The sequence below is a fragment of the Pelotomaculum propionicicum genome (assembly GCF_048984525.1).
Taxonomy (GTDB): Bacteria; Bacillota; Desulfotomaculia; order Desulfotomaculales; family Pelotomaculaceae; genus Syntrophopropionicum; species Syntrophopropionicum propionicicum_A.
On record NZ_JBMGJC010000003.1, the window covers coordinates 1 to 57,671 of the forward strand.

At 47.6% G+C, this 57,671-nt stretch carries 50 protein-coding genes, 2 tRNA genes and 1 other annotated feature (1 of these 53 running past the window's edge); of the genes, 31 read left to right on the forward strand and 21 right to left on the reverse strand.

Annotated elements, in window-relative coordinates; all coding sequences use genetic code 11:
• Nucleotides 1-482 precede the first annotated feature (482 nt).
• A complete protein-coding gene (locus ACOBQJ_RS03840) occupies nucleotides 483-659 on the reverse strand; it encodes a hypothetical protein (protein WP_421070413.1) in 177 nt (58 codons plus the stop codon).
• Nucleotides 660-1,170: 511 nt separating this feature from the next.
• Here ACOBQJ_RS03840 and ACOBQJ_RS03845 point away from each other — a divergent pair.
• From ACOBQJ_RS03845 to ACOBQJ_RS03860, 4 genes are all read left to right on the forward strand, one after another.
• Complete coding sequence (locus tag ACOBQJ_RS03845; protein WP_421070414.1) at nucleotides 1,171-3,585, forward strand: homocysteine S-methyltransferase family protein; 2,415 nt, start codon at nucleotides 1,171-1,173, stop codon at nucleotides 3,583-3,585.
• A complete protein-coding gene (locus tag ACOBQJ_RS03850; protein WP_421070415.1) occupies nucleotides 3,582-4,304 on the forward strand; it encodes a hypothetical protein in 723 nt (240 codons plus the stop codon). Before ACOBQJ_RS03845 ends, ACOBQJ_RS03850 begins: the two co-directional genes overlap by 4 nt.
• A gap of 412 nt (nucleotides 4,305-4,716) precedes the next feature.
• Entirely contained in the window at nucleotides 4,717-6,042 is a 1,326-nt protein-coding gene (locus tag ACOBQJ_RS03855) for a phenylacetate--CoA ligase family protein (RefSeq protein ID WP_421070416.1), read from the forward strand.
• A 23-nt stretch (nucleotides 6,043-6,065) separates the two neighbouring features.
• Nucleotides 6,066-6,281 carry a hypothetical protein gene (locus ACOBQJ_RS03860; RefSeq protein WP_421070417.1) on the forward strand — a complete coding sequence of 72 codons (216 nt, stop codon included), beginning with the start codon at nucleotides 6,066-6,068 and terminating at the stop codon, nucleotides 6,279-6,281.
• A gap of 94 nt (nucleotides 6,282-6,375) precedes the next feature.
• Here ACOBQJ_RS03860 and ACOBQJ_RS03865 read toward each other — a convergent pair whose 3' ends face one another.
• The 9 genes from ACOBQJ_RS03865 to ACOBQJ_RS03905 all read right to left on the reverse strand — a co-directional run bounded on the left by ACOBQJ_RS03865 (nucleotide 6,376) and on the right by ACOBQJ_RS03905 (nucleotide 17,393).
• Nucleotides 6,376-7,041 (reverse strand): NAD(P)/FAD-dependent oxidoreductase, encoded by a 666-nt coding sequence (locus tag ACOBQJ_RS03865; protein WP_421070418.1) that lies wholly within the window; start codon nucleotides 7,039-7,041, stop codon nucleotides 6,376-6,378.
• 415 nt (nucleotides 7,042-7,456) lie between these two features.
• Nucleotides 7,457-8,641 (reverse strand): DUF2201 family putative metallopeptidase, encoded by a 1,185-nt coding sequence (locus tag ACOBQJ_RS03870; RefSeq protein WP_421070419.1) that lies wholly within the window; start codon nucleotides 8,639-8,641, stop codon nucleotides 7,457-7,459.
• Between the two features lie 18 nt (nucleotides 8,642-8,659).
• A complete protein-coding gene (locus tag ACOBQJ_RS03875) occupies nucleotides 8,660-9,691 on the reverse strand; it encodes an AAA family ATPase (protein WP_421070420.1) in 1,032 nt (343 codons plus the stop codon).
• A gap of 38 nt (nucleotides 9,692-9,729) precedes the next feature.
• On the reverse strand, nucleotides 9,730-10,281 hold the full coding sequence (locus ACOBQJ_RS03880; RefSeq protein WP_421070421.1) for a hypothetical protein: 552 nt from the start codon (nucleotides 10,279-10,281) through the stop codon (nucleotides 9,730-9,732).
• A gap of 153 nt (nucleotides 10,282-10,434) precedes the next feature.
• A complete protein-coding gene (locus tag ACOBQJ_RS03885) occupies nucleotides 10,435-11,685 on the reverse strand; it encodes a phenylacetate--CoA ligase family protein (RefSeq protein ID WP_421070422.1) in 1,251 nt (416 codons plus the stop codon).
• Nucleotides 11,682-13,118, reverse strand: coding sequence for a hypothetical protein (locus tag ACOBQJ_RS03890; RefSeq protein WP_421070423.1), 1,437 nt, complete (start codon nucleotides 13,116-13,118; stop codon nucleotides 11,682-11,684). Before ACOBQJ_RS03890 ends, ACOBQJ_RS03885 begins: the two co-directional genes overlap by 4 nt.
• An 8-nt stretch (nucleotides 13,119-13,126) precedes the next feature.
• A complete protein-coding gene (locus ACOBQJ_RS03895; protein WP_421070424.1) occupies nucleotides 13,127-13,756 on the reverse strand; it encodes a hypothetical protein in 630 nt (209 codons plus the stop codon).
• Nucleotides 13,757-13,785: 29 nt separating this feature from the next.
• Nucleotides 13,786-16,254, reverse strand: coding sequence for an acyl-CoA reductase (locus ACOBQJ_RS03900; protein WP_421070425.1), 2,469 nt, complete (start codon nucleotides 16,252-16,254; stop codon nucleotides 13,786-13,788).
• Nucleotides 16,254-17,393: an acyl-protein synthetase gene (locus tag ACOBQJ_RS03905; protein ID WP_421070426.1), complete on the reverse strand. Its 1,140-nt coding sequence runs from the start codon at nucleotides 17,391-17,393 to the stop codon at nucleotides 16,254-16,256. The genes ACOBQJ_RS03900 and ACOBQJ_RS03905 overlap by 1 nt, the downstream gene beginning before the upstream one ends.
• A gap of 305 nt (nucleotides 17,394-17,698) precedes the next feature.
• Between ACOBQJ_RS03905 and ACOBQJ_RS03910 the strand changes: the two genes are divergently transcribed.
• From ACOBQJ_RS03910 to ACOBQJ_RS03960, 11 genes are all read left to right on the forward strand, one after another.
• Nucleotides 17,699-19,018, forward strand: a complete 1,320-nt coding sequence (locus tag ACOBQJ_RS03910; protein ID WP_421070427.1) for a hypothetical protein — start codon at nucleotides 17,699-17,701, stop codon at nucleotides 19,016-19,018.
• 4 nt (nucleotides 19,019-19,022) lie between these two features.
• Nucleotides 19,023-20,129 (forward strand): histidinol-phosphate transaminase, encoded by a 1,107-nt coding sequence (gene hisC / locus ACOBQJ_RS03915; RefSeq protein WP_421070428.1) that lies wholly within the window; start codon nucleotides 19,023-19,025, stop codon nucleotides 20,127-20,129.
• 53 nt (nucleotides 20,130-20,182) lie between these two features.
• Nucleotides 20,183-21,241, forward strand: coding sequence for a hypothetical protein (locus tag ACOBQJ_RS03920; RefSeq protein ID WP_421070429.1), 1,059 nt, complete (start codon nucleotides 20,183-20,185; stop codon nucleotides 21,239-21,241).
• Between the two features lie 79 nt (nucleotides 21,242-21,320).
• A complete protein-coding gene (locus tag ACOBQJ_RS03925; protein ID WP_421070430.1) occupies nucleotides 21,321-23,045 on the forward strand; it encodes an ATP-binding SpoIIE family protein phosphatase in 1,725 nt (574 codons plus the stop codon).
• Between the two features lie 59 nt (nucleotides 23,046-23,104).
• Nucleotides 23,105-23,437: an STAS domain-containing protein gene (locus ACOBQJ_RS03930; RefSeq protein ID WP_421070431.1), complete on the forward strand. Its 333-nt coding sequence runs from the start codon at nucleotides 23,105-23,107 to the stop codon at nucleotides 23,435-23,437.
• Between the two features lie 28 nt (nucleotides 23,438-23,465).
• Nucleotides 23,466-25,190 carry a uracil-xanthine permease family protein gene (locus ACOBQJ_RS03935; protein ID WP_421070432.1) on the forward strand — a complete coding sequence of 575 codons (1,725 nt, stop codon included), beginning with the start codon at nucleotides 23,466-23,468 and terminating at the stop codon, nucleotides 25,188-25,190.
• A 128-nt stretch (nucleotides 25,191-25,318) separates the two neighbouring features.
• A complete protein-coding gene (locus ACOBQJ_RS03940) occupies nucleotides 25,319-25,951 on the forward strand; it encodes a TetR/AcrR family transcriptional regulator (protein ID WP_421070433.1) in 633 nt (210 codons plus the stop codon).
• Nucleotides 25,948-26,748 (forward strand): M23 family metallopeptidase, encoded by an 801-nt coding sequence (locus tag ACOBQJ_RS03945; RefSeq protein ID WP_421070434.1) that lies wholly within the window; start codon nucleotides 25,948-25,950, stop codon nucleotides 26,746-26,748. Before ACOBQJ_RS03940 ends, ACOBQJ_RS03945 begins: the two co-directional genes overlap by 4 nt.
• A gap of 156 nt (nucleotides 26,749-26,904) precedes the next feature.
• Complete coding sequence (locus ACOBQJ_RS03950; RefSeq protein ID WP_421070435.1) at nucleotides 26,905-27,549, forward strand: GNAT family N-acetyltransferase; 645 nt, start codon at nucleotides 26,905-26,907, stop codon at nucleotides 27,547-27,549.
• A 464-nt stretch (nucleotides 27,550-28,013) separates the two neighbouring features.
• On the forward strand, nucleotides 28,014-28,232 hold the full coding sequence (locus tag ACOBQJ_RS03955; RefSeq protein ID WP_421070436.1) for a hypothetical protein: 219 nt from the start codon (nucleotides 28,014-28,016) through the stop codon (nucleotides 28,230-28,232).
• 1 nt (nucleotide 28,233) lies between these two features.
• Nucleotides 28,234-28,530, forward strand: coding sequence for a spore coat protein (locus ACOBQJ_RS03960; protein WP_421070437.1), 297 nt, complete (start codon nucleotides 28,234-28,236; stop codon nucleotides 28,528-28,530).
• Nucleotides 28,531-29,304: 774 nt separating this feature from the next.
• Here the strand turns inward: ACOBQJ_RS03960 and ACOBQJ_RS03965 are convergent.
• On the reverse strand, nucleotides 29,305-29,841 hold the full coding sequence (locus ACOBQJ_RS03965) for a hypothetical protein (protein ID WP_421070438.1): 537 nt from the start codon (nucleotides 29,839-29,841) through the stop codon (nucleotides 29,305-29,307).
• A gap of 357 nt (nucleotides 29,842-30,198) precedes the next feature.
• Between ACOBQJ_RS03965 and ACOBQJ_RS03970 the strand changes: the two genes are divergently transcribed.
• Nucleotides 30,199-34,131, forward strand: a complete 3,933-nt coding sequence (locus tag ACOBQJ_RS03970) for an OmpA family protein (RefSeq protein WP_421070439.1) — start codon at nucleotides 30,199-30,201, stop codon at nucleotides 34,129-34,131.
• A 380-nt stretch (nucleotides 34,132-34,511) separates the two neighbouring features.
• On the opposite strand, the gene ACOBQJ_RS03975 is transcribed toward ACOBQJ_RS03970, so the two are convergent.
• Nucleotides 34,512-34,594: transfer RNA gene (locus ACOBQJ_RS03975), tRNA-Leu, on the reverse strand.
• 261 nt (nucleotides 34,595-34,855) lie between these two features.
• Between ACOBQJ_RS03975 and ACOBQJ_RS03980 the strand changes: the two genes are divergently transcribed.
• Entirely contained in the window at nucleotides 34,856-35,605 is a 750-nt protein-coding gene (locus tag ACOBQJ_RS03980) for a hypothetical protein (protein WP_421070440.1), read from the forward strand.
• A gap of 70 nt (nucleotides 35,606-35,675) precedes the next feature.
• Here the strand turns inward: ACOBQJ_RS03980 and pssA are convergent, their stop codons facing one another.
• On the reverse strand, nucleotides 35,676-36,176 hold the full coding sequence (pssA, locus tag ACOBQJ_RS03985; RefSeq protein WP_421070441.1) for a CDP-diacylglycerol--serine O-phosphatidyltransferase: 501 nt from the start codon (nucleotides 36,174-36,176) through the stop codon (nucleotides 35,676-35,678).
• Between the two features lie 2 nt (nucleotides 36,177-36,178).
• Nucleotides 36,179-36,865, reverse strand: a complete 687-nt coding sequence (locus tag ACOBQJ_RS03990; RefSeq protein ID WP_421070442.1) for a phosphatidylserine decarboxylase family protein — start codon at nucleotides 36,863-36,865, stop codon at nucleotides 36,179-36,181.
• Nucleotides 36,866-37,069: 204 nt separating this feature from the next.
• Between ACOBQJ_RS03990 and ACOBQJ_RS03995 the strand changes: the two genes are divergently transcribed.
• The 3 genes from ACOBQJ_RS03995 to ACOBQJ_RS04005 all read left to right on the forward strand — a co-directional run bounded on the left by ACOBQJ_RS03995 (nucleotide 37,070) and on the right by ACOBQJ_RS04005 (nucleotide 39,499).
• Nucleotides 37,070-38,038 (forward strand): TIGR01212 family radical SAM protein, encoded by a 969-nt coding sequence (locus ACOBQJ_RS03995; RefSeq protein WP_421070661.1) that lies wholly within the window; start codon nucleotides 37,070-37,072, stop codon nucleotides 38,036-38,038.
• A gap of 128 nt (nucleotides 38,039-38,166) precedes the next feature.
• Nucleotides 38,167-38,796 (forward strand): DUF4013 domain-containing protein, encoded by a 630-nt coding sequence (locus ACOBQJ_RS04000; RefSeq protein WP_421070443.1) that lies wholly within the window; start codon nucleotides 38,167-38,169, stop codon nucleotides 38,794-38,796.
• 130 nt (nucleotides 38,797-38,926) lie between these two features.
• Nucleotides 38,927-39,499, forward strand: a complete 573-nt coding sequence (locus tag ACOBQJ_RS04005; protein WP_421070444.1) for a cell wall hydrolase — start codon at nucleotides 38,927-38,929, stop codon at nucleotides 39,497-39,499.
• A 20-nt stretch (nucleotides 39,500-39,519) separates the two neighbouring features.
• On the opposite strand, the gene ACOBQJ_RS04010 is transcribed toward ACOBQJ_RS04005, so the two are convergent.
• The 5 genes from ACOBQJ_RS04010 to polA form a co-directional block, all read right to left on the reverse strand.
• Nucleotides 39,520-40,113 carry a lytic transglycosylase domain-containing protein gene (locus tag ACOBQJ_RS04010; protein WP_421070445.1) on the reverse strand — a complete coding sequence of 198 codons (594 nt, stop codon included), beginning with the start codon at nucleotides 40,111-40,113 and terminating at the stop codon, nucleotides 39,520-39,522.
• Between the two features lie 37 nt (nucleotides 40,114-40,150).
• Nucleotides 40,151-40,786: a dephospho-CoA kinase gene (gene coaE / locus ACOBQJ_RS04015; RefSeq protein WP_421070446.1), complete on the reverse strand. Its 636-nt coding sequence runs from the start codon at nucleotides 40,784-40,786 to the stop codon at nucleotides 40,151-40,153.
• A gap of 289 nt (nucleotides 40,787-41,075) precedes the next feature.
• Complete coding sequence (gene ytaF / locus ACOBQJ_RS04020; protein ID WP_421070447.1) at nucleotides 41,076-41,726, reverse strand: sporulation membrane protein YtaF; 651 nt, start codon at nucleotides 41,724-41,726, stop codon at nucleotides 41,076-41,078.
• A 137-nt stretch (nucleotides 41,727-41,863) separates the two neighbouring features.
• Nucleotides 41,864-42,688, reverse strand: a complete 825-nt coding sequence (mutM, locus tag ACOBQJ_RS04025; protein WP_421070448.1) for a bifunctional DNA-formamidopyrimidine glycosylase/DNA-(apurinic or apyrimidinic site) lyase — start codon at nucleotides 42,686-42,688, stop codon at nucleotides 41,864-41,866.
• Between the two features lie 11 nt (nucleotides 42,689-42,699).
• Entirely contained in the window at nucleotides 42,700-45,435 is a 2,736-nt protein-coding gene (gene polA, locus ACOBQJ_RS04030; protein WP_421070449.1) for a DNA polymerase I, read from the reverse strand.
• A gap of 190 nt (nucleotides 45,436-45,625) precedes the next feature.
• Here polA and ACOBQJ_RS04035 point away from each other — a divergent pair, with 190 nt between their 5' ends.
• The 8 genes from ACOBQJ_RS04035 (at nucleotide 45,626) to ACOBQJ_RS04070 (ending at nucleotide 51,955) form a co-directional block, all read left to right on the forward strand.
• Entirely contained in the window at nucleotides 45,626-47,110 is a 1,485-nt protein-coding gene (locus ACOBQJ_RS04035; RefSeq protein ID WP_421070450.1) for a S41 family peptidase, read from the forward strand.
• 75 nt (nucleotides 47,111-47,185) lie between these two features.
• Nucleotides 47,186-48,697 (forward strand): hypothetical protein, encoded by a 1,512-nt coding sequence (locus ACOBQJ_RS04040; RefSeq protein WP_421070451.1) that lies wholly within the window; start codon nucleotides 47,186-47,188, stop codon nucleotides 48,695-48,697.
• Between the two features lie 67 nt (nucleotides 48,698-48,764).
• Nucleotides 48,765-49,373 carry a DedA family protein gene (locus ACOBQJ_RS04045; protein ID WP_421070452.1) on the forward strand — a complete coding sequence of 203 codons (609 nt, stop codon included), beginning with the start codon at nucleotides 48,765-48,767 and terminating at the stop codon, nucleotides 49,371-49,373.
• 106 nt (nucleotides 49,374-49,479) lie between these two features.
• A complete protein-coding gene (locus ACOBQJ_RS04050) occupies nucleotides 49,480-49,959 on the forward strand; it encodes a YhcN/YlaJ family sporulation lipoprotein (protein WP_421070453.1) in 480 nt (159 codons plus the stop codon).
• Nucleotides 49,960-50,036: 77 nt separating this feature from the next.
• The gene (locus ACOBQJ_RS04055) at nucleotides 50,037-51,161 is read left to right on the forward strand and encodes a D-alanyl-D-alanine carboxypeptidase family protein (protein ID WP_421070454.1); all 1,125 of its coding nucleotides are present in this window, start codon (nucleotides 50,037-50,039) and stop codon (nucleotides 51,159-51,161) included.
• A 117-nt stretch (nucleotides 51,162-51,278) separates the two neighbouring features.
• Nucleotides 51,279-51,353: transfer RNA gene (locus tag ACOBQJ_RS04060), tRNA-Val, on the forward strand.
• A gap of 83 nt (nucleotides 51,354-51,436) precedes the next feature.
• Nucleotides 51,437-51,691 (forward strand): hypothetical protein, encoded by a 255-nt coding sequence (locus tag ACOBQJ_RS04065; protein ID WP_421070455.1) that lies wholly within the window; start codon nucleotides 51,437-51,439, stop codon nucleotides 51,689-51,691.
• Between the two features lie 21 nt (nucleotides 51,692-51,712).
• Nucleotides 51,713-51,955 (forward strand): hypothetical protein, encoded by a 243-nt coding sequence (locus ACOBQJ_RS04070; RefSeq protein WP_421070456.1) that lies wholly within the window; start codon nucleotides 51,713-51,715, stop codon nucleotides 51,953-51,955.
• An 86-nt stretch (nucleotides 51,956-52,041) separates the two neighbouring features.
• Here ACOBQJ_RS04070 and ACOBQJ_RS04075 read toward each other — a convergent pair whose 3' ends face one another.
• Together ACOBQJ_RS04075 and ACOBQJ_RS04080 are read right to left on the reverse strand one after the other, a co-directional pair.
• The gene (locus tag ACOBQJ_RS04075) at nucleotides 52,042-52,410 is read right to left on the reverse strand and encodes a response regulator (RefSeq protein WP_421070457.1); all 369 of its coding nucleotides are present in this window, start codon (nucleotides 52,408-52,410) and stop codon (nucleotides 52,042-52,044) included.
• A 505-nt stretch (nucleotides 52,411-52,915) separates the two neighbouring features.
• Complete coding sequence (locus tag ACOBQJ_RS04080) at nucleotides 52,916-53,248, reverse strand: hypothetical protein (RefSeq protein WP_421070458.1); 333 nt, start codon at nucleotides 53,246-53,248, stop codon at nucleotides 52,916-52,918.
• Between the two features lie 228 nt (nucleotides 53,249-53,476).
• On the opposite strand from ACOBQJ_RS04080, the gene ACOBQJ_RS04085 reads away from it, so the two are divergent.
• From ACOBQJ_RS04085 to thrS, 3 genes are all read left to right on the forward strand, one after another.
• Nucleotides 53,477-54,703: an NAD(P)/FAD-dependent oxidoreductase gene (locus ACOBQJ_RS04085; RefSeq protein WP_421070459.1), complete on the forward strand. Its 1,227-nt coding sequence runs from the start codon at nucleotides 53,477-53,479 to the stop codon at nucleotides 54,701-54,703.
• A gap of 94 nt (nucleotides 54,704-54,797) precedes the next feature.
• A complete protein-coding gene (ytxC, locus tag ACOBQJ_RS04090; RefSeq protein ID WP_421070460.1) occupies nucleotides 54,798-55,700 on the forward strand; it encodes a putative sporulation protein YtxC in 903 nt (300 codons plus the stop codon).
• A 70-nt stretch (nucleotides 55,701-55,770) separates the two neighbouring features.
• Nucleotides 55,771-55,989, forward strand: a binding site (T-box leader).
• Between the two features lie 245 nt (nucleotides 55,990-56,234).
• Nucleotides 56,235-57,671, forward strand: partial view of a threonine--tRNA ligase gene (gene thrS, locus ACOBQJ_RS04095; protein WP_421070461.1) — the 5' portion only. It continues 486 nt past the right edge of the window; only the first 1,437 of its 1,923 coding nucleotides appear in the window; it begins with the start codon at nucleotides 56,235-56,237; the stop codon falls past the right edge of the window.

The following is a 57,671-nucleotide window of genomic DNA, read 5'->3' on the forward strand; positions in this document are numbered from 1 at the left end:
TGCCATGCTGGGCTGCGATCTCATTGATGGTTGCTTCTTCCCGGAGGACCTCCAGAACCACCTGGGTTTTAAAGCCGGCTGAATAATGATTACGTTTGTTCATGCTCCCATTGTAACTTATTTTTCTCGTCCTGTGTCTCACTCCTTGGGAGCATTATAGAGAACCCACAATTCAGTTGTAATTCCGATTTCAGTAACGATTATGCTTAACGACAATGTAAAAAACCCTAAAGGCATAAAACGCTTTAAGTCTTCTTTCTTCATAAAGAAAAGCGTCAACCAGGGCAAGATGAACATAGACCATAATATAAGTTGGTTACTCATATTGGACCTCCAGCAGTATATGCCTTAAGTTATTTTTTCCTGCAATATGTACTCTATTCATTAGAAAGTTCAAAGCGATCTACTCCATATAAAAAAGCAAAAGCCGAACGTCCCGGTTAATACACGTTCGGCTCATACGCGCTAATTGCCGATAAGGTTTATTCCTGCCCTGCCGCCGCATCGGATTTCACTTCTAAAGCTGTTTGAAGACAATTTTTTAAACGTTCAATATCGACTTCACCGCAGATTATCACAACAATACTATTCTCAATTTCTATACAACAATTGCATTCCCTTTCCTTTTTATTATTTTCAGGTTGATTTGGCCATCCCATTTGATTTCCTCCTTTCGCAATGAATTGCGTGTCTTGCCTGATCCTGGAATATAATATGCCGCATGGATAAATTTGTTTACTATTCCAATGATAGGCTTAATGTATGTTAAACTGCTTAAATATACCCTCAGCCATTACGTCAGCCATTCCTAAAATGTGTATCTCATTTTCTAAATATAATATGACTGTTCTGACATCCAGGAGATTGTCCGGTCATGATATACTACAGTTATTTCCAGATATCTTAAACTCATTTTGACACGTGTTTCAGCCACATTCCAGGAGGTAAAGCCTTATTTAATGATTTGCAAAGATATTCCCGGGTCTTTTTTTATAATTAATGGCACAATATGATTGAATATAGCGGGATAAAAAAAGCAAATTAAATCATCTTCCTATAGAAATATTAGTTCTTCTAAAATATAATCAAGAATATACCTACCAAGCCTGTCAAATAATGTTGACTAGCATCTAAAATCTAACTGGCGTGGGTTAATATGGAGGTCTTTGAATGGCTGATTTTATTGCAACCTTAAAAAACCAAGTCCTGCTCGGGGACGGTGCAATGGGTACCATGCTTGTAAAACAGGGTCTCCCGCCGGGAGAAAACCCGGAGCTCTGGATGCTCTCTCATCCCCTTGAGGTACAGCAGGTGCATTTGGCTTACTTGAATGCAGGATCTCAGGTTATCCAGACAAATACCTTTGGTGGCACAGCGCTGAAACTGGGGGAATACGGTGCGGCCCACCTCGTAGAGGAAGTAAATAAAACGGCGGCCAAACTGGTGCGAGAGGTTGTTCAGGACAAGGCGTTTGTTGCTGGTATTATCGGACCCACCGGACACTTTCCCGCCCCTCTGGGTGACATCTCCTGGACGGAGCTGGCAGAAGTCTTTGGCCGGCAAGCCCGGGCCCTCGAGGCAGGGGGAGTGGATTTTATCTTACTGGAAACCTTCACTGATTTAGGCGAAATCCGGGCCGCCCTCTTCGCGGCCAAGAAATATACTAAGCTTCCGGTAGCATGCTCTCTTACTTATACCAAAGGCAGGACCCTCACAGGCGCCAGCCCCCAAACGGCCGCCATAGTACTGGAAGCGATGGGAGCTGATTGTATCGGCGCCAACTGCTCTACCGGTCCTGCGGAACTTCTGGAAATCATGAAAGAATACCGTCAGTTCACCCGGCTGCCGCTTCTGGTGGAGCCCAACGCCGGTATGCCGGTCCTTATCAACGGAGAAACAGTCTTCAAGGAAACACCTCAGGAATTGGCTCGTTTTGCCGAGCCTTTCCGGAGCCTGGGCGTTAATCTGATCGGAGCATGCTGCGGCAGCACTCCCGCTCATATCAAGGCCATGGGGGAGGCTTTATCATCACGGGAACCTACACCCCTGCCGCCGCAGGAAGGACCGTTCTCCACACGTCTGGCCAGCCGCAGCCGGGCTTTGGCTATAGGTGCCAAAGAGCTTCCCGTCCTTATAGGCGAGAGAATAAACCCCTCCGCCCGCAAGGCGGTTGCGGAAGCCCTGCGGCGGCAAAACTGGGATTTCATTACTAATGAAGGGGCGCTCCAGTTGGATTCAGGCGCACTGCTTCTTGACCTTAACACAGGACTGGCTGGAGGAGATGAAACCCGGCTGTTGCCGGAAGGTGTGCGGCAATTGCAGATGAGCCTGGACTGCCCGCTGGTGCTGGACTGTACTAATCCAGCCGCCCTGGAAAAAGGGCTTCAGGAATTCCAGGGCAAGGCTTTAATTAATTCTGTCAACGGCGAAAGAAAAAGCCTCGACTCTATCTTACCCCTGGCTAAAAAGTATGGCGCCGCGGTATTGGGTTTAACTCTTAATGAAAGCGGTATTCCCGCAAAGGCAGAAGAACGTTTGGATATAGCTAAACAGATCGTAGACGCGGCAGAGTACTATGGTTTGCCAAGAGAAGACATTATGATCGACTGTCTAGTCCTTACGGCGGCAACTTCTCCTGAGTTGGCTTCAGAAACCGTGCGGGCTATAACTTTGGTCAAAAAGCATCTGGGTGTTAATACAGTCCTGGGGCTGAGCAATGTCTCACACGGTTTGCCCCAGCGTTCCTGGCTTAATGCGGCTTTCTTGTCCTTAGCCCTTGGCGCCGGACTGGACGCTGCCATCGCCAACCCGCTTGACAACAGGATCAGAGAGACAATGATCTCAGGCGCCCTTCTTACGGGGCGTGATTTCGGCGCGCGCAACTACCTGGAGCAAGCCGGCAAACTGGTTTCCCCGGCCAAGCCTTCTATAAATAAGGACACTGACCAGGAAGACCCCGTCCAGGCCCTGCAAAAAGCTATCTTTCACGGGCACCAGGAAGCTGTCGTCCCACTGGTTAAGAAACTGCTTGAAAAAGGCGATGTCCTGTCTGTTATTAACGAAGGGATTATCCCCGCCCTGGAAATAATGGGCCAGCATTTTGCCCGGGGAGAAGCTTACCTTCCCCAGCTTATACTGGCAGGGGACACGGCGAAAAAGGCTTTTGCCTACTTAAAAGAAAATTTCTCAGCGCAGAAGGTGGAACAGCAGGGGACCGTAGTGATTGGAACAGTAAAGGGCGATATCCACGACATCGGCAAGAATATCGTTTCAGCCCTGCTTGAAAATCATGGTTATCGCGTTGTAGACCTGGGCAAAAGTGTATCAGCGCAAGCTTTTCTGGAAGCGGCCCGCCGTGAAAAGGCAGATGTGGTAGCTCTGAGCGCGTTAATGACTACAACTATGGTTGAGATGCCGCAGGTCATCGAACTGCTTAAGCAGGAGCTGCCGGATGTTAAAGTGATTGTTGGCGGGGCGGTGGTCACAGCTGAGTATGCGCGGGAAATCGGAGCGGACTCCTATGGCGCAGACGCGGTGGAGGCAGTGAAAGTAGTTCGGGGATTTTCACTGGCGCCTAAAGCATGAAAATAAAAATTCTCAACCTGCCCCTCCTGCTGTCTAAAGAAGAAATCTATCCCTTTCTTCATCTTGGGCCGTCGCCAGGTCCGCTCTCTGTAAATATTGATAAATTAATTGACACCCACCTGCGGAGCATTACTCAACTGGCTAAACCGCAAGGGGCTATCCGGGTGTGCTCTGTCAGCCGGATAACCCCGGACCAGGTTGTGTTGGATGGCGCCAGCCTGGTCATCGCGGGTTCCCGCGCGGCTGCTCATTTTATCACCTGTGAAAAAGTAACCCTGTTGGCTGCCACACTGGGGATCAGGATAGACGAACACCTGGCTGAGCTGCAGCAAACAGCCAGTGCTAGTGATGCGTTTATCTTCAATGGTATTGCCTCGGCAGCTGTTGAACATACCACTGATATTCTTGACAATATAGCGGTCCGGGATATCAGGCGCAGCTCTTATTACCCGACCGCGCGTTTCAGTCCGGGTTACGGTGACTGGTCCCTGGAACACCAGCAGCAATTTATAGACAGCATAAGTGGTGAAAAGATCGGACTTGCCGTGACGTCTCATCACCTGCTTCGGCCGGTAAAATCAGTAACAGCGGTCATAGGTTGGAGCAAAGTGCCACAAGAACGCAGCTATGAGCGGCCAGGCGAAAAAACCTGCCAGGGTACTCTTACTTGCAGTGATTGTCCTCTAAAAGAAAACTGCATTTCCAAAACTCAGCGATAATCAAATAAATTGATTTGAGATAATTATTATCTGATTCATATGGGAATTATAGAAAAAGATAGTCACTTCACTTGTTGAGGTGACTTTTATATTTAAGACAGGGTCTGGGTAACCGGATATTTTTTTGTGGAGATTTTTCTGGTGTTTAGCGCCGGAATTCTATTGATTAGCATTAATTATAAATGCAATCGCAAACATATATTTTAAATTCTTAATTTAACAATGTAAGATGAGATTAGAGAAAGAATAGCTATCTTGTATAGGATAATCCTAAATAAATATTTTGATATGCTGGGATATTTAAATAAAACAACCTGCATGGTGGTTTTATAAGCAAGTTTACGAAAAGCCGGGGTAATAAATACACTTGCTTTTTTTATTAATAAATAGTAACAAATCGGAGGTGGTTAACATGCAAAGTCTCGACATCTATTGGAATCCAATTTTGGAAACCATGCCGGTGGAAAAATTGAGGGAACTGCAGCTGGTAAAGTTTAAAAGGATATTGAAATGGGCGTACGACAGGTCCAAGCTTTACCGGAATCTTTATGACGCGGCCGGTTTAACCCCCGAAGATGTTAAAACGTGGGACGACATCAGGAAAGTGCCAATGATTGATAAAGAGAATTACCGGAAGGCCCAGTATAAGGAGCCGTGGCCTTACGGAGATTCTCTTTGCGTGCCTTTAGAAGAGGTCACAGTTTACCACCAGACCAGCGGCACCACCGGGCAACCGGTATTTCAGCCTGATACATGGCAGGACTGGGAGTGGTGGGCCGAAACATGGTCTTATATCTTGTGGGCGATGGGTTTCAGGAATACAGACAGGGTTTTTCTACCATTCGGTTACAATGTATTTATTGCCTACTGGGCCGGCCACTATGCTGCCGAAAAAATCAATTGTGAGGTTGTTTCGGGGGCTTTGCTAAACACCGAAGAAAGAGTATTGAAGATGAAGGACCTCAGGGCCACCGCTTTTATGGCTACCCCTACTTATGTTCTTGGGATGGCGGATGCTTGCCGGAAACTGGGCATGGATCCGAGGGATTTGGGGATCAAGAAAATCCTGTGCGCGGGTGAACCGGGTGCAAGCGTTCCCACCACCAAGAAAAGGATGGAAGAAGCCTGGGGCTGTAATGTATACGACCATATCGGCGCAACTGAAATGGGTGGATGGGGATACGAGTGTACGTATAAGCCGGGTGGTTTGCATGTTAACGAGGGATTTTTCCTGGTGGAACTCCTGGATATGGAAACCGGGGAACCTATTGAAGAACCTAATAAACTTGGGAAGGTCGTCATTACCGCTTTTGACCGGATGGCCCAGCCATGTGTCCGCTGCGACAGTAAAGACGTGGCTATGTGGAGTGAGAACTACTGTGCTTGCGGCCGCACACACCGCGTGTTAAAGGGCGGGATTCAGGGCCGTATTGACCACATTACAAAAGTTAAAGGTGTGCTGTTTAGTCCTGTATCGGTGGAAGAGGCTGTGCGCAGTATGAATCAACTAGGTAACGAATATGAATTGATTGTTAAAAAAGATGGGGAAATAGACAAGATCATCCTAAAATATGAATTGGCGCCCGGCTTTGAAGGCCAGGAAAAAGAAGTAGAGGCCGATTTGGCCAAAATTCTGAGAATAAAGACCAACCTTAACTTTGCTTATGAAAGTCACCCTTATGGTTCCCTGCCCAGGTATCAAGTAAAAGCCAAGCGTTTTCGGGACCTCAGGAAGTAATTATAAAAAGGTGGCGATACATCTTGATAGAGAAAACCAAAATTCGTGAAATGGCTGACCTTATTGCCAGTATTAAACTGGAAGCGGAAAATTTAAAAGAATTGGGCTGCAAATGCGGCATTAAATGTGTCGAAATGAACGTTGTCAGAATGTCCGCTATGATAAAAATGCTGGAACTTGACATTACTGATGCCGCCGATATATTGGAGGCCCGGCCTGAGCCGGCAATGACTTATTAATACAAACAATTTTATATTATTTTATTTGGCGGATCCCTGGCGATATACTCAATATCAGGGATCCGTCAAATGTTTATCAGTCCTGAGATAATGATTATTCCCCAAGTTTGCCTTTAAACTCTTCTAACCCAATCCGCTCGATGAACTTACCAAGCCGCTCATGCTTTTTGGCTCCCCCGGCATAGACCTTTATAATCTTATCGATTTTTTCCATGACTTGTTCTTCATCGAGCCCTTCATAAATAGTCTTGGCAATGCGTGGAGTAACGCCGCCGTTTCCGCCTGCCATCAATTTGAACCCTTTAGGCATACCCATTACGCCTACATCACGGAAATGATTTTCCCCGCAAGAATTTGCACAACCGCTTACACCCATTTTAAATTTACTGGGCAGTTCAAGGCCGTGATAACGTTCATCCAGTTTTAATCCCAAGCTTACTGAATCCTGTTGTCCCCGTTTGCAAAAGGTAGTTCCAGGACAAAATTTGATGCTGCGCACACATAGCCCAATGGCATGGCTGGGCTTCATGCCCAGATCGCGCCAGACATTCTCCAGATCTTCTTCCTTTAAACCCACAATCGCCAGGCGTTGGGCAGAGGTAAGCTTTAGTGCCTGGGCATTATATTTTTCTGCGACATCTGCTATTTTTCTCAACTTATCCGGAGTCACCAGCCCGCCGGGCATGTGAGGGACCACAGCATATGTTTCTTTATCCCGCTGAAGCACCGCACCCTTGTCTAATAAATCCGTTGCAGCCATAATTTATCATCCTCCTAAGTTATATGTATGATATATGCTATTCTTTGGCTTTATTGTACATTTTTTATTAGATACCAGCAACAGGCTTAAGTAAACGGCAATAACTCATACTTGCTGTAAATCTGAATTATAAATAAAGCTATTCATTAACACCCTTCTTTGAAATATTCATTAATGTAGTTTTTTCTAAGATGAATAAATTATACCCTGGTTTATCATAAATAGGTCGATATAACATGCCTGCTCTGAACTTTAGGGCATGCCAGAATTTTTGTCGGCGACTAACGAAATAAAAAGTAGTTTTTCGGACACATTCCAATGGAAAAAGCCGAATGTTTGGTAATCCACGTTCGGCTTAACTCTTGTAAATACTAACTTATTTGATTTCGGAGAGCTTGTCGCGCTTGACGGGTGCTTACTTTAAATACATGTAGGCCACGGTCCCGAAGTGGGGAATGGGATTGTTTTCTCCGGTCAGGACCCATAGCACGGGGTAGTTTGGCGGGTCCTTGGGTAAGTCTGCGTCTCCGTCGGTCAGTAAGACCATCAACGACGGGCTGATGCCGCGTTTTTCGATTTCCAGAAACAAGGGACGGAAGTTTGTCCCGCCGCCGCCTTTAAACTGCATCGGGAGGTTGTCCGCGTCAAGTTCCTGGAAGAGTTGGACCGCAGCGTCACAGTGGGCGATATAGCCCTTGAACTCCGGATAGGAGTAGACAATACTGACCATTTCCGAGATGAACTCCTTGTAGAAACGCCAGACCGAACCGGAAGTATCAATGGCCACAACCACCTCTTCCAGCCCTTCACTGCCGAACTCCGGCAGGAAGACGTAGTCGAAACGCCGGTCGGGCGGGATGAAGGTGTAGTCCGACCGGGTGGGCTGGACAAAGGCAGCCAGAGCCTGCTTCCAGTCCAGCTTGGGGTACAGGACATTTTCAATTACCTGCAACATACCAACGGGCAGGAGGCCTCTTTGCCGGGCGTCCTGGGCCGCCTGGGCGGCGCGCATTTTCCAGGTCGAAGCTTCCGCGTTGGAGTCAGTTGACTCGTCCTGTCCGCTCTTGTTCTTACCCCACCTGGAATGGTCGTCCAGGAGCCTGCCGTCAGGCTTTTTTCCCTGCTGGGATTTATCCGGACCGCTTTGCCCCGAGTCCTTGCCTGCCTCGTCCTGGGATTTAGGCGGCAGTTCCTGGCGCAGTATATTGTACACGGCGTCAGCTGTCATGCCCCTGAAACGGTCGGCTATGAAGACGCCGGACGGAAGCTTGAGCCCCTGTTCTTTGACGATTTGATTAACGACATAATCGCAGGCCATGTCCCAGAGCTCCTGCTCCCGGGTACCCCGGCGCCAGATGTGCTGGAGGGCCGCGTGCATTACTTCGTGGACCAGGGCGCTCATCAGCAGGCTGATGCCGCCGGTATTGACCAGGCCCTGTACAAAATCATCGTGGTAAATGAGGTCAAAACCCTCTGTCCGCATGGACGGAGTGGACTGGTCTTCCCTGGGCTGCAGGAAGAGGGCCAGGGAACCGAAGAAGGGATACTTCATGAGCATCTTGGCCCTGGCCTTGCTGATCAAATAATGAGAATCCGGCACTGGCGCCCCTCCCAATTACTAATCTGTTCCCACCAGGACATCCGCATTCCTGGTCAGCCAGTCGCGGAATTCAGGCAGCATAACCAGTTCAGTCCGGAGGTCGGCTTTTACGGCGTCATTGATGGCCAGCACCTGGTACTCGGCCATCAACATGGAGATAAAGGCAAAGAAGTTACTCAAACGGGCCGTGGTCTTATTATTGGAAAGGCTGCTGACCAGAGCACCGATGCAGGCGTAAATCATATCGGGTGAATCCGGGACTGTTGTTATCCTGCCGTCCAGGATCTCGTCCGCGTCGGGTATCTGCTCCAACATCCGGCAGAAGGCTGTAAATTCGGTGGCGGGTCCTTCGCCCACCGCCCCGCATATAGCAGGGAAAGCCCTGCTCACCTGACCGTAGGAGGGGAGGATCTTGTGGACGAACTCCCAGCTGCGCGGGCTGGGGAAAGCTTTGATTTCAGCGGCCTGGTTGGGAAACCGGTAAAGCAGTTCAGGCCTGAAATTCAAAAAGCTGATCACTCTATGGTCAATCCTGTTGGGTATCGCCCAGCGCTTCCAATCCTCAAGCGAGCAGGTAATTTCAAAGTGGATCATCCTGTTGGCCAGCGCCGCGGGCATCTGGTTGCTGACACCTTTATCCTGGGCCCGGTTGCCCGCTGCCACCTGTCGCCACCCTTCCGGCAGGAGGTATTCGCCGACACGCCGGTCCAGGATCAACTGGTAGGCGGCAGCCTGCACAGCCCGTGGGGCGGAGGTGATCTCGTCATAAAGTATGATACCTTCCGCGCCGTCGCGCCCGACATCAGGCAGGAAGGAAGGGGCAAGCCAGTCCGCCTGCCGGGTTTCCCTGTTGGGATAGGGGATGCCGCGCAGGTCAATGGGGTTCAAGAGCAAAAGCCGCAGATCCAGGAAACCCCAGCCGCTTTCAGCGGCTATCTGCCGGACAATGCTAGACTTCCCGACTCCGGGAGGGCCCCACAACATCACGGTGGGAACTTCAGGATCAGTTAAAAGGATTTTAAGGTGCCCTTTCGCTTCAGTTGCAAACATATGTACAGCCACTCCTAATACAAATTGCTTTAGTTAAATCAACAGCCTGTCAGCATGGTCAGCGCGTCATGCAAATTGGCGATCTTTTTCTTACTGGCGTCATCAGGGGCGTCCCGGCCTTCTTTAATGACCGCATAACCACCATTAAACAGAATTAACAGTTCGCAGAATTCCAGGTTATCGAATACAGACACCGGGAAATACTTCGGTACGGCGCGGAGGTCGGTCGTCGTCAATCCCCAGAGAATCATAACTTCTTCTTCTTCCCACTTATCAATAGCCCATGGGTTATCAAGGTCCGGGTTATCATAATACAAGCCGCGCACTTTATTTCTAAAAGTACCGTAAGACAGCGCAAAACGCGGTGAACCGTTATCCCCGGTCTCGTAAAAAGCCAGGTCAATCCGGGGTTCGCCGTCCACAACATCCTGTTTTATTACCAGGTTATAAATACTGTCGTTCCGGCACCTATTGGTAATTGATCCTTCACTGTCGTATGCGTGGCAGGAAATCCTGTGGGACAAGTGAAGAGATGTCTTCAAATTAGCCAGGTTACCGATATGGACCATTGAATAATTGTACGTCGGCATTGTTAAACCACCTGATACTGATTTTTCTTTGGATAATATTACCTCATTAAGTCCTTTATATATTACATTATATTAAAAAAACCTTCACGTCCATGAAAAAAAAGTCTGCCCGACCGATGAGAATTAAATCGAACAGAGAACTGGCCAGGCTATTTAAAACCTTAAATCAATGAGGCTTTTTAATTTGCCCGTACGATGGTTGAACTCCAGGTCTTCCATCCGGCAAAATGTAATTTCTACAGGAGAGATAATACCCTTGTCAAGTGAATCCAAAAACAGGGGACGTTCTTTAAACAGGGCCTCTAAAATGTCTTCCTTATTTTTACCGTTCAGCTCACGTGGCGATATTTTAATTGTAAGCTGGTCCAGTTTGTTAGTGTGAGAAACAATGAGCTGGTATCCATTTACAGTGATGCCCAGATCATTAAGTATCCGGCCGACATCAGTCACGTACATGGATACCACGCCTATTCTTGCGGCTTCCTCACTTCTGCCCAGGAGCTTGAACTTTCTGTCCGGCATGCCTTGGGGCTCGGTGTACATCCCCATATCTCCGATGGGATAGCGGATTAACGGCATTAACAGCTTGTACAGGCTGGTGATATATATTTTCCCAATCCTGTTTTCCTCTGTGATGACTTCATTTGTGTCGGGGTCTATCAGCTCAAAAATGCAGGCGGTATCACACACCCTGTGTTCGTTAAAGCCGCAGTCGGAGCTGAAATAACCGACCAGGCCATAATCATTTCCGGCCAGGGAAACAGAACGAAAGTCAACCTTTCTGCCCAAGATTGAGCATATAGCCTCTCTCTGGTCAGGATAAAGCGTTTCTCCGGCAAAATAAATTACATCCACGTTAAAGTTTTCCACACTATTCTTCTCCACATATTCAATTATCTTGAGAATTATAGACGGAATACCTGCCAGTACATTAATTTCCATGTTTACAATGGCGCTGACCATATCTTCTAACGGGGACTGCCCCCCGATATTGAACAGCAAAGTCCTGCTCAGCGCTTCTCTCAGCAGTGAGTAAACATAAATGAAGCTTCCATACATCCCTCCGCCATAGAAAAGATTGGCAATCCTGTCACCGTTTTTCAGGCCGCTCTTGGACAGGTAAAAGCCATTTATCCGGCACATAGTATCCCACTCCTCGGAGGTATATGGAGCGTATTTGGGAGCCCCGGTGGTGCCTCCGCTCTTCAGCACCTGCCCGTCCACCTGCCTGGCAGTCAGGACGCTGCCGCCTTTTATGGAAGCATTTGCCCAAAAATGGTTTTGATCAATGAGGGGTAAATCCGCCAGGGCCGGGTTTTTACTCACTTTTTTGTACAACCCGGCGTAATATGGCGAGTGCTTTCTGGCATAGTCAATGATGTACTCTGGTGAGTATATTTTCATACCGCACATCCTTTCCCGCTGACACTTCTTATGTATTTAAACACATCGGCGTAGTCAAAATCGGCTACAATGGCATCAAAATTGACCGGGTAGTCAAGTAAATGCTGCATGATCAGGTAATCCCCCTTGCTGCTTCCCGGCATAATCCCTGTAAAGATGAAACCCTTTTCTTTAGCCTTTTCATAGCCGAAAACGCAACCGGGCTCACTCATATTGAGGTACATTTCCACCATTTCGATTTTGTTTTTTGCACAGTAATTAAGAACATTATCAAGCGAGCTGGCAATTTCTTCACCCACATTATTTACTATCACCTTACAAATTCGCATTGGTGTATTTACGCTCCACTGTAAAAGACCGTAGGCTGATGGAATAATGCCCGTTCCCACCTCATATGCGCAGCCAAGCTTTTCATACAGCCCGGCAATAAAGTCACAGTGCTCCGGCGGTGGGTAAATTGTCCTGCATGCCAGGTTGAAAAGCTTTACGCAGATGGCCAGGTCCAGCCGTCGTTCACCTTTGTTGTAAATTCCCCTGGATTCCTCGTTAACATAATGAAATAGAAAGCCGGTGGCGGTAAAGCCGTTACTGTGGCAAATCCTTTGCGATATATTGTGAAAAGCGGTTGGCTGGCCCATAACACCATTTACATCAAGCCCCCCGGCTATCTCAAAGCCATATTCAAAAAGCATGCGCCCGAGGCCGTACTTGCGAAAGCTGCTTTTCACCGCAAGGGTGGCCAGCTCCGGCAAAGACGGAAAATCTTCGTGGCAGGCCAGTGCCAGGTGCCCTCCTATTTCGTTATGATCGTTTAACGCTAAAATGGAATGAAATGTCCCGGCCTCAACAAGCTCCCTGAATTTTTCGGGGTAATAAAGTGCCTCATAGGCGTATGAATAGCCATAAGCATTGTAAATGCATGTTATAGCCGCAATAATATCTGTAATATCAGTACCGACCTTCTGGCAGCGAAAATTGTTATCCAGAGGGGATGCCTCGACTTCCTCTTCTTTTTTAAGCTCGATTTTCTGGGGCAGAAACATTTGCACATAGGTACGCTGGCCGCTCTTGCCCAGCTTTTCCAGGCCATAGCGGTCCACCGACCGTGCAGCCAGGAAGAACTCCAGGCCCTTGGTATTTGACTCTATATTCCGGGGGTCAAAGGCTGACTCGTTAGTCCAATAAGGAATGCCCATATCTTTTATGGACACCTCCAGGATATCCTTTTGCAAAAGGACCTCAACAACAATTTTGCCAGTGTTGGCATAAGCGTTTTGCAGCCTGTCCGCCAGTATTTCCTCGCAGGACAGCCGCAGCCTGGCTGCCTTGCCTTTTTCAAAGCCAAGCTCCCGGGCCAGGCTTTCTATAAAGGTCAAAGTGCCGTCAAGCAGTCTCGTATCGTTTACTATTTCAATGGTTGCTATATTGCTCATGACATACCTCACAGATACTTTATATACAGACAGCAGGAGCCTTCCACCAGGGCGAATGGATTCCTGCCTTCTGTTTTTATCCGGCTGTAAATTATTTCATTTATTTTTTTAAACTCATGTTTTTCCAACAAACATGCCGAACGAAAATTTGTAGCGTCAGCTATGCCTATTTTATATCCTTTTTTCCTAATCATTTCTTCGGCATAACTGAGCAGTTTACTGGCAATCCCGAATCTCAGAAACCCATCTTCCACAGATATAAACATCATCCTGACACATTGACCGGCCTTAAAGAATTCATTAACCAGCAAGGGTTTTTCCAGTTCCTCAAATATGCGGTTGGTGTTTACAACCCCCTGCATTTCCACCTTTGTCAATTCCGGAAGCCTGCTTTCATCAATAAAGGCGTCGAACAAGATCAACGTTCCCGCAATTTTACCCGCAGCCATGTCAATGGCGTTAAAAGACAGCCCGTCCTCTATGCTCAGGGGGAGCGTTTTCAAGAGGTACCGGTAATACTCTTCATGTGTAAACCCCAGGGCCATGGTCATGGGCTCGCGCTCGTTAAAAGCACGGGTCTGGCACCTGGCCATCTGCTCAAGCTCCTGCATGGCGGCTGTCCTGATTTGAATATCCAAATATTGTCCTCCCAACAGCATTGTTATTTTTAATTTCTTAAATCTACCACGCTGCGTATTTTCCCGCCCAGCTCACTGGTTATAAAGTCACTTTTGCCGCAGTATTTAACTGTAATGCTGCCTGTTTTATCACTTATACATTCCTCAATCTCGGCATACTGCTGCCTCAAAACAGGGATGACTTTATCTTGATCAATACTTGTCTCAACACATATAGTCATCCTGCTAATGCCGTCATACTCCAGAATTAGCTGCAGGCCGTCCGTGTATGAGAAATTTTCATTTAAGATGGTTTTTATCTTTATATAACTCAGATAATTTGTGGCAAACTTAAACGTGTCACCAAACCGCCCCAGCAGTTCGAATTTGGGATCGGTTCTCCCGCAAGGGCACGGCTCAACAATAAAGCGGCCCAAATCACCTATTTCATAGCGATATATCTCCAGGTTCCGGTCAGAGGAGCTAATGACCAGGCGGCCTATTTCACCTTTTTCCACGGGCTCGTCACTATCGAGCTTTAATATTTCCAGGTACTTGGTCTCCGAAATAAGATGATGTTCACTGCCCCGGCAATGCTCGCAGGAATAGCCTATGGAGCCTATTTCATTGCAGCCGTAGGCCATGGATTTTATCAGCCTTACCCCGAACCTTTCCTGCAGGCGGGTTATCTGGGCATTGTCAAAATGTTCGCCGCCGTAAAAAATCTTGGCGATCCCGCCGTACGCGGCCAGCTTTTCCTCCTGCTCGTTAAACAGGCGCAGGAGATAGGTGGGCATGCCCAAAACCACATTTACCCGGTTTGCTATTATTTCATTGACCACCAGCTCAAAGTCCATGGCTGCCGCCATGGGCAGCTGAACGGCGTCAATATGCTTTAAAGCTTCATAAATACTGATAAATCCACCATATAACTGACCGCTGTAAAAAAGATTCATGCAAATATCGGTTTGGGGATTGAGCCCTGCAATAAAGATGGCATTCCCCCCGGTGACATAAGTCGTCTGCGCATCGCCGTAGCTATGCGGTGCATAAACAGCTTTGCCGCTGCTGCCGCCGCTTTTCAACAGCAAATAGCCTTCGCCCTTTTGCGGCCTTTCCTGTGGAAAATCAGCCTTATGCAGGATGGGAGTATTGGCAGGGTAGGGCGGCGCTGTTTGTTCCTCAATTTCCGCAAAGCTCGTCATCCGGTCCGGCAGGGCTTTAGACTGAAGGCTGACCCGTCTTACATACCTGCTGAGGGCGTAAATTCCGTCATGGGGCTCACCCTCATATCCGCTCATCATTTTTCCTAAATCAACAATACGAGTTGCCCCCGCCTTATAAAACAAACGTGTCAAAGGGCTTATCTCCTTTGTTGAGCAAGACAGACCCACGGACTGTAAATAACTTCTGAACGGGCGGAGGGTGGGTAATATGTCCTTTTGCAAAAGAGGCTTGACGATGATGGTTCTGAAAAGAGGTGAAGAGGTTAAATTGCTTTCATATTCCACAAGCACGCGAAAACTTTTGTCTTTAGCCTCAAGAACGGTACTATCCCCCATAATCTCCGCCATTTTGCCGAGCTCGACAACAGTGGTAATTTCCGCGCAGGAGGCCGGCGGAACTTCGTGCATGGGATACCCGGGAGATACCTTTGCCAAAGCGTTATAAACCTGTTGGGCAAAAGACCGGAGTTCTTGTTGATCATCGGTATCATAAAAAACAACCTGCGGCGCGGAGCAGGCTTGCTGCTCATTCACACAGACATCCGCTCCCAGTCCCTCTAAGGCAGTCCGGGTCACTCCCTCTCTGGTGAAGTAGGCGAAGCTGATGCGGTGCCCCCAGCTGATCACGGGGATTCCGGCAGGGGCTATGGACCGGATGCTCTTTACGGCATTTTCCCCGCCCCAGACCGCAATACCGTCACAGCAGGAAAAGATGACTGAAAGCTCCTTCTTTTGTTTTGAGGAAATAGGGAATATGTAAAAGTATTCTCCCAGGGCCGGCTCAATTTCACAAAGCAGCAACACCAGCTTCATTACCACAGCCTCGGCCCCGCTGGCAGGCTTAATTACGTTGATATTGCCGGCTAGCAGGCCCTCAACGGCGCTAAAAAAGGGAAGCATGGCATCATTTGAGCTGGTAACGTGTCCCAAAACGCCAAGAGGCTGCCAGGCTTCGAAAATATCCTGCCTTACACTGAGTCTGGTAATCTCTCCGGGCAGCCTGCCAAGTTCACGGTGTACTTTTAAATACAGGGCATCTTTGTTCAAAATTGTCTGGGCCTCTCTTATTGTGGCAATGGCTTCTTCTTTGCCGAGCCCGAATTGAGTAAGCTCCGGCAGAAGCAGGCTTTCATTCTCCAACAAGGTTTTTCCGAGAGTATCCAGCGCGTTGATAACCCTTTTCACAGACAGGCCCTCTTTTTCCAAACCCTTTACAAGACTGTTTTCCAGCCTGCCCAATACCTCGGATAAATCAGTATTTCCGATAAATTTCCCTCTGAAAATCGAGTCCATTAAAATGTACCTTCCTTTTTTCTCAGTAATTCACTGGCAGTAATGGCACAGCTTTTGGCCGCACTGGTCCCCGCGCGGCCTAAGATCTCCATAAAAGGTGTCTCAATGCCGCAGCCGCATTCCTCTGCCTGGTGGAGAACAGCCAAATCTCCCATTAATACTGAAATCGCCGGAACGCTTAATAAGTGGGGAGTAATAAAATTGGCAAACCCCTTTTCTCCTACAGGTTGGGGCGCAAGGGTCCTGACATTGCGGATCAAGACACGGCTGTATATGGGAATATGAAAATTGTGATTCCTGCACTCAAAATAAGGCACCGAATGTTCGGTTGAGCCATAGCCATCGCGACAATTGCCGGCCGGGATACCCAGCATTTTTTCCACCAGCGCGTATAATTCCAGCTTGTCTACCTGCTTGTCGGCATGGCCTTTCCAACCTCCGCCCAGCATTGTCATTGAGCTTTTATTCAGCTTAAGGGGAGGCATATGCAAACTTTCCATTTGCCTTAAGGTAAAATGTAAAAAAGAAGGAAAGCCAAAGATACGCACAGGCAGTCCTTCCTTTTCATATTCAAGCAGCTTGTTGATGGTGCCATAAACGTCAAAATCGTGCCCCGCACCGTTAAAGCGCAAAGCGAAAAACTTCTTATTTACAGGCGCGTACTGCAATAGCCCCTCATCTGTTTTAGCGGTGCCGAGCTTGCTTTCCTGGGTAGGTTCATAGGTGTATAGTATATAGTTAGCCGGTTGATCTGACTGGAAGCCGAAATAGTGGAACAGGCTCTTAATCATGTCCAGCCCGAAATCCCAACTTGCTTGATCAAAAAACATCTGGCTTTTTTGCCCCGAGGTACCGCTGCTGGTTACGTGCTCTACTATTTTCTCTCTTGGAATGGACAGGCACTCATAATACTTAAAAAAGTTTGCCGGGATGGGAGGGATTTTCTCCAAATCCTCCTCGCTTTTTAGGTCTGAAGGATTTAACCGGTTCTTCTCCAATAACGCTGCAAAGAACGGATTGCACAACTGGTGATGCTGTAAGACCTCAACCATTGCCTGGATAAAAAGTTGTGAGGTTCCTTTATGGTCATAGGGGTCTTGATGGAATTGCAACTTTTCTCGGGCGTTCACTCGTATCACTCACTTTTTTCGGTATTTTACATTTTTCCTCATATACAAACATAATCGGACTAAATAACTTTTTTGTTAGTTTTTTCGACAATAATTTTAACAGTAAAAAAATTAAAATGAGAATAAAATTCGGGTGATGTATTGGATTAAGGCCGGCTCAGGCAGGAAAATAATTTACCCGCGGGAAAATTCAAATTTAAGTTGCGAATAGGAAAACTCTGCTATAATTAAGAAGTACAAAAAAACAGAAATTTTGACATTGGTTTTTACGATTTACATGTCAGTTGAGCAGCTATTTGACGACAAGGGGGTCCATGATGGGAGATAGAATGCCGGCCCGTGTTTTGCTCAAAACTTATCTTGATCTCAGGTTTTTGCGACTGGTGACCTCATTTGCCGAGGATGCGGCCCTGGCCTTTGGTTTGGCCGCGCCAGAAGCCCGCAAACTGACCCTTGCCTGCGAAGAGATTTTCGCCTATCTGTGCGGGGCTGGTCATGCTGACGAGGAAATAACGGTGGAGGCTGAAAACGGCGGGTATTATGTCCGGCTCAAGTTTTTATTTAAAGCCCATCAATTTGATCTCAGGGCTTTAAACCTGACCTCTACGGTATCACCGGGGGACGCGGCCAGCCTGGAAGAGATGGGCCTTTTGATTGCCGCGAAGTTTGTTGATGATTTTCATTTTGCCGAGGACCTGCAGCATGGCTCCGGCTTGGTGTTGATTAAAGAAAAGGCTTATCCCGCGCCGGCCGGCACGGAGCTTCCGGTAATCGGGCCGGTCAAGGACTTTCACATTGCATCTCCGGACCCGGAAGACCTCAAGCTCTTTGTCCGCCTCGTGACGGCCCACTATCCGGACCACCAGTACATAGAATCTTTTCGCCTGCCGGGCAAGGTTGTCGATATGGTGGCCAGCGGTGAGTACGACGTGAAGCTGGCCGTGGGGGAACAGGGCCAAATTGCCGGCGGTATTGTCTGGCGGCGCCTCGGCGCCGGGACTATTGAGTCTTTCGGCCCTTACCTGTTCAATCAGCGGGCTGATCTGGGACTGTCTGAGGAATTAACTGCTTCCTGCATCGGGCAAATTGCCAGGACTGACGCTATCGGCCTGATCTGCCGCTATGCCACCCCCGAGCTGCCGGGGGGGTATTTTGAATCCCTGGGGACAATTAATCTTGTCGGGCAGGCCGGGGCGCCGGCGCCGCAGACCGTCTATTACCGCGAACTGCGCGAGGATCCGGGCTGCCGGGTGTGGGCGCACCCCGACCTGGCGGGTTTCCTGCGCGCTGAGTACAGCCGGCTCTTTTTCACACGTGATATTCAACTAGCCGTACATGAGGGTGAGCAGCGTTCGCCCCACTCGATCTTTGCCCCGCAGTTTGACCGGGCCAACCGCCGGATCACTTTGCGGCCCATATGGGATGGGGCCGATGCAACCGCTAATCTGGCTCAGCATGTAAAGATTTTAAGCGCTGAAGGCCTGCTGAACATTTTTTTTGAGATCGACCTGGCCTGCGCCTGGCAGGCCGCCCTGACCCCGGTCCTGCTCAATAACGGCTTTTCGCCCCGGTTGGTGCTGCCTTACGGCGGCAGGGCCGATGTGGTCGTTTTCCAGCACGAGGGAGGCGAGTAGGGTTATGCCGGTCTTGTCCCTGGACAAATTGGTCCCGGATTACGTTAAGAGGTTTGAACCTTACATACCGAGCAAACCAGATCAGGAGTTAATGAAGCTTTACGGCTGCAAGCGCCTTTATCGTCTCAACAATAATGAAAACCCGCTGGGACCGCCGGCCGCGGCCCTTGAGGCGCTGGGCCTTTTCCAGCCAACGGGCGCCGCTGTCTACCCCAGTGGCGACTCCTACTACCTGCGGCAAAAACTGGCGGCGCTGCATGGTCTGGACCCGGATCAGTTCCTGGTCGGCAACGGCGCCAACGAGGTGATCACTTTTGTGATCAAAGCTTTTTGCCAGGAAGGCGACAACATTATCACCGCAGACAAAACCTTTGCCGTCTACGAATGGGTGGCGGAGTTTTCCGGCATCGAGGCGCGCCTGGTTCCTTTAAAAGAATTTACCTTCGATGACCAGGGCATGCTCGCCCGCGCCGGCGAACGGACCAAGGTTTTTTTTATCTGCAATCCCAACAACCCCACCGGTACATACTGGGATGAAACCAGGCTGCGGCGTTTTTTAGACGCCGTGGCAGGCCGGCAGATTGTAGTCATGGACGAGGCCTATTGCGAGTTTGTTGAAAATGATGACTTCCCGGACGGGATCAAACTGCTTGAAGAATACCCAAACCTGATTGTATTCCGGACCTTTTCCAAGATGTACGGCCTGGCCGGCCTGCGAATCGGCTACCTGGCCGGAGATTTGAAAGTGGTGGACATTGTCCGGCGTACTTGTGTCGTTTACTCGGTTAATACCCTGGCCCAGGGCGCAGCCGCCGCAGCTCTTGACGACGAAGGCCACATCAGTCGCACCCGCCGGCTAATCAGGGCGGGAAAGATTTACCTCAGGCAGGAATTCGACCGGCTGGGACTGGAAAGCCGGAGCGGCGAGGGGTGCTACATGATGGTCAAACTGCCGATGAGCGACACTCTGGCCTACCGGAAGCTTATGACCCACGGCGTCATGGTCCGCAGCATGACCGGGTTCCGGTATCCTAACTGGATCAGGGTCAGCATCGGCTCGCACGAGGCGATGGAAGCCTTTGCCGGCGCCCTGAAAAAAATCCTCCGCTGAGAGGGATGACGGGAATGTCACAGCCCGACATATAATGAAGGAGGCCTCTCTTCATGGACGAAAAAACTGATGAAAAAGCTGTTGGCCGGAAAGAAAATGAGTATTATGTCGAGCCGGGTCAGAGCTTTGAGGTGGACATTTTCCGTCCCGCAGACGCCGTCGGGGTTACCCGCCTCTTCCAGGCGGTCTACGGCGACGGCTATCCCATCAAAACATTTCTCATACCGGAACGCCTTATTGAAGAAAACGCCGCCGGCCGGATCATTTCCAGCGTGGCCCGCACCCCCAAAGGGGACATCGTCGGCCATAACGCTCTATACAACAGCGCGCCCTATAACGGGATATACGAAATTGGCGCCGGCCTGGTGCTGCCGGAATATCGCCGCCGGGACGGCATGTTTGTGAAATTGAGCGCACACGGGATGGATGTGGCGGCAAAGAAATTCACTGTAGAACTTATATACGGAGAGCCTGTCTGCAACCACTGCATTACCCAAAAGGCGGCAGTCTCTTTCGGCTACGTAACCCATGCTGTAGAGGTCGATTTGATGCCCGCCCAGGCTTACCAAAAGGCGCAAAGCGCCTCAGGCCGGGTGGCCACCATACTGGACTTTAAAACGTTGCAGCCCAAACCGCACACAGTCTATCTGCCGGCGGTCTACGGGGAGACGATGCGTTTCATCTACAGCGGCCTGGACGACTCGCGCGATATCGCCCTTTCCGTCAAAAACCTGCCCGATGAGCAAACAACTGAGCTAAATGTGCAAATTTTTGATTTTGCCCGGGTAGCCCGGATAACCGTCACAGAGGCCGGGGCTGACTTTGGGAGGGCATTTGACAAGCATGAGCAAGTAGTTCTGGAAAAAGGGATGGCTGTTGTCCAGGTTTGGCTTAAGCTTTCCTGGCCCTGGAGCGGCAGGGTGGCGGACGCCCTGCGTAAACGCGGCTATTTCCTGGGTGGAGTATTGCCCCGCTGGTTCGATACGGACGGCATGTTGATGCAAAAAATTGTCGGGCAGCCCAACTGGGCAGAAATCAAGCTTCATACGGCAAGGGCAAAAAAGCTCCTGGAACTGGTGCGGGCTGACTGGGAAAATGTTAGAAATAAATAATGAAAGAACTTGAATTTGCCGGGGGAAGGTGCGAAAGATAAACAGCATTATTGCTTTATGTATAGATCTAATTAAAAATATGTCGGTAATTATGGTATTGGCTTATGTCTTAACCAGGACCAGGGCTTACACAGCCATCATGGCCAGGAAGGAAGTCACGCCCGGCCAGCAAATCGGCATGGCTTTGATATTTGGGATATTTTCTATTTACGGCACCTTGAGCGGCATTGATTTCATGGGCGCCATTGCCAACATCCGGGATCTGGGACCGGCTATCGCCGGATTAATCGGCGGACCCTGGGTTGGCATTGGAGCGGGTTTAATCGGCGGGCTGCACCGTTATACCCTGGGGGGGATTACATATATACCATGCTCCATTTCCACCGTATTGGCCGGTTTGGCCGGCGGCCTCATCTATAGTTGCCGGAAAGGTGAGTTTGTCAGCATTACCGGCGCGGTTGTGTTTATGGCGCTGATGGAAGCCTTTCACCTGGGTTTGAACCTGGTTATTGTAAAGCCTTTCAGCCAGATCCTGCCTATTATTCAGAATATAAGCCTGCCCATGATTTTGACCAATACGGCCGGGATGGGCATATTTGCCTTTATCATCCATAATTTGATCAGGGAGCGGGAAACACAGCGCACCAAGGAATTGATCGAAAGTGAACTAAGCGTCGCCCGCGATATCCAGATGAGTATTGTTCCCAAAATCTTTCCGCCTTTTCCGGAACGACCGGAATTGGATCTCTTTGCCGTTCTAGAACCGGCCAAAGAGGTGGGGGGGGATCTCTACGATTTTTTCCTGTTGGACGAAGATCATCTCTGTTTCACGGTGGGAGACGTATCCGGCAAAGGGGTGCCTGCTTCCCTTTACATGGCTGTTACCAAAACCCTGATTAAAGCCAAAGCGGACATCAACCTGACGCCGGATGAAATATTATATCAGGTAAATAACGAACTCTGCGCGGATAATGACTCCGGTATGTTCGTCACCGAATTTCTCGGTATATTAACCATTTCCAGCGGAGAGCTGGTTTTTAGTAATGGAGGCCATAATAACCCCTATCTGTGCAGGCAAAACGGAGAAGTGGCAGCCCTGCCGAAAGTACCGGGGCTGGCCCTGGGAGTCATGGAAGATTTTGCGTATGCTTGCGCGGGCGTTAAGCTGGGTGCGGGAGACAGTTTGGTACTGTATACGGACGGGGTCACAGAAGCCATGAGTCCGACCGGGGAACTTTTGAAAGATCAGCGCCTGGAAAATATTTTGCGGGAATGCGCAGGTGAAACAGCCCGGGCAGAGGTGGGGCATATACTGAGCAGCACACGGAAATTCATGAACGGCGCTAGCCAATCTGATGACATCACCATCCTGGTAATAAAATACCTCGGCCCAAAGCAGTTGGCCTGCCGTTTAAAAAATAAGCTGGAGGAAATAGAAGACCTGGCCCGGGCTGTGGAAAATTTTGCCGCAGCGAATAATCTGCCGGAGCAGGCGGTTTTTCAAGTTAATCTATGTTTGGATGAGCTGCTGACTAATACTATCAGCTATGGTTTTCCGGGAGGCGGGGAACATGAGATTGCGGTTGGAATTACTCTGCAGGGAGGGACGCTGGTTATTACCACCCGTGACGATGGACTTGCCTTTAATCCCCTGGAACAAGCGGAAGCAGATATAAGTCAGAGTATTGAAGAACGGCCGGTCGGGGGCCTGGGCATCCACCTGGTACGCAATATGATGGACGAAATAGAATACCGGCGGGAATCAGGACAAAACGTTTTAATCATGAAAAAACTAATTAAGTAAATTAAATAACTGTTAACTAATAATAACTAATTAAAAACTTTTAAAAGGGGGCTTTTTACGTGAAGATCAAAGAGGATAAAAAAGGTCAGGCGATGGTGCTGACAATTGAGGGGAGACTGGACTCAATTACCTCGGGGACACTGGAAAGTAAATTTTTAACGATAATAGAAGCCGGGGAAAAAAATTTCGTGCTTGATTTTACCGATATGGACTACATCAGCAGCGCCGGTCTCAGGGTTTTGCTGATGGCCGCCAAAAAGACCGCCAAACTGGGGGGTAAGGTGGTTTTGGCGGCGCTATGTGACAATGTCCAGGAAGTCTTTGATATAGCCGGCTTTACCAGCATTTTTACCATTACCGGTTCGCAGGATGAAGCCATGCGGGTGCTTTAACGAAGGAATAAAAGGAGCGGTTTAATAATTGTCTCCAACAGCACAGGTAAAACCAATCAACATAATTTACGGAGTAGACGAAAAGCCACCATTCGTAACGACATTAATGTTGGCCATCCAACATATTTTGCTCTTGTCAGGCAGTTTAATATTCCCAGTTTTAATAGTCCAATCTATTAATGGCCCGAGCGAGATTATTCAAGGCATGGTCAGTATGTCGATGATTGCCGGAGGGGCTGGTACTATTTTTCAGGCCTTGAAAGGAAGGCCTATTGGCTCCGGTTATCTTGCTCCGGAAGGAGGGAGCGAACCTTATCTCCCAGGTGCTTTTTTGGCAGTGCAAACCGGTGGCTATCCTTTACTGTTTGGCATGACTATTATTGCGGGCGTATTCCAAGGACTCATCGCCCGCATTATTAAACGCATACGTTTTCTCTTTCCTCCGGAAGTCACCGGAGTCGTTGTTTTTATGGTCGGCGCCAGCATTATCCCCGTCTCCGTGAGACTCTTTCTTGGTATAGATGGTATTGCCGCTTCAGAAATAGCGCTCCCCAGTTTTATTGTCGGTGTTATTACGTTTGCTGCTATTGTTGGAACGAACATCTGGGGAAAAGGGAATCTGAGACAATACTGTATGATTATCGGTATTATTATCGGCTATATCTTAGCTTATTTCTTCGGCCTCTTCACGCCGGCTAATTTTAAACAGCTTAGCGAATCTTCCTTTTTGGCCTTACCCTATGTGGGCTATATTGGCTGGTCTTTTGATATTGCTGTTCTTGCCCCTTTTTTAATAGCTGCCATTTGTGCTTCTCTAAAATGTATCGGTGACCTAACTACCTGTCAGAAAATTAACGATGCAAATTGGAAACGCCCGGATATGGATAACATCAGTAAAGGGATCCTGGCGGAATCAGCCAAAACTATGTTTGGGGCTCTAATCGGTGGTCTGGCTCATACCACGTGTTCCGCCAATATTGGTCTTTCCCTGGCTACCGGAGCTACCAGCCGCATCATTGCTTATGTTGCCGGCGGTATTTTTATTCTTATGGCCTTCTTCCCAAAAGTAGCCGCCTTTTTTGCCATAATGCCTCAGCCGGTGATGGGTGCGACCCTGATCTTTTGTGTTGCTTTTATGCTCTTATCCGGCATTCAGATCATTATGTCCCGCATGATTGATATTCGTAAGACCATTGTTATCGGGACATCTATTATTTTTGGTGTCAGCGTTGATATGACACCGGGATTGTACTCCAATGTATCTGCCGCCCTGCAGCCGCTTTGCAGCTCTTCTCTGACCTTAGCTACTATAACTGTCCTTCTATTAAATCTGATTTTCCGTATTGGCATTGCTCAGAAGAAAACAATCGAACTGGTTCACGATGAAGAAAATAATAAAAAAATTTTTGATTTTATGGAAAAACAGGGTGGCGCCTGGGCGGCCCAGCGCGAAGTTGTGTTCCGGGCGGCTGCGGCTATGAACGAATTCATAGAATCGGCTGCCTCCCTGGAATTGACTGTCGAGCCCATTATCATGGAAGTCGTCTTTGATGAGTTTAATCTGGATGTTAACATCTCTTACTATGGAACACTGATGGAATTTCCCAGTGAACGGCCGAGTGAGAGGGATTTACTGGAAGATGAAAACGCCTTTGTGAAGCTTTCCGGATACTTAATGCGACATTACGCCGACCGGATTAAGACAGATTACAAAGATGGCAGGTGTTTCATTCAGTTCCATTTTGACCATTAAGGTCAAGTCCTGGTCATTATTCAGTACTTCAATTATTTCTCAATTTAATTGACCTATTAGATAAACTGGATTATAATATAATTAACCTAATAAGTCAATAATGGGTAAACAATTGAGAAGGAGATAGCATGCTTCCAAAAATAGTTAATCTTGAAGACAAAAGACGGGATGCCATTTTAAACGCGGCATTAAAGGAGTTCGCCACAAAGGGATTTGATGAAGCGTCTACAAATGCAATTGCTAAAGGATCCGGGCTTTCAAAGGGGCTAATGTTCCATTATGTAAATAGCAAAAAGGACCTTTTTCTATTCCTTTACGATTACTGCACGGAGATGGTTGATAAAGAATATTTCAAATTGATGAATTTTAATGAACGGGATATTTTTGAAAGGCTGCGGCAGTCGTATCTTCTACAGCTTGAGCTGCTGCAGAAGTATCCTTGGATTTTTGAATTCAATAAGATCAGCGCCGATACCAAGTCAGATGAAATCAATAAGGAAATGGAAGAAAGGAAGAAAGGGAAACAGTCGTTATGCTATGAGACAATGTTCGATTCAATTGATGAATCCAAATTCAGAGAAGGTCTTGACGTAGAAAGATGTAAGCAGCTGATTTTTTGGGCAAATATCGGCTTTACAAATCAGATATTGGAGGATATCCGGAACTCAGAAAAAAATGAATTGGATTATGATAAGATCATTGCCCAACTAGACGGTTATTTAAATGAACTCAGAAAGATCTTTTATATTATAAGAGAATGAACATTCAAAAACATTTAGCCGCGGGTTTGGTGCTCATTATATTTGTGATCATTTTACTTTCCGATTCGGCGGATAATGTTTTACATTCAAAAACGGGGAGTGATGAAGTGAAAGGATTCAATGATCCTGTAATCATTGAATTTCCATTAAGAGGAGAGTGGCTGGCGCCCACCACTCCGGCGAAAAAAATTCCGAGTCATGGAACAGATCAATTGGGAGAGCGCTATGCTTTTGACTTTTTACAGGTTGATTGGGAAAGAAACGGCAAGCCTTTTTATCGGACCAGTCTGCCGGAGTATCTCTTATTTGGAGTTCCCTTAAACAAGTGTTATTGCTGGGGTCAGAAAGTATATGCGCCTTGTGACGGGAAAATTATCAAAGCCGAAGACGGTTATAAAGAAAGGTCGAGAGTTCATTTGGCTTCTGATTTGTTTGTCGCTCTAAAGAATGCTAATGCGTTTAACTCTGAAAAAGATGACATTAGGTCAGTTGCCGGCAACTACGTTATTATGAAATGCTCTGATCATGTTTACGCCGCATTCGCACATTTGCAAAAAGGGTCCGTTACGGTATCAGCAGGTCAGGCTGTGAAAAGAGGGGAAGTATTGGGGAAAGTAGGGCATTCAGGAAATTCAACAGCTCCGCATCTGCACTTCCAGCTTATGGACAGCAGCAATTTGCTTTCAGCAAAGGGTATCCCTTGTGCTTTTGAGCAGTATGAATCATTTCAAGATGGTGCATGGAAAACAGTATATAACGGAGTTCCGTCTAATAAGGATAGAATAAGATATAATTGATGAAGTAGCTATGTTTAAAGCTCTATAACCCTTGGATATCTCCAAGGGGATATCAGCTTCAAACGACATCATTTTTGTATCCTCAAGGCACGTCGAGACAGTCGTGTTGATGTCGAGGGTAAAAATTGGTCTTAGGTAAATTATAGGAGGTTATAAATGAACAAAATGATTAAGATTAGGAACGAAGAAGAAACAGATTATGAGAGAGTAGAAGAAATCACAAGGAAATCTTTTTGGAATTTATATATTCCGGGGTGCATTGAACACTATTTAGTTCATGTTATGCGATCCCACAAAGACTTTCTGCCGGAGCTGGATCTGGTGATTGAAGTTGATAATCAGATCATCGGGAATATCATGTATACGAAAACAAAACTAGTTGATGAGTCTGGGGAAGAAAAGGACATCCTTACTTTCGGTCCAGTTTGCATTTTACCAGAATATCAGAGAAAGGGGTATGGAAAAAAACTAATGGAGTATTCCTTTGAACAGGCGGCCGCACTTGATTATGATGTGATAGTAATATTTGGAAATCCGAATAATTATGTAAGCCGCGGTTTTAAGAGTTGCAAAAAATACAATGTCTGTCTTGAAAATGGGACATATCCGGCTGCAATGATGGTAAAAGAACTCAAACCAGATGTCTTGGACGGAAGAAAATGGGTTTACTATCATAGTCCTGTATTTGAGATAGATGTACAAGAAGCTGGGCGCTTTGACGAGGGTTTGGAAAGCCTGGAGAAAAAATACCAGCCAAGTCAGGAAGAATTTTTTATTCACAGCCATTCTATTATACAGTAAGTTACCTTTAGTGGTATAAGGATAAGCTACAACTTCCAATTTAACGATGACAAAACAAGGCAGCATACGCTGTAACCAAATCAGCGTAGGAGTCTTGTTAGTTTTTTGGCTTATTGCTTATTGAAAGAATGGGCGTTTTTATATTATCAAAGCAGTAAATTTGATTTAAAAAGGTTTGGCAACACAAGGTAAACCCTTATTTTATTACGAGGCGTAAGCTGATGAAGCACACGAGAATCAGGTTTCTTACCCATACTTACACGGGTAGTGAATCATATTTATGGGACAACTTGCCCCGGGTTTTGTGTCCGGGGTATTTCTTTTAGGAACATCACAGTTAGTCCAGAGTTCAGTAAATAAAAAGTAGCTTTTACTTTCTTATACCTTAAATTATTTTATACATATTCCTTTTTGATGGGTGAAATAATAAGAAAAAATGTTAATACAAAAAAGGGAGGTTAGTTATGAGAAAACTGGCAGAAAGTGAGATTATGTCATTAACAAATCTGTTAAAAATGGAAAACGAAGGATTAGCTGTAGCTAGGGGTATGCAAACTCTGATTAGCGATAACGAATTAAAAAAACAAGCCGAAGCCAGTATCCTTGTTAGTGAAGGAAGAATAAAAGGTATTCAGCAATTCATAAATGAGAATAAAATAACTAATGTAGAAGGGGGGCAATAAGATGCCTGGGATTTTTGCTAATATGGCTAAGAAAAATACCGATATAAATGATGAGGTTATTGTTGGTAACATGATTTCCAGTGCAAGTGCGATGGCTAATGCATATCTTAATGCTACCATAACAGCAACAACCCCGGAGTTAAGAGCAATGTATGGGTCGGGTCTTAACCAAATTATCGAGGGGCAATCTGCTATTACAGCATTAGCAATAAAAAAGGAATGGGTAAATCCTTACAATCCACCGGCCCAACAACTAGCTGATACCTATCAAAGGTCTAAAGACACTGTCGAAGTATAAATTTGAATTGGTGAAATCCTGGTTTGGCGAAAGTTAAAAAGGTGCGCCTGATGCTTAAAAGCGACAACTATGACAGTGAGAGCGATGACGGAGAAACTGGCAGAGTCGAACGAATATGAGAAGGAAAATATTGTGAGGAGCATAGATGTGCTGAAAGAAATTATCCGAACAAAGGCCCTTTAGTTTAGGAGGACTTATCCGTTTTACAGGGATAAATCTTTTTATATTTTTTTTGTTAAAGTATATTGCTTTTTACCATATGCCGTGTTAGCATAACCATAAGCACCATCCCTACAGAGACATTGGTTTAGTTACTTGGTAAGTCTGAAGGAATTTCGGGTTTATTACAAGGTATTGACCAGTCCATGGATAGTGTTTTTTGTTTCAGGTTAGACCTAGGAATCCAGTGATTTAAAGTGGTTCTCCGGAAAAACTCATCATGAGGACGAATTGGTGTAATTTGGTAATCTATCTCGGTGTTCCGGTTAGTAAAGTCGATTTGAGTCGGTTAGTATTCAGATTAACTCTAGGTAGGAACAGGTAAGCTGTAGGGATGGTTGCTATTAGAGAGAAGGCTCAGGCCTTCTCTCTTTATATGACACAAAAGATGGGAATAATATTTATGAGATAACCGGTCCCGGGTTTTGTTTGTGGAGGCATCCATCTGTTATAATATCAAAATACAAACATATGTTCGCAGGTGATATATACTTTGCAACTATTAGGAGGAATCAGAGTGCCTCTGTTTAAGCCCTAATACAGATTAATGCCAAGTTATTTATTATAGTCCTCATCGTCCTCATTTTTAAAGAGGGGTTTTGTTGCCGCTGGTTGTGGTTTCGTCGAATAGAGTGTTTTTATAGCGGGAACTAGTGCGTCTTCCTGCCACATCTGATAGCCGTATATTAAAATTCCATGGATACTGGCAACTATTGTAGTTTGTAAAGGGCTAATGCCGGTCAATTGTTCAATACCTCTATAACTTAAGTACCTAATAAGCAAATAGGTGAAGCCAAAGTTTTGTATTACATTTAATACTAGATACCACCAGAATCGACCGTAGGTTGCATATAGCATCCAAATAATTAATACAGGGCTGAGTCCTAAATGGTAAGGAAGGCCCCGTAAGGGATATGCTGTTTCTTGAACTACCCAAAAGTTCAATGTTATACCCACATCTACTACTACCATACTAGTCAGTGAAGTGAAGAGGGCGGCAGGCATAAAACGTTTTATATCTTCTTTATTCATAAATATAAGCGTCAGCCAAGGTACGATAACCAGAGACCATAATAAAAATTGATTACTCATAATAACCTCCCAACATTAGATACCTAAATTAATTTTTTCCCTGCCATATAAACTCTATGCATTAGAACAATCCGAACGTAGCAGATGCACATGATAAAAACATAAGCCGGATTAGAACACCATGATAGTCGTTTATTAGACGGTTTGGCCTTATTGCTTTTTCTTAGAATATTTTCCCGATCTCAGGAGGATATAGAGGAAAGATGCGGAAAGTACAAGGTGAAAATGTGGCACAAGGTGACACATGGAGGTCTATAATTGAAAACTAAAGCAGTGTTTGCTAATAAGGGGAGATTATGGATGGACAAATACTATCGTACACAAAGGAAGGCTCAATTGGCAAATCCCATAGAAACCTTGAATCAGCCGGCAACATCACTTATTGGGGTCACTCCAGGTGCAGCAGAAGTATTAAAGCACTTTGGAATTATCACCGTTCAGGATCTTGCCGGATCCAACCTGTTCAATGTTGCTTCGCAAATCTACGAGGCCGGCCAGCCCTTGCGAAAACAGGGCCGGAAGCGGGAACTTTCAGTCTTGCCGTCGGATTTTTTCGACAGGGAAAAAATAAATACGCCTATTGAGTTGATTGCCTCCAGTCCGCTCAGTATCATAAAGTGGATCGGCAAAGAGTGGGCGGCTAACCTGGAAGCCAAGTTGGGAGTACGCACCGTGGGAGATCTTGCAGAGTGGCCGCCTTATCTTGCGGCAAAAGATATTCTTGCGGCAAAAAACGGCGAGGATCCGGAGGCAGTCGAGGATCCGGAGGCACCTTCCGATTTGATTCCCGCAACAGGAAGGTTTCCGACTGAGAGGGTCCAGTACGAAGTAGTGCTGCTTGACAAGGTCATCAGCGGGAGCCAGCAATCACAGGGCAATCGTGCATCGAAACCGCTGGAAGCAGGTTTCACCCCGATAGATTTCAGCCAGCAATCCGATACAGGGTTCAGCCGTCCCGCTTTAGGTGCAGTGCTCACTTATACTCAATCCTGGTATACGCTGGGATTATCCCTTGGACATTTGCTTCACACCGTAGCGCTAGCCCCAGGTGAGACTACCAGAATAGCTGTTATAGATTGGAACCGCCAACAGAAAATATCGGTTAGCGAGGATACCACTGAGACCGATTCACTTAGCGCTCAATTGGAGCATACAAGGGCTATCAGCGAGATTACAAAAGCAGTGGCTACAGAGGCCCAGACCGGATTTTCACAGAATAAATCAGAAGCGGAAACACATTCTTTCGGGTCAGGCACCGGAGTAGCAGGCAATATCAACCAATTTTTCGGAACGGCAGGAGCGTCAACAGGTATCACCTCCGGAAAAACACAAAGTACTTCCTTCGCTGCATCTTCGGGCCGGCGTGAGGTGAATGCCGATATGTCCCAGAACATATGCGACCGGACCCAGCAGGCCGCCAACTCCATCCGTAATCGCCGCGCTACCGCAGTCAGGGAAGTATCTCAAAGCGAAAGCGAAAAAATCAGCACCCGAGCGATTACAAACTTTAACCATATGCATGCCATGTCAGTCCAGTATTACGAAATAGTCCAGCTTTACCGGACTTTGGTGGAACTGAGCAGGGTGACCCGGTGCCTTTTCCTGCCGATGAAGGTATTGGACTTCACAAAGCAGGAATTGATCAGCCGTTATGATCTGGCGCTGGCTTCAGCAGCCCTGGCGCCGGAAATCCGAAACGGCATATTGGCATCGATGGGCATCAAGACCGGCCAGAGCGATACTCAACAATCTACTTCCACGACACCCGCATCAGGGTCAAGGATCATTATCAACGGTCTCCATTTCGAAGGCTATCCGGACAATGATGCGCTGGATGAAGCAAAGCAGATACTGGGAACCATATTAAAAGACAGTACGCCGGAGTTTTGGAATCTGCCTGGTGATACCCAGATTACTGAGTGGAGAATTAGACCCAGGTATCAGGATTTACACGAACATGTTACCAGGATTACCGTGCAAAAGTCTGACGGAACAGAAGATACGGGAGACATCCCAAGTTGCGGAACCGAAGTAATCAAACTCTGCGATGGTTGGTGTTGTAACTATGAAGGTTGCTGGTTTGAGACGGGTGGAGTACCGTTGTCCACTTATCGCAAATTCAGCCTTACCTTTGATATAAATAATATTACTGATATCAAGGTTCCAATTGAAATAACTTTTAAACTGACAACCGGCGGAAAACCCTTCGTATTCAAACATACACTATTGCCTAAAGGAGATGGCAGTAATGTCACTGCTGTTGAAATCAGAACAGTTACCGATACATCACAAACAATTCCACCGCAAATAACCACGCCACAGGTAGAGCCTGCGGACTTAACTTCAATCCAGAATCATCTCAGGAATAATGCTCTATATTATAGCCAAGCAATCTGGCGAAGTCTGACAGGCCCTCAGCTTTTCTCAAGTCTTGAGGGGGTGACCTACCAGGGTGAATTGCTTGTCGATATCGTCGACCCGACTCCATTTGCCATAATCGGTAATTATGTGGCTTTCAGATTTTATAAAGAGGACGACGAACAGTGGACAAGATTCCTCCAAAAACATCCGGATTTGAAGGCAGGTCCCTGCCGGGAGGATATCGTCCCGATTCCGAGCGGAGGTGTGTTTGCAGAGGCCGTGCTTGGACGTTTCAACTCTGCTGAGAAGCTGGATATCACCCGCTTCTGGAATTGGCAGGATTCACCCATTCCCATCACAGCGCCTGAGATCGCACCTATCCAGGCCGGCAGCCGCGCTCAGCAGGACAACACCCAGACAGGCCAATTAGGTCAGCCGATCATCAATTTGATGAATGCTCCCGCATTGCCCGACCCTACCGGTTTAACCGCTGCACTTAATGCCGTCAGTAATGGGGCAATGTTCCGCGATATGAGCCATGCCGCCGACACTATCGCCGCAGCCAGCGGTGCTCTAGCAGCCGGATATGCTGCCGGCAACAAGTCCCAGGATGTGGCTGCCAACTATGCACAAATGGCAGCAGATCTGGCTGCAAAAAATATGGCGCTTGGCAAATCTGCCGGTTCAACAGACAGCAGCAGGCGCCAGACTTCTCCCGGGACAATATCCAATGCCGGTGCATTGATCAACCAAGGCTCGAAGATGGATGAACGAGGCATCGGTAACGGAAAGGGAGCAAACGGAAGCACAAGCAGCAGCCAGTCGGAACAAGAAGTAAGCACTGCTGCCCCAAAATCCCAGGGCACCTCCTATGAGGCTGCCGCCTTCAGTACGGAGCTCGGTTATCCGGCCAAGCCGCTGGAATATCAAAGCATGCCCGTCGATGAGGTTCAGGATGTTCCGGATGAACAGGCAGGAGAGGTTACCCAGGATATGACCGCCAAAGCTGCCAGAGAAGAATCGGAATGGGCAAAGAGCCATCCCGAGGGATATGTGGAATATCTGAAAAAAGCGAATTCCAGGAATTTATGTACCGATGTCCTTGTCCTTTGGAACTTCGATGTTGGCGGGGCTGACGTGAGCAAGTTTTCAAACGGCCTGTTAAAGCACATTGGATCGTTGAAGTATTGGGGAGATCTTGGAGACGACTTTTTGGTAACAGGTTATACTAGTACCACAGGGAACGAGTCCAGCAACTACAATCTTTCTTTGCGTAGAGCCCAGGAGGTCAGGGATTGGCTGGTCAACAGCGCTGATATATCAACCGATTTGATCAAGGTGATCCCAGGAGGAGAATCCGCATATGGTGATATCGACCACCCCTATCGCCTATGGGATCCGGCATCGTATGCCTTTAACCGCCGCGTGGAAATTCGCCGCATAAAAAGGCTGTGGACAGATTCTGAGGAGGATAATTACCTGCGTGCTTTGGAAATTGTAAAGGAGGTGCCGGAGGCGAGTATAAGGATACGCCTTCAGAGTATGCTCCAACTCCTGATGCAGGAATCCGCGGACGACAGATACATTATCGGCTCCCAGCTTTTATCTGCATATGGTTATGTAGGCGTTGAGGGCTTCGAATGGCTTCTGAGGCAAGACGAGTGGGAAAGAGAAGGCAACTATCCTAAGTTCATCTTCCATATTCGCGACGAGATAAACCTCTTCCATCCAGGGTTATCAGACGCTCAAATCAGAAATCTTCTTGTAGCAATCCACAATAGGACAATTGAAGCTATCAATTGGATCAACAAAGAAGAAGAAACAAACCAGGAAGGAAGCTTCCATGTATTTCTCCGATTGGTGAAGGCCTGGATAAACGAAAGACGGGCGGATCCGAACAGCATCTATTCCTGTTTCAACGACGTATAAAACGAAAACAAAGCTTGATTCGCTTTGCCGGCTGTTAAGCTGAGACAGTGGCGAGCTTGCCTTCCATCAATAGGCGGCTGTGAGGTATCTGCGCCAGGTGCTGATCAATGCCAAGCGGTATGAACGGATGAGAGCGGAAGATATGCGCGACATGTTAACGAGTGCAATTAGATATCTACTTGAAATATATGACGATTTTGAAAAATTCCTATCTGCTCTACCGAAGACGCAGGATATTCTATTGCCGGGCAAGACTCTGGACAGTCCATGTGAAATTGGGTTTATGGATCTTACTATATACCCCGGTGACTACAAAAGTTTCTATCCCTTGGCCAACCATCAAAACAAAACCGCCATTTCTGGCGGTTTCACTATTTTCCTGGTGTCGGAGGCGGGACTTGAACCCGCACGGTCACCCACACGCCCCTCAAACGTGCGCGTCTGCCTATTCCGCCACTCCGACATGTCTATTTGTTTATACGGGCGCCAGAGGGTAACATTCCTGCATTCCCGCAAAAGTTATTATAACAGAGAGCTATTTTTAAAGCAAGTATAAGTGTTGGGCGGTCAGCCTGCTTATAAGTAAAAATATAATCTTTCGTGTGCGGGAGGAGGGCAGGCTCTAAATGGTGTCGAATTATGTAAACAATATTCACATGCTGGTGGTAATTGTATTATTATAGTAATATCTTTTTTATGGAACGTTCTTCCTGGAGGGGAAAAATTGTACCCGCAAACACACGTTTATTTTACCGAGACACTGATTGGCAGGCAGTCGGACCAGATATCCCTGGGCAGTATCCTTCCGGACATGCTTGTGGGCGATTGTTTTAACCACAGTGAAGCCCACAGCGCAGGCGCCGAGATCTTTAGATTCCTCGTTAAAAACCGTTCGCTGCCGGATTTCAGGCAGGCGGTCCTCACCCACGGTTTTGTCCCCAAGGGGCTTGATTACTACGGTGACGAAAAATATCTGGACTATGAGAAAGGGTACAGCTTTGAAAAAGCCAGGCCTTTTATTCAAAAGACAGTAGAAGCATGCAATATACCGCCGGAGATGGGCTGGTGGAAGGCGCACAATATTATTGAGATGGGAGTTGAGCTGCTGGTCGGTTCTTCCGGTGATTACAGTGAAAGGCTGAAGAGTGCTTTTACGAACCGCAGCCTCGTCTCTGAAGTGAACGAAATGTTTTACAGCCTTTGGCGGGACAAGAATTTAAGATTTATAAACAGGGCCGAAAGATTTATTAGTTTCATTGAGCTTGAGAGGCCCAGCGTGGAGTCTCTGGCCCAGAAATACAGAGTGCAGATGTTATTTAAGCACAAGGTGGATATCGATACAAAAAAAACCGCTCACTTGATTTACCAGGCTGCCGAGAGCGTTACCGGCGATCTCTTTCAGTTTTTTGAAAACACTGCCCGCAGCGTGATAAAAAATATTGATGAAATGACAAATGGAACATCAGGCAGGTGATTACGGGGGAAGGCCTGCTATGAGACATATAGCCCTATAGTAAGGAATGCGGGATAAATATCTAACCGGGTTATATTTTAGGAATGCGGATGGTGCTGATCATGGACAGCGCGATGATGACGCTGGATGCCAGCGTCACAGCAGGGTTGTGAATGAGAAAAACCAGGACGGCTAATATAGCCCCGCCGATGGTTATGGGCAGGCCCTGGAAGTAAGTAGTGCCGCCGGATATATTATACCTGGCCAGGCGAAAAGCGCCGCACAACGTAAAAAAGGCGAAACAGGCCAGGCCGGCGTAGAACCATTTTTCAGTCATGTTACCGTATAGCATGGCGGAAGGCGCCACACCAAACGATACCAGGTCAGCCAGGGAATCCAGTTCCCTGCCGAAAGCCGAAACAGTGTTATAATGGCGGGCCAGAAGGCCGTCGAACCTGTCCAAAACCGCGGCCAGGATTATGAACACGACGCTCATCTCAAAATTATGATTAAATACAGCTGCGATAGCCAAAACGCCAAACAGCAAATTAGCGCCTGTACACAAGTTCGGTAATATCTCTAACTTGCTCACACCTACACTCCATTTCCTTTATCAGCAGGCAGAGTACCTATAATCGTTTCTCCTGCTCTGACCTTATCGCCCTTTTTTACCATAAGCTTAGATCCCACGGGAATAAATAGTTCAGTGCCCGAACCAAACTTTATAATTCCGATAATTTCGCCGCCGGCCAGCCTTTTACCTTCATCGGCCCAACATTTTATCCTGCGGGCGATAAAGCCTGTAATCTGGCACACCATTAATTTAAAAGTCTGGTTTTCAATTCCGATAAAATTCTTTTCATTAATCTCAGAGGCGTGGCTTTTAAATGCCGGGATGAACTTTCCGGGACGATAATACCTGTACTTTACTTCACCCTGCAGTGGGGAGCGGTTAATGTGAACGTTATAGATTGATAGAAATATATTGATTCTTATAGCCCTGTCTTTAATAAATTTATCCTCATACACCTCGTCTATCCCGAGGATGACGCCGTCAGCCGGAGAGAGGATCAAGTTCTCTTCGGCAGGGATAACTCTTTTGGGATTGCGGAAAAAGTAAATGGTAAAAATAATCAAGAGCGCCGGCAGAAGCATGAGGATCGGTACGGTGTAATAGAAAAGGACAAACAGTCCGGCAAGGATCAGAAGATAATGCCAGGTAAGTTTCAGAGTAAGGCCGAACCTGTCTATTAAATTGTTGTCTTTATGGTTTGCTGCCAATCTGAAATATCCTCCCAGGCATAGAGATGCGCTTACAAAATACCTAGTATATCATACCTTGTAAGACAGTTCATTGCAAGAAAAAAGCTAGATTAAAAGATATTATGTTAGAAGAGATTTATTTATTAAAATTGTTGGAATTGTGCGTATTTCCGGCAATTACTTTATGGTAAAATTGCTAATAATATCTTCCAAAAAGGAGCAATTTTTTTGAAACCAGGATATTATAACAGGTATTCCGAGCACCTGGTTAAAAAGTTCGGTGAAAAAGTATACAAACTGCCGGTCAATCTGCCGGGCACATGCCCCAACCGGGATGGCAGGCTGGGTCTGGGCGGGTGTATTTTTTGCGACAACCAGGGTTCCGGCTTCGATTGTCTGCCCAACACGGTATCTGTAAGGGAGCAGCTGGAGGAAAACAAGGTGTTCTTTCGAAAGCGTTTTAATGCCAAAAAGTTCATAATATACTTCCAGGCTTACACCAATACATATCTTGAGCTTGACCGTTTTAAAGAGAATATCCGGCAGGCGGTTTTGGTGGACGACCTTGTGGGTTTGTCGATCTCAACCCGGCCGGATTGTATAAATGACCGTTACCTTGACTTTCTCAGCGAGGTAAAGGAAAGCCGGGATTTAGACATAAATATTGAACTTGGGCTGCAGACGGTAAATTACCATACCCTGGCCAGGATTAACCGCGGCCATACCCTGGCGGAGTTCGTCGACGCTGTTTTGAGGATAAAAAAACGTGGTTTTGAAACCTGCGCCCACCTGATCCTAAACCTGCCGTGGGACGATATTACTGATGTGATTGAAAACGCGAAACTGCTCTCGGCCCTGGGGATCGAGTATGTAAAGCTGCATTCCCTGTATGTCGTGCGGGGCACGGTTTTGGGCGGCATGTACGAGAAGGGGGAGATTGAGATTATTCCCCTGGACGACTATGTGGTGAGAGTAGCGGAGTTCCTGGAAAACCTGGATCCGGATATGGTTATCCAGAGGCTGGTAGGTAAGGGGCCCAGGGCCGACCTGCTTTTCAGTAACTGGGGGCTCAGCTGGTGGCTGGTAAAGCAGCGTATTGAGGACTACCTTGTGAATAATGGCATTTACCAGGGCAGAAAGTTTGACTACCTGAACGGTAAGGCAGTCAGGTTTATGGTGGATAGAGATTAAAATTTTCGCCAAAAACTAACTAATTATTGTAAAAAAGATAAAAATATGATAAATATTATATTAATATACCAATAAGGGTGGATTTTAACATTCCATAGGTATTTTAGTATGATAAGGAGGAGTGTGGTGTGACGTTAGATAAATTATTAGCTCTGCCGTTTAAAAATAACGGTATTGTTAAACTGCTGATTGGCGGGGTGCTGCAGCTCATACCAATTGTAAGCCTGTTTTCACTGGGTTACATTTTGGAGTGTTGTGAAAATGGGGCTTTAAGACATGAAGAGATGCCGGAGTGGACCGACTGGGGGAATAAGTTCGTCAGCGGATTTTTAGTGGCGGTTATTTCCTTTATTTATACTATCATACCCACGCTGCTATTTGGAGCGAGCCTTATCCGCATGTTTTCAAACCACGGTTACCATATGGGCGGCAGTTCAATGTTTCTGGCTGCAATCATTTTTATATTATTTACTTTCCCCCTGCCGATGGCTCTTGCCAACTTTGCTGTTGAAAAGAATTTTGGCGCCGCGTTTGAATTCGGCTATATATTTCAGTTAATCAGTACATCACTTGGCAGTTATATTGGCGCCTTTCTCCTTTACATAGTTATACTCATTGCCGTGGGCATTATCGGGGCTTTAATCTCGTTAATACCTGTTATTGGCTGGATTTGTATGATTTTTGTAGGTTTTTATATAGGTTGTGTGTGTAGTTTCCTTTTTGGCTCGGTTTACGGGGAAGCCAGAAGGTCGATATGAAAAGCGGCGGGAGCAGGCTTTAGTCCTGGGTTATAAGCACGAGGGTAAAACTTACCTTTGACTTCAGCTGATTGTTTGGCTATACTCTTGTTCATTGCCCCCGGGAAATTACCAGTATTGGGGTGATAACATGAGAAAATGGCACGAAATGCTAAGAAATAAGAAGGTAATCTGTTTAACAGTGGGTTTGCTGCCGCTGCTTATGGTCCTGTTAATCGGCACGGCGGTAACGGCAAAGAAAATAACAGCGTCCAAGAAACAACAAATTGTTTCAAGTACAGAAGAGGCACAAATAACTGTCGCGGCTGGCGGGGAAAGCGATGTGCAGGTTTCCAGGAGCACCGACGCCGACAGGTACAGTGTTTACATCCTGGCGCAGGTGATTGAGGGAGAGGCCGCTGATGAGCCTTATGAAGGCAAGGTGGCGGTGGGTGCTGTTATCCTGAATCGGAGTGAAAGCTCGCAATTTCCAAATTCAATCCCGGGGGTTATCAACCAGATGGGAGCTTTTGAATCGGTCAGCAACGGCCAGTACCAAAGGCCCTTAAGCGAGGAGTCCATGCAAGCCGCGGTGGATGCGCTGAATGGGCAAGACCCCAGCGACGGGGCGCTTTACTTCTGGAACCCGGCTAAATCCACCAGTACGTGGGTTTGGTCTCGTCCCGTGGTAAGAACAATCGGCAACCACGTGTTTGCCAGGTAGTAAAAATTACGGGGAGGCGGTTATCCGCCTCCCTGGCTGTATAAACGGGTGTAAATTTTTTGGTACATAAGGACCTTTTGGATATAGTGCCTGGTTTCCGGAAAAGGGATCTGGTCAATATCTTTAATACCGCCGGATTTATCCGCCGCGATCCATTCCGTGACATTGCCGCGCCCCCCGTTGTATGCCGCCAGCATTAAGATAACATTGCCGTTGAACTCGTAATCGAGGTCGGCCAGGTACCAAGCGCCGATATTTATATTGATATCCGGTATGAAGAGCTGGTCCGGGCTGAAATTACGGTAGCCTAACTCACTGGCAACAGATTGCCCGGTTTCAGGCATAATCTGCATCAGGCCCCTGGCGCCTTTTTCTGAAACGGCTTTGGGATTAAAGCTGCTTTCAGCCTTCATCATGGCGGACAGCAGGTAGGGGTCCTGGTTGTAAGCCCGGGCATATTTTAAAGTTAATTCATGGTAGGGAAGGGGGTAAAAAAAACGCCAGATACTGTCTGCGTTAAAAATCGCCACCAGCAAAATTAGTACGATAACCAACAGGGCTCTTCGCCTGTTGTATTTTTTATTTTTTTTTCTTCTGTAGTAAACTGCGCTCAATTATATCACTCCGCCGATTTCTGCCCGCTCAATTAAGTTATATTCCGGCTGTTTCACTTAAATGCTCTTTCATCATTTGTTCCCAGTGGCGGTCGACCTGCTTTATGGTTTCGTCTTTACTCCCGCTGTTGTCTATCACCCTGGCGGCATGCTTTATTTTATCTTCCTGGGGCAGCTGCGCGGCGATACGCCGGAGAGCTTCCTTTGAGGTCATGCCGTCCCTTTTGGCCAGGCGTTCGATTTGTTCTTCCTGGTTTACTTTTACCACCCAGATCTCATCCACGTTGTGCTCCAGCCCCACTTCGATTAAAAGAGGCGCGTCAATAACCAGCACCCTGTTCTTAGGACTCGTTTTGTTTCCTTTATTGAATAGATCAATTTCCCGTTCAATTTCCTGCTTGATTTTCGGGTGGGTGATCTTGTTCAGTCTTTCCCTCGCCTGCGGGTTGGCAAATACCAGGGAGCCCATTTTTTTACGGTCCAGTTTCCCGGCGCTGTCTAAAACGCCGGGACCAAAAACATTAACGATCTCCTGCAAGCCGGGTGAGCCTGGCGTCACTACCTGCCGCGCCACCTGGTCGGCGTCGATGATTTTTGCCCCCAGGTTTTTAAGTTGGCGGGCCACGGTGCTTTTCCCGCTTCCAATGTTTCCGGTCAGTCCGATTACGATCATAGTGCTCCCTCGAATCAACATAATCTTGTTATTTTCGCGGTTAATCTTATACTTCCTCTAATAAAATTTTATATCAGATTTTGAACAAAAAAACCGCAGGCTTATGATCGTGTCATGGGGACAGTTCTGTTGACACGCTTTTGTCTCAAGGTTTAACAATAGTAATCGTGTCAACAAAACCGTCCCCAAGACACGCTCCGGGGACGGTTCTTTCTAAGAGGCTTTTTCTCTCGATCGTGTCATGAGGACAGTTCTGAAACTATTAGTTATTAACCAGCGGTCAGTAATGTTAACAAATTTTAAACAGCCCCAAAGTGATCAGTATGCATCCCGGCAGTACTGTCAGATAGCGGCCCAATCGGAATTTTGTGATCGACCGGCCGGCCTGTATGCCAAGGTAAGTCAGGAAAAAATGGCCGAGACCGACTACCACCGCTGTTATACCGATGGAAAAGCCCAGCATGGAGACTGCGAACCCGGCCGCGAAGGCGTCCACGGCCAGGGCGATGCCCAGTATGAAAGCTTCACCCGGAGATATCACGCCTGAACTGTCCAGGTCAGCCCGCGCCGGCTCCTTTAAAATTTGAATAACCAGGCCCAGGGGCCGGATATGAATTTTTATCGTCCTGCCGGCGCTGTTTTCTTCCTGGCCGGCTTTTTCTGTTTCCCGGCGCTCGCTCCGGCGGGTCTGGTATAATACCCAGAACCCTATAGCCATTAAAAGTACTCCGCCAAATTGGCGGCCAAGCGATACCGGCAAGGTGGACCGGAGGATTTGTCCTCCCAGCATCGAGACGCTGATGGCAGCCACGGAAATCAGGCTGATAATGCAAAGCGATAATACAGGCACTTTTATCTGCCGCGCGCCGTAGGCCACGCCCGCTCCGAAAGAGTCCAGGTTCAGCGCCAGAGCGAAAAAAAAGTATGAAAGCAGTTCCAATATCATTCCTCCCGTTGCATTTATCCTGCCGCATTTTAATTTATGGAGGTAATGGATAGTTGGTTACTGCCAAACTCTTTTCACAATATATACCTTAAATAAATAAACCCCGCGGTTTAAAAAACCGGGGGCTTGCACTATTTCTGGCAGGACGGGCAGTAATAAGAGCTGCGCCCGCCCACTTTTTTCCTTTTTATGGCCTGGCCGCAGCGCGGGCACGGCTTGCCCTCCCGGTTATAAACGCGCAGGCGTTCCTGGTAGCCGCCGGCCCTGCCGTCTCCGTCTAAAAAATCACGAAAGGTAGTACCCCTGTGTTCGATGCCTTCCATTAAGACATCTTTGACAGCGTGGTGGAGTTTGGTTGTTTCACGGGATGTCAGGGTTGTGGCCAGACGCTCCGGGTCTACCCCGGCCCGGTGCAGCGCCTCGTCCGTGTAAATATTCCCGAGACCCGCTATGAATGTTTGGTCCAGGAGAAGAGGTTTGATCCTGGCACGACGGCGGCGGAGTTCCTTTTTAAGAAAATCCCTGGTGAATTGTTCACCTAACGGCTCAATGCCGAGATCTTTAAAACCGGACAGGTCTTTTAGGGCCGACGTGGGCACCAGCCACAACCCGCCAAACTGCCTCATATCCGCAAAAGTAAGCCTGTGGCCGTTGTCCAGGTGGAAAACAACATGGGTATGTTTGGTTGGCGGCAAGTTATCCGGACTGTAAACCAGCCTGCCGGTCATCCGGAGATGGACCGCCAGGGTATAGCCGCCGCTAAGGCTGATCAAAAGGTATTTACCCCGCCTGCTCACATCCAGTATTTTTTTATTTCTGATTATCTTTATAAATTCCCCGGGTTCGGGTGTCCGCACAATTTTGGGAAGCAGCACCTGCACATCGGTAAACTTCAGCCCGGTCAGCTTCGGCTGCAGCGTGCGGTTTACAGTCTCGACCTCCGGCAGCTCAGGCATGGTTTCACCTCTTAAGCCTTTTTAACGTCATACCAATTCTGTCCTATCTTAATATCGACTACAAGGGGGACATCCAAAAGCAGGGCGTTCTCCATACAGTGTTTTACCAGTTCTTTAAGACGGTCAATCTCGTCGGGCGGAGATTCAAATATCAGCTCGTCGTGGACCTGCAGGATCATTTTTGACTTAAAGCCGTGTTCGGCCAGTTCGCGGTTTATGTTAACCATGGCCAGCTTGATAATATCTGCGGCGCTTCCCTGGATAGGGGTGTTCATGGCCGTGCGCTCACCGAAATTCCGCAGGGTGCGGTTCGGGCTGAAAAGGTCAGGCAGGTAGCGGCGCCTGTTTAAAAGCGTGGTTACATATCCTTTTTCCCTGGCTTCCCTGACTACTCCTTCAATATATGCTTTAACCCCGGCATACCGCGCGAAGTAATTCTCGATATAGCGCCTGGCCTCCTGCCGCCCGACCTTGATACTCCTGTCCAGGCCAAAATCGCTGAGGCCGTATATAATGCCGAAATTAACAGCTTTGGCCCTGCCGCGCATCTCCGGGGTTACTCCCTCCGGGTCAACTCCAAAGACCTCCGCCGCCGTCCGGGTATGAATATCTTCTCCTTTCTTAAAGGCGTTTATGAGCGACGGGTCTCTGCTGATGTGGGCCAGCACGCGCAGTTCGATCTGGGAGTAGTCAGCCGCCAGGAGCAGGTTTCCCTGGCGGGAAGGGACAAAGACCTTTCTGATCAGGCGTCCTGCTTCCAGCCTGATCGGTATGTTCTGCAAGTTGGGTTCTGAGCTTGACAGCCTGCCCGTGGCGGTTACGGTCTGGTGAAAAGTAGTGTGCAGGCGGCCTGTTTCCGGATTGACCAGGGCGGCCAGGCCGTCGGTATAAGTTGACTTCAGTTTCATCAACTGGCGGTATTCCAGTACTTTGGCCACGATATCGTGGGACATAGCCAGCTCGTCCAGCACTTCCGCGTCGGTGGAATAACCAGTCTTCGTCTTTTTTTTGACAGGAAGCTTTAACTCTTCAAATAATATTTTTCCGAGTTGTTTTGGGGAATTAATGTTAAATACCACACCGGCCAGGTCATAAATTTGTTTTTCCAGCTCTTTAATCTGCCGGCCTAATTCTTTGGACATCGCGTTTAACTGCTCTTTATCCACCGCGACGCCCTCGATTTCCATCGCAGCAAGGACTTCCACCAGGGGCAGTTCCACGTCATAGAACAGCCTGTCCTGTTCATACAGGTTCATGCTTTTATCCAGGAGAAGTACAAGCTGAAAAATGCAGTGAGCCCTTGCCGGCAGCTCTTCTTCACCGCCGGGCAGCACGGCGTTCAAATGCTCCAGGGCGATATCCTCAAGATCCCGGTTGGGAGAGGCGGGGTTCAGCAGGTAAGAAGCGATCATGGTATCAAAGGCCAGGTGTTTTAATTTTATTTTGTATTTATGCAGGGTCCAGATCAGTTCTTTGGCGTTGTGGCAGTATTTTTTTATGGTCGGGTCCTCACAGACAACCTTTAATATGTCCAGGTTTTTATCCTGCCCGCTCCCGGCGTTTTCAGCACCCGGCTCCATGTCTGAAAATAAATTTGCCTGTTCGCCCGCGGCTGTTTCCTGCAGTGCGCCCGGCGACTTCAGGTCGAGGTAGTATGCCCTATCTTCATTCAAAACAAATCCCGCCCCCGCAAGCCTGCCGTTGCTGCTTTTCAGGGTGATGTACACGCGGCCTGACTTCTGGGCAGCCTTGATAAAGTTCTTCAGCCGGGCGGGTGTATCCAGGCGGGTGTAAGTAACGGGGTACGTCTCCAGGTCTGGTTCAGGCAGGACGTGTTTCGCTTTTTTTGGCTCCCGGCCTTTCGCTTCTTCAGCGTCCTTTGCGCTGTCATGGTAGATAGACTTTATAAGCGATTTAAATTCTAGTTTCTTTAAAATTTCCAGGAGGTCATTATAGTCCGGTTTCTGCAGGCGGCACTGTTCCAGATCAATTTCTACCGGTACTTCACGGTGTATGGTGACAAGCTTTTTTGAAAGCTCAGCCTGTTCTTTGGAGGAACTTACCAGACCTGCGGTGCGTCCGGTCAGCTCGCCTGCATGGGCCAGGACCTCTTCCAGGGTGCCGTATTCTTTGAGCAGGCGCGAAGCGGTTTTTTCCCCTATGCCCGGGATACCGGGCACATTGTCCGAGGTATCGCCGGTCAATCCCTTGAAGTCAGTATACTGGCGCGGTGTTATGCCGTAGCGGTCCCAGACTTTTCCCTCATCATACTCGTCCATCTCGCTGATACCTTTTTTTGTGAGCCTGACTTTGGTCAGCGGTGAAACAAGCTGTAGAGCGTCCCGGTCCCCGGTTATAATAGTGCTTTTAAGACCGCTTCGCTCTGCTTTTTCCGCTATTGATCCGATTAAATCATCCGCCTCGTAGCCTTCGATCTCATACATTTTTATGCGCATGGCATTCAGCAGTTCTTTTAATATCGGGAATTGAGGCCTTAAATCGTCAGGCGTGGCAGGCCGGTTGGCCTTGTAATCCACAAAATCAGCGTGGCGGAAGGTAACCTTTCCTTTATCAAAGGCCACTACTATTCTGACTGGGGACTCATCATTTATGATCTTCATCAGCATGTTGGTAAAGCCATAGACTGCGTTGGTTACCAGCCCCTGGCTGGTGGACAGCGGCGGAATGGCGTGAAAAGCCCGGTGGACCAGGCTGTTGCCGTCTATAATGATGAGGTCGGTCGGCATTTTGTTTGCACCTGCCTTACCAGGTTGCCTGGGCGGCAAATCCTGTTTGGTAAAATAATTTCTAGTATTTCACCAAGTATAATCTAAATACCTGCTCGTTTATTATTGAAATCACGATTCTGGAAAAAAATGCAGGAGTTTACACCTCGGGAGCGAAGTTTATTTACTTATAAATTGGGGGTGGTGCAACTTGCGGAAAAACCTTTTCCTGCTTACCCTGTTAATTGCTCTAGTCTTAACTTTTAGCGGGGCGGCTCAAGCTCCTGCAGCCGATAATAAGGTCCAGGGGCTGGACATAGACAGCGTGGATGAAATTATCATGTACGTTGAGCTCATGCATATCAGCGAACCGGACAGCCAGGTGCTGATCCAGGGTGCTATTGAAGGGCTCCTGAAAACTTTAAACGATCCGTACACAGTTTATATGACGCCGGAAGAACTAAAAGAATTTGTAGACTCCATAGAAGGTAATTACGTGGGCATAGGCATTCAGATGCAGCCTGGTGAAACATACCCGGAGGTCCTCAACACATTCGAGAATACTCCCGCCAGTAAAGCCGGCATTATGCCGGGAGACATGATTATAAAAATAGACGGCGCCGACATAGCTGGAGAGCCCCTGGGAAAAATTGTGGAGAGAGTCCGCGGCCAGGCAGGGACAAAATTGAAACTTACCATACGGAGAGAAGGAATGGCTGATTTCGAGGTCGAACTGACACGCGACAATATCAGCACCCCCACTGTAACAGGCAGGATCCTTGAAGGCGATATCGCATACATACGTATTAACACGTTTGGTGACTTCACCGGAGATGAATTTAAAAAAATACTTGATGACCTGACTGAACAGGGGGCTTCCAAGCTAATCCTTGATCTGCGGGATAATCCCGGTGGTACAATCCACTCTGCTGTCAACATCAGCAGTAACTTTGTCGGGCAGGACAAGGTTGTGGCAAGCACTTTTACCCGCAACGGCGAAAGGAAAGAATTCCTTGCGGAGTGGAACAACGATGTAATTGAGGATATGCCCATGGTTATTCTGGTCAACCAATATACAGCCAGCGCGTCTGAATTAATGGCGGGAGCCATGCAGGACTACGGCCTGGCCACTCTAATCGGCGGGCAAACATTCGGCAAGGGTACTGTCCAGGTTATAGTCCCGCTGGAAACAGGAGGGGCTTTAAAAATTACCGTGGCCAGGTATCACACCCCTTTGGACAGGGAAATTGACGGCACGGGTTTAAGCCCGGACATCCAGGTACTGACTCCCGGCTTATCTTTGGCCGTGGCCCAGGGCTACCTGAATGGGTCGTCCGGCAGCACCATAGTCTTTGACCTGGACAAAGGTGTGGTTATGGTAAACGGGGTCCCGGATATAAGCGGCCGGGTGATCCGGCAGCAGGGGGAAACCTACCTGCCCCTGAGGCTGTTGTTTGAATCCATGGGATACCGGGTCGACTGGCAGCCGGGTATAGGTGCTATAGAGGTAACAAAACTGCAATCAAAAGCTGTTTTTTATCCGGGAGACGGCCACTACGTCGTTGACGGCCGGACATATCCGGGAGAGGAGTCCCTGTTGTCACTGGAAGGAAGCTTATATATTCATGAATCCGTGTTAAATCTTTTTAACGCCCGCATAAGATATGAGGGCAGCACTGTCATTATTGAGAAATAATAATAGTTATGATATAAATAGGGATGTGTTATATAAAAAATAATATTGACAGCATTACTGATACGGAGGTTAAAAATGCCCGTTAATAAAGATGGCTGTCCATGCGGCAGCGGAAAGCCATACGAAAAATGCTGTGGATACCGCAAGGTTTTTTATTCCCTTGAACAGGCCAGGTGGCGGCGCGCCGGACAAGATCTGCGCCGCAATCTGGGCTTGTTTGCAGATCAGCCTATTTTTTCCTGGGATGCCGCCCGCGCCCAGGACCTCTACCTGGGCTGTATCGACAAGAAGCTTATAGACAGCGATGACGACTTTATCATGGAACGGTGTTTTGAATGGTTTATCTTTGATTACAGGCTTTACAGCGGCCAGACCATTATAGAAACGTACCTGGATGAACACCGCCTGTCGGTGAGTGAGCACGAGGCCGCCCTGCTGCAAAAATGGGCTGTTTCCTGCAACTCCCTCTATGAAGTGACCGGAATTCTGCCGGAAGAAGGCCTCATCATCAAGGATATAATCAATCGCAGGGAAATCAAAGTCAGCGATGTAAACGCGTCCCTGGAAATAGAGCAGGGAAGCCTGCTGCTGATGAGGGTCCTGGCAGTGGGTGAGGAATACGAGTTTTCAACAAGCGGCCTGGCGCTGCCCGGCAGGTTGAAAGAACCGCTTTTAAAGAAACTGCAGCGGGACCGGCTGAAATTTTACAGGGAACAAAAAAGCAGGGTGCAGGAGTGGAATGACTACCTGAAAGAAAGGGCGCATATAATTAATGCCTGGGTCATGGACCTTGGCATTCCCAACCCGGGGTCCGGCAGGGATATGCTGGAAAAAGAAACAACGGAGAGAATGGCTATTATGCCGATCACAAGCTGGGAGGAAGTGCTTGCTTCCATTACAAGCCCCGGCAATTTCAGGCTGATCGGGGTAACAAAAGATGCTTCAGGCGCTTTCCGGCAGGCGACGGCGGCAATACTCGGAGAAAGTTACCGCTCCAGAGCACGGGAGGAAGATGAAACCAAACCTGAGGCGGGAGGCACGGAGTCTTGCTGTAAGAAAACCGACCTGCGCCCTGTTATCGGACACCTTGTTTTAACAACCCGGTTTATGATTGTAACCGCCGGTACGGTGGAACTGTTGGCAGACTGTAAAAGCCTTTTGACGGAGCTGTTTGGTAAATTTATTGTAAACAATATAGATAACTGGCAGAGGAGCAGGCACTCTTCCCCCCCGGCTGACGAAGGCGATATATACACATGGCCCGAACTTGGTTACGCAGTGGTGGCTGTCAGCATCCGGGAGGGATTACAGACGCTGGGTTACAGCCTGAAGCAGCAGAAAGGGGCGATCAGGCTCTGGTTCGATTACTGTTCCAAGGAGCGCCCTGCCATTCGAAAGACCGCGGTATGGTCTGCGACAGTGATATATGCGTTTGCCTGGCTTGAAAGAGAGGAACGCCTGAAACAGCAGGACCTGGCCGGAAGGTTTAGTGTTTCTCCGGCTACTATTTCATCACGGTTCAGGCTAATCCGGAAATCATTAAATTTAGTGGCCGGCGACAAGCGTTACGCCACCAGGACAGAGTAAAAACAATTGTTAAGCAGCGGAGCTGTTCATAACCTCACTCTAAAACGTTTTTTACGAGGGGATTTATTTGACCGAGCTGATAGAGGCTGTAGTCAAGTTCATAACCAGCTATATTGCGGCGCTGGGATACTGGGGAGTAGGGATCGGCATGGCAATAGAAAGCGCTAATATTCCGCTGCCCAGTGAAGTTATTTTGCCGTTTGGAGGGTACCTGGTTTCAACCGGCAAGCTTGATTTTTACGGGGTTGTGATGGCCGGGACAGTTGGCGGCACTGTCGGTTCAGCGCTGTCTTACTACCTCGGCCTGTGGGGAGGCCGTCCCTTCCTGGTTAAATACGGACGTTATTTCGGCTTTTCAATGAAGCACCTGGAAATGGCTGACTACTGGTTTAACCGTTACGGTGAGGCCACGGTTTTTTTTACCCGCCTGATGCCCATAATCAGGACTTTTATATCACTGCCCGCCGGTATCTCCGGCATGAATTTTAAAAGGTTCCTGCTCTATACTTTCCTGGGCTCGCTGCCCTGGAGCCTTCTTCTCGTATACATTGGGATGAAGCTAGGCCAAAATTGGCATGCCATTGAACCCTGGTTCCACAGGCTGGACGTTGTCATAGTTATCGGCATAGCCGCCCTGGTTTTCTACTTCTGGCGCCAGCGAAAAAAATCTCAATAAACACATGTTTGCAGCCCGCCTCCGGCGGGTTTATTGTTTTTGCGGGGAATAACTCCATTGTGTTTTGAGATAATAGCCTATAGTAAGCAAAGGAGGCTGCAATAATATGAGGATAAACAGGGCCGTGGCTCTAACAGTGATAATAATTGTGGGGATAATGCTGTCTGCCGGATGCGGTGCTTTTAGAAAGCCCGCCCCGCAGCAAAAGCCCAATATACAGGTTCCGCAGGAGCCAATGCCCACCGGTCAGGAGGAGGTTAACGCGATTACATCGCGCCTGTCCGGCGCGGCAGACAGTGTGCCCGGAGTCAACAGTGCTGCTGTTGTGGTAGCCGGCACTACCGCCTATGTGGGAATCGACGAGAAGGCCGGCCTGGAGAAGGGCGAAACAGACAGAGTCAAGCGAGATGTGGCCGGCGAGGTGAAAAAGGCCGAGCCGCGCCTGACAGCGGTATATGTCAGCAGCGACCCGGATACCATTACGCGCCTGAGGCGGATAGCAGACGGCATTGCTGCCGGCCAGCCGGTTTCCTCTTTTGCCGGTGAGCTGACTGAAATAGCCCGCAGGCTCTCCCCCATGCCATAGGGACCGCACTCTAAATACGGTTTTTTTATATCTTAATTCCCTGGCTGCAAATTTACGATAAGAGGTGGATAAGCCCTGTGGCTGTTAAACTCAGGTTGATTCTTTTGTTGGTGTTCCTTATTTCCGCGGTTTTTCCGGAAGCAGCAGCCGCAACCGCCCCGCGGGTTACCGCGGACGCGGCCGTACTTATTGACGTGGAAACAGGGCAGATTTATTTTGCCAAAAACCATACCAGGAGAGCGGCGCCGGCCAGCCTGACCAAGATTATGACAGCTGTCGTCGCCGTAGAAAACGGCAGTCTGGATGACGTGGTAACGGTAGACTCAAGGTCGGCGTCAGTGTCCATGGGATCAATAATCAATTTGCGGAAGGGTGAAAAAATCACTCTCGGAGAGCTGCTTACGGCCGCGCTGGTCACTTCAGCCAATGATTCGACCGTGGCTATCGCGTGTCATGTCGGGGGAAGCCACGCCCGTTTTATAACCATGATGAACGCCAAGGCAGCCGCTCTGGGCCTTTCCAGCACCCGCTTTGCCAATACCAACGGCTATCATGACCCCAACCACTATACCACGGCGTATGACCTGGCAAGGCTCAGCAGGTATGCGCTCGGGCACCCAAAAATCAATGATCTTGTCCAGACCAGGGAGGCAACAATCCACTGGATTGAGCCGCCGGAGCGGGAAGAAAAGATTAAAAACAGCAACCGCCTGCTTTTTAGGGATTATGAAGGGATTGACGGTGTAAAAACAGGGACCACCCCTCTGGCCGGCAACTGCCTGGTTGCGTCGGCCACCAGGGAGGGGAGGAGGCTGATCGCGGTGTCGCTGCACAGCAATGACCGGTACCGTGACTGCATCAATATGTTTGATTATGGTTTTAAGGTAGTCAAGCCTGTCACTGTGGCAGAGAAGGGTGATATAATTACAAGCGTCCCAGTTACCGGAGGAATAAAAGACAGGGTAGATATAATAGCTGAAAACGCCCTCGAAATAAGGATTGACCCCGATGACCTTCCAAGTCTGGAAAGAAAGGTTGAGGTGAAAGATCCGGCTGCCGCCCCTATAAAAAAAGGGCAGTATCTTGGTGAGTGCGTTTATATGGAGAAGGGGCAGGAACTTGGACGGGTCAGGCTGCTGGCGGGTGAGGAACTGCCCAGGACAGGATGGTACAGGCAGCTATGGGATAAGGTTTTTAATTAAATACTATCAGCGCTGTGAAAAACGGGAAAACGGGTCAGGCCATGACCGGGGACCTTTTTCAAAGGGTGTCAGGAAAGCTTGACTTTTGCCGGGCCATCGACGATAATATATATTACTGGGCGGGTAGTTCAGTGGGAGAACGTCTGCTTGACACGCAGAAGGTCGTTGGTTCGATACCAATCCCGCCCACCAGTTAGATTAAGCCCTCCGGGACTAATTATAAGCCTCCTGAGGGTTTTTGATTTATAGATTTTTAATAAAATCGGAGGTTAAAAATGGATCAGACAGAACTTGAACAAATCAATAAAACCATACCATACGTGGAAGGGAAAATTTATTGGAAAGACAACCATGATTGGACATCAGATTTATGGGAACGTATGTCTGAAATGGGATGGGTGGCAGTCCAGTCAGAAGAAAATCCGGATATAATTATTGTTAAGGATGGAAGCGGCAATATTGCATTTAAGGCTACTGACAGAATAACCATGTTAAGGCAATTGGTTAATAACGTTTTGGTAGGCTTTTAGTTTATTACAGGAGGCTTTAAAATGGATCAGGCTAAAATTGATGAAATCAACAAAACCATACCCTACATGGATGGTAAGATTTATTGGAATGACAATGAATGGACATCCAGGCTGTGGGAAGAGATGAAAAGCAGCGGCTGGAAAGAAGTAAAACCGGAAGAAGATTCGGAAATGGTTGTTGTTCAGGATGAAAAGGGCAGAAATATTTATGCGGCCGAAGGCAGGATAAATATGCTGAGACAACTGGTTAATATTTTGATATAACAAGACCCGAAAATGCTGAGAATCAATTAAAATGTCGTTGGGTTAAGATCGTGCCTCAGAATTAAACCCTCCGGGAATCCGGAGGGTTATTTTCGTTCAAGGGCCTTTTCAACTGCCTCGAGCAGGCGCTCTCTGGAAAAGGGCTTGGTTACAAAATCCAGGGCGCCGGCCTGCAATGATTTTTTTATGGAATCATTGTTATTCATAAAGCTGACAATAATTACCCTGGCGTCCTTATCAATGGTTAATATCCGCTCCAGGGCATCAATGCCGCTCATTTCGTGCATTATGATGTCCATCGTTACCAGGTCCGGTTTTAAACGCGTGTATTCATCAACGGACGCGCCCCCGCTTTCGAATTCGCCAATAACTTCGTAACCTTCGCTGACGAGGATGTCTTTTATCATTTTTCTCGCAAAACTGCTGTCGTCCACGATCATAATTTTTTTGCTCATTAATAACGACCCTCATCAACCATAATAAAAAACCCAGGTGAAAAAGCCCGGGTTGGAAATCGCAAAGACATATTTACTTCCTGGTAACCCGGCTGTCTACGTTTATGCATTGTCCGCTGCTTTTATGTCCCCAGTTTTACTATGTTTGCAACTATCAGTATATTATAATCTGAAATATATATGAATCACTTTAAATAGTAAAGGGCTGTTTGTACTATTTTGACCCGTGACGATAGTCCCGATTGTTTTTTAGGACCGCGCTTTAAAGACAACTTTTTATGATATTCAGCCTGTAATAATAATAGTTATAAAGGACAGGATAAAAAGGACAAGTAATTGGAATAGGGTTTTTAAACCTATTTTCATAAATTGCGGCCTCCCTGGGCGCCGGTTTTGGATATATTCCCAATAGAGTCCGTTTTGTCAAAACCCGGCTGACATTTTATTATAATATGTTGCACAATGGTTTTTGTGCCATAAAAAAAGCCCTAAAAAAGGGCTTTTATCAGCAGGACATCGTATAATCATAATTGCCTTCCCATTTTACAGTTCCCAGGTTATTTACCAGACCACGCTCCTTCATTTTTGTCCAGAACGGAAGGGCCCCTTCATTGATTTCGTTGACGGATATGATCTTAAATAACGGGCGGACGAGTTTTAAGGCGCTTTCACCCAAACCGATTCTCTTGGTATTAAAACCAATGGTCAACACTCGTAAATCAAAATAGTCTTCCTGTTTGAAGCCGATAATCCTAACCCCGTTATCAAATCTGTATACTGTAGCGACCCTTTTTCCATAAATATATTTATTTTCATTCATATCACCCAGGCGTTCCATATGGGCAACCCCTTAATTTTAAATTGCAAAATCAAAGAGAAATGACATAAAATTTAAGGAACATACAAGGGCTGAATATTATTTTGAATTGGTAAAAAAGGTAACAATTTATAATTTACTGGTTAATAAAATTATATCATAAAGTTTAAATATTCTGATAAAATTATACATTAATTTCTGAAAATTTTTTATATTAAACCAATTTATCTTTCTTATGAGGTAAGGAAAATGTATGATCTGATCGTAATTGGCGGTGGTCCCGCCGGCATGCTGGGCGCGGCCACGGCGGGAAGAAACGGCCTTAAAGTTGTTCTCCTCGAAAAAAATGACGTGCTGGGCAAAAAACTTCGTATTACCGGCAACGGCCGGTGCAATATCACTAACAGCGGCGCTGTCGATGATTTTCAAAAGAGCATCGTGAATAACGGCAAATTCATGTATAGCTCCTTTAGTTCTTTTGATAATATGCTCATGATTGCTCTTATGAGGTCGCTGGGTGTAAGACTTAAAGTGGAAAAAGACAACCGTGTCTTTCCGGCCAGCGACCGGTCAGTTGACGTGGTGGACGCGCTCCGGCGGCACCTGCGGGAAAACGGTGTGGAAATCAGGCTTAATGCTGAAGCTGAGGAAATATTAGTTAAAGACGGTTGGGTAAGCGGGGTGCTTTTAAAAAACGGCGTCAGGATAAAATGCGCAAAAGTTTTGCTGGCTACAGGCGGGGTGTCTTACAGGCAGACCGGATCGACCGGCGACGGGTACAGAATGGCAAGAAATCTCGGGCACAGCATTGTAGAGCCTCGGCCCGCGCTGGTCCCTTTAGTGTCAGGTGAGGACTGGGTAAAGGATTTACGGGGCGTAACACTTGATAATGTCAGGGTGCGGGCGTCAGCCGGCAGCCGTGCAGCAGAGCAGGATGGGGAGCTGCTGTTCACGCACTTTGGATTATCAGGGCCGGCGATTATTAATCTTAGCAGTTATCTCAGCAGAAAAACATTGTTTCCGGCAGAGATCGAAATTGACCTGTTTCCCTGTTTTTCTAAAGAACAGCTGGAAGACCGCCTGCGTGACTGTTTGAAGCAGAACAGCGGCAGGTATCTTAAAAATGCCATGGGCGTGCTGCTGCCGCAAAAAATGGTCCCTGTTATTTTCGAAAAAGCCGGATTGGACCCCCAAAAACAGGTTGATGTGGCTACCAGGGAAGATATTGCCCTCCTGGCCCGGCAAATGAAAAAACTTACCGTCGATGTAAGCGGACTTCGCCCTCTGAACGAGGCTATCATTACCAGCGGGGGAATTGACACCAAAGAGATCAATCCATCCACCCTGGAGTCAAAAATTATTAAAGGGCTTTATTTTGCCGGTGAGATAATTGACGTCGACGCGCTGACCGGAGGATACAACCTGCAGATTGCTTTTTCAACCGGGTATTTGAGCGGAGCAAGCGCAGCCTTATAAAAGGGGAAATATTTATAATATTTTGTATGGCATAGCGCCAATATTTTTTGTCTATACTGAAGAAGAAGTTATTCAATATTAAGGAGGGACGGCCGTGGCCCAGACTATCTCCATTGGCTCAACGCAGCTCATTGATTTGCTCAAGGCCAAACTGGGCCGTGAACTAAAGCTTTTCAACGAAGACGGTTTCAAGGTGGACCTGGAGGAAAGTCCCGCCGGAAAATTTACATTTCTGGCTTTTCGTGTTTCTGACAGCGGTACGTCGGGCAGCACACTCGAGGAAGCCCAGAATATATTCAAGCATTACCTGGCCGATACCATTTCAGATATTATCTTGAACCACTGGGAAGATATTTTACTTAAAGATATCATTAAAGAAAACTATTACTACTTCGGTGAGGACGAAAAGGATTTAATATATCAATACGCCCTGCAGCATATCAACAGGGACGGGCAAAATTCCAGGGACACGCTGTACTGGCTCAGCCGCAAAAGCAGAATACTGCAGAAGCTGCTTGATTTTTTACGGTATAATAACCGCATCATTATTGAAGGTTTTATCAGGTTCAGGCTAAAAGAATATATCGGTGAGCTCAGGGAAGCGGCGGACAGGGCGGTTGATGATTTTTTAATAGACAGGGAATACAAGGAATTTGTCCAGCTCTTAAAATATTTTGTTGATATCCAGGAATCAAAGATTGAGGCTGTCCATGTGCTGATCAGGGGCGGCGGGGTTTTCAAGCTTTTTGACGGCAGTATGCAGCCGGTCAGGAGCGATTATTTGGAGGGTTATATTATCGACCTTGCTGATAACGAAATAAACTATGAAGACCTGTTAATCAGCGCCCTGATTACAATTGCTCCAAAAGAAATCACCCTCCACTATAAGAACAAAAACAGCATGAGCGCGACGCTGGATACGATAAAAAATGTGTTTGCGGGACGGATTAAAGAATGCCAGGGCTGCAGGCTGTGTGCTTCGGCCCGCAAAAATTAGAATAAGTCAATAAGGATGTTTGTTGACAAAAGGGTGTTGTGTTAATATAATTACACCTGACAGTATATTACAACAGGCGATGATAAGGACGAGTAAGTACCAATCCAGCCTAAAGAGAGAAGGCGTCCTGGCTGAAAACGCCTTCAGGTGATGAGGGTTCTGAAAACCGCCTTGGAGCCGCGCGGCTGAAATTATTGTGTAGGCCGCGCCGGAGGCAGACGTTAACTGCCGTGAGCGGGAAAGGATTTCTTTCTAAACAGGGTGGAACCGCGGGATTACCGTCCCTGACTATTACTAGTCAGGGACTTTTGATTTTTAAAGAGCAAAAAAAATTAATATTATCACAGGATTAACAAGATTTTTAAGATTAACAGGATTAATTTATTTTTACAGTCTTTTAAAATACTCATGTTTTTACTTAAAGATTAGATCTACAATAATATCTTGAAATTTTTAATCTTTATCTTGTTAATCTTTTTAATCCTGTAAATCTTGTGAAAATTTTTTTGAATAAACCATAAAGGGGTGTTTGTAATGGGTGAAATCAGTGCAATTAAGGTGACTCTGCCGGACGGTAACGCCAGGGAGTACCAGGCGGGTACAACCCTGATGGATATAGCTAAAGATATCAGCCCCCGTTTGGCCAGGGAGGCACTGGCGGCAAAAGTCGACGGCCGGTTAACGGATATCGGGCGATCCCTGGAGCGGGACGCGGCTGTTGAATTTTTGACTTTTGATGATGAAGAGGGCAGGCAGGTATACCGCCACAGCACGGCCCACGTCATGGCCCAGGCCGTGCAAAAGCTGTTTCCGGGCGTGAGGTTTGCCATTGGCCCGGCCATAGCCGACGGGTATTATTATGACTTTGACACCCGCGAGCCGTTTGTGCCGGAGGACCTTGCTAAAATAGAAAAAGAAATGGAAGCCATCATCAAGGCCGACCTGCCGTTTGAAAGGTCTGTAATTTCCAGGCCGGAAGCGCTTGGTATGTTTAAAAAATCAGACCAGGGTTACAAGGTTGAATTAATTGAAGACCTGCCGGAAGACGCCCCCCTTTCTATTTACAGACAGGGTGACTTTACCGACCTGTGCATGGGACCGCATGTGCCTTCCACCGGCCGCCTGAAATCGGTAAAGCTGATGAGCGTGGCGGGAGCGTACTGGCGCGGCAGCGAGAAAAACAAGATGCTGCAGCGAATTTACGGCACCTCCTTCCCCAAAAAATCAATGCTGGACGAGCACCTTTCCCGGATCGAGGAGGCCAAGCGCAGGGACCACAGGAAACTCGGGGCTGAACTTGACCTTTACAGCATCCAGGACGAGGGTCCGGGCTTCCCGTTTTTCCATGCCAAGGGGATGGTCCTGCGCAACGAGCTGGAGAAATACTGGCGGGAAGAGCATAAAAAGCGGGGATACCAGGAGGTCCGCACACCGGTTATTTTAAGCCGCGCGATGTGGGAGCAGTCCGGCCACTGGGACCATTACCGGGAAAACATGTATTTCACCAAAATTGACGAGGTCGATTACGCTGTAAAACCGATGAACTGCCCGGGCGGTATCATTATTTATAAAAGCAAACTGCACAGCTACCGGGAGCTGCCGATCAGGATGGCGGAGCTGGGGCTGGTCCACCGTCACGAGCTGTCCGGCGTCCTGCACGGCTTGATGCGGGTACGCTGTTTTACCCAGGACGACGCCCATATCTTTATGCTCCCCTCGCAGGTTAAGGACGAGATCATGGGGGTAATAGACTTAGAGGACGATTTCTACAAGAAGTTCGGCTTTGACTACAACCTGGAGCTCTCCACCAGGCCGGAGAAATCCATAGGTTCCGACGAGATCTGGGAGATGGCTACCAATGCCCTGAGGGACGCGCTGGAGTCAAAAGGGCTTCCATACAAGGTAAACGAGGGTGACGGCGCTTTTTACGGGCCTAAAATCGATTTCCACCTGAAAGACTCCATCGGGCGC

Bases quoted from the DNA above. Each gene is read 5' to 3' on its own strand.
- ACOBQJ_RS03840 (WP_421070413.1), bottom strand. From the start codon at position 659: ATGGGATGGCCAAATCAACCTGAAAATAATAAAAAGGAAAGGGAATGC.
- ACOBQJ_RS03845 (WP_421070414.1), top strand. From the start codon at position 1,171: ATGGCTGATTTTATTGCAACCTTAAAAAACCAAGTCCTGCTCGGGGAC.
- ACOBQJ_RS03850 (WP_421070415.1), top strand. From the start codon at position 3,582: ATGAAAATAAAAATTCTCAACCTGCCCCTCCTGCTGTCTAAAGAAGAA.
- ACOBQJ_RS03855 (WP_421070416.1), top strand. From the start codon at position 4,717: ATGCAAAGTCTCGACATCTATTGGAATCCAATTTTGGAAACCATGCCG.
- ACOBQJ_RS03865 (WP_421070418.1), bottom strand. From the start codon at position 7,041: ATGGCTGCAACGGATTTATTAGACAAGGGTGCGGTGCTTCAGCGGGAT.
- ACOBQJ_RS03875 (WP_421070420.1), bottom strand. From the start codon at position 9,691: ATGTTTGCAACTGAAGCGAAAGGGCACCTTAAAATCCTTTTAACTGAT.
- ACOBQJ_RS03880 (WP_421070421.1), bottom strand. From the start codon at position 10,281: ATGCCGACGTACAATTATTCAATGGTCCATATCGGTAACCTGGCTAAT.
- ACOBQJ_RS03885 (WP_421070422.1), bottom strand. From the start codon at position 11,685: ATGAAAATATACTCACCAGAGTACATCATTGACTATGCCAGAAAGCAC.
- ACOBQJ_RS03890 (WP_421070423.1), bottom strand. From the start codon at position 13,118: ATGAGCAATATAGCAACCATTGAAATAGTAAACGATACGAGACTGCTT.
- ACOBQJ_RS03900 (WP_421070425.1), bottom strand. From the start codon at position 16,254: ATGGACTCGATTTTCAGAGGGAAATTTATCGGAAATACTGATTTATCC.
- ACOBQJ_RS03910 (WP_421070427.1), top strand. From the start codon at position 17,699: ATGATGGGAGATAGAATGCCGGCCCGTGTTTTGCTCAAAACTTATCTT.
- hisC (WP_421070428.1), top strand. From the start codon at position 19,023: ATGCCGGTCTTGTCCCTGGACAAATTGGTCCCGGATTACGTTAAGAGG.
- ACOBQJ_RS03920 (WP_421070429.1), top strand. From the start codon at position 20,183: ATGGACGAAAAAACTGATGAAAAAGCTGTTGGCCGGAAAGAAAATGAG.
- ACOBQJ_RS03925 (WP_421070430.1), top strand. From the start codon at position 21,321: ATGTCGGTAATTATGGTATTGGCTTATGTCTTAACCAGGACCAGGGCT.
- ACOBQJ_RS03940 (WP_421070433.1), top strand. From the start codon at position 25,319: ATGCTTCCAAAAATAGTTAATCTTGAAGACAAAAGACGGGATGCCATT.
- ACOBQJ_RS03945 (WP_421070434.1), top strand. From the start codon at position 25,948: ATGAACATTCAAAAACATTTAGCCGCGGGTTTGGTGCTCATTATATTT.
- ACOBQJ_RS03950 (WP_421070435.1), top strand. From the start codon at position 26,905: ATGAACAAAATGATTAAGATTAGGAACGAAGAAGAAACAGATTATGAG.
- ACOBQJ_RS03955 (WP_421070436.1), top strand. From the start codon at position 28,014: ATGAGAAAACTGGCAGAAAGTGAGATTATGTCATTAACAAATCTGTTA.
- ACOBQJ_RS03960 (WP_421070437.1), top strand. From the start codon at position 28,234: ATGCCTGGGATTTTTGCTAATATGGCTAAGAAAAATACCGATATAAAT.
- ACOBQJ_RS03965 (WP_421070438.1), bottom strand. From the start codon at position 29,841: ATGAGTAATCAATTTTTATTATGGTCTCTGGTTATCGTACCTTGGCTG.
- ACOBQJ_RS04005 (WP_421070444.1), top strand. From the start codon at position 38,927: ATGAGAAAATGGCACGAAATGCTAAGAAATAAGAAGGTAATCTGTTTA.
- coaE (WP_421070446.1), bottom strand. From the start codon at position 40,786: ATGATCGTAATCGGACTGACCGGAAACATTGGAAGCGGGAAAAGCACC.
- mutM (WP_421070448.1), bottom strand. From the start codon at position 42,688: ATGCCTGAGCTGCCGGAGGTCGAGACTGTAAACCGCACGCTGCAGCCG.
- polA (WP_421070449.1), bottom strand. From the start codon at position 45,435: ATGCCGACCGACCTCATCATTATAGACGGCAACAGCCTGGTCCACCGG.
- ACOBQJ_RS04040 (WP_421070451.1), top strand. From the start codon at position 47,186: ATGCCCGTTAATAAAGATGGCTGTCCATGCGGCAGCGGAAAGCCATAC.
- ACOBQJ_RS04050 (WP_421070453.1), top strand. From the start codon at position 49,480: ATGAGGATAAACAGGGCCGTGGCTCTAACAGTGATAATAATTGTGGGG.
- ACOBQJ_RS04065 (WP_421070455.1), top strand. From the start codon at position 51,437: ATGGATCAGACAGAACTTGAACAAATCAATAAAACCATACCATACGTG.
- ACOBQJ_RS04070 (WP_421070456.1), top strand. From the start codon at position 51,713: ATGGATCAGGCTAAAATTGATGAAATCAACAAAACCATACCCTACATG.
- ACOBQJ_RS04075 (WP_421070457.1), bottom strand. From the start codon at position 52,410: ATGAGCAAAAAAATTATGATCGTGGACGACAGCAGTTTTGCGAGAAAA.
- ACOBQJ_RS04080 (WP_421070458.1), bottom strand. From the start codon at position 53,248: ATGGAACGCCTGGGTGATATGAATGAAAATAAATATATTTATGGAAAA.
- ACOBQJ_RS04085 (WP_421070459.1), top strand. From the start codon at position 53,477: ATGTATGATCTGATCGTAATTGGCGGTGGTCCCGCCGGCATGCTGGGC.